The 57,671-nt window shown below is 70.5% G+C and carries 42 protein-coding genes and 1 pseudogene (1 of these 43 running past the window's edge); 25 read left to right on the plus strand and 18 right to left on the minus strand.

What is annotated here, in order from left to right:
• From ACFSOX_RS14675 to ACFSOX_RS14685, 3 genes and pseudogenes are all read left to right on the plus strand, one after another.
• A pseudogene (locus ACFSOX_RS14675) lies at window positions 1-332 on the plus strand (hypothetical protein); the annotation flags it as partial.
• A gap of 95 nt (window positions 333-427) precedes the next feature.
• Window positions 428-1,252: a CheR family methyltransferase gene (locus ACFSOX_RS14680; protein WP_378478663.1), complete on the plus strand. Its 825-nt coding sequence runs from the start codon at window positions 428-430 to the stop codon at window positions 1,250-1,252.
• A 3-nt stretch (window positions 1,253-1,255) separates the two neighbouring features.
• Window positions 1,256-2,329 carry a protein-glutamate methylesterase/protein-glutamine glutaminase gene (locus tag ACFSOX_RS14685; protein ID WP_378478561.1) on the plus strand — a complete coding sequence of 358 codons (1,074 nt, stop codon included), beginning with the start codon at window positions 1,256-1,258 and terminating at the stop codon, window positions 2,327-2,329.
• A gap of 40 nt (window positions 2,330-2,369) precedes the next feature.
• Here the strand turns inward: ACFSOX_RS14685 and ACFSOX_RS14690 are convergent, their stop codons facing one another.
• The gene (locus tag ACFSOX_RS14690) at window positions 2,370-4,154 is read right to left on the minus strand and encodes a hypothetical protein (RefSeq protein ID WP_378478562.1); all 1,785 of its coding nucleotides are present in this window, start codon (window positions 4,152-4,154) and stop codon (window positions 2,370-2,372) included.
• A 476-nt stretch (window positions 4,155-4,630) separates the two neighbouring features.
• Here ACFSOX_RS14690 and ACFSOX_RS14695 point away from each other — a divergent pair, with 476 nt between their 5' ends.
• Window positions 4,631-6,832: a sensor histidine kinase gene (locus tag ACFSOX_RS14695; protein WP_378478563.1), complete on the plus strand. Its 2,202-nt coding sequence runs from the start codon at window positions 4,631-4,633 to the stop codon at window positions 6,830-6,832.
• Between the two features lie 146 nt (window positions 6,833-6,978).
• Window positions 6,979-7,344: a hypothetical protein gene (locus tag ACFSOX_RS14700; RefSeq protein WP_378478564.1), complete on the plus strand. Its 366-nt coding sequence runs from the start codon at window positions 6,979-6,981 to the stop codon at window positions 7,342-7,344.
• 135 nt (window positions 7,345-7,479) lie between these two features.
• Here the strand turns inward: ACFSOX_RS14700 and ACFSOX_RS14705 are convergent, their stop codons facing one another.
• Complete coding sequence (locus ACFSOX_RS14705) at window positions 7,480-7,791, minus strand: hypothetical protein (RefSeq protein WP_378478565.1); 312 nt, start codon at window positions 7,789-7,791, stop codon at window positions 7,480-7,482.
• Between the two features lie 452 nt (window positions 7,792-8,243).
• On the opposite strand from ACFSOX_RS14705, the gene ACFSOX_RS14710 reads away from it, so the two are divergent.
• Window positions 8,244-9,533, plus strand: a complete 1,290-nt coding sequence (locus ACFSOX_RS14710; protein ID WP_378478566.1) for a CobW family GTP-binding protein — start codon at window positions 8,244-8,246, stop codon at window positions 9,531-9,533.
• A gap of 15 nt (window positions 9,534-9,548) precedes the next feature.
• Here the strand turns inward: ACFSOX_RS14710 and ACFSOX_RS14715 are convergent, their stop codons facing one another.
• Window positions 9,549-10,979: an amidohydrolase family protein gene (locus ACFSOX_RS14715; protein ID WP_378478567.1), complete on the minus strand. Its 1,431-nt coding sequence runs from the start codon at window positions 10,977-10,979 to the stop codon at window positions 9,549-9,551.
• A 203-nt stretch (window positions 10,980-11,182) separates the two neighbouring features.
• Between ACFSOX_RS14715 and ACFSOX_RS14720 the strand changes: the two genes are divergently transcribed.
• Complete coding sequence (locus tag ACFSOX_RS14720) at window positions 11,183-12,082, plus strand: dipicolinate synthase subunit DpsA (RefSeq protein WP_378478568.1); 900 nt, start codon at window positions 11,183-11,185, stop codon at window positions 12,080-12,082.
• 48 nt (window positions 12,083-12,130) lie between these two features.
• A complete protein-coding gene (locus ACFSOX_RS14725) occupies window positions 12,131-12,349 on the plus strand; it encodes a 2-hydroxymuconate tautomerase (protein ID WP_378478664.1) in 219 nt (72 codons plus the stop codon).
• A gap of 54 nt (window positions 12,350-12,403) precedes the next feature.
• Here the strand turns inward: ACFSOX_RS14725 and ACFSOX_RS14730 are convergent, their stop codons facing one another.
• The 7 genes from ACFSOX_RS14730 to ACFSOX_RS14760 all read right to left on the minus strand — a co-directional run bounded on the left by ACFSOX_RS14730 (window position 12,404) and on the right by ACFSOX_RS14760 (window position 20,246).
• Complete coding sequence (locus ACFSOX_RS14730) at window positions 12,404-12,826, minus strand: DUF6481 family protein (RefSeq protein WP_378478569.1); 423 nt, start codon at window positions 12,824-12,826, stop codon at window positions 12,404-12,406.
• A gap of 241 nt (window positions 12,827-13,067) precedes the next feature.
• Entirely contained in the window at window positions 13,068-14,234 is a 1,167-nt protein-coding gene (locus tag ACFSOX_RS14735; protein ID WP_378478570.1) for a mandelate racemase/muconate lactonizing enzyme family protein, read from the minus strand.
• Window positions 14,235-14,545: 311 nt separating this feature from the next.
• A complete protein-coding gene (locus ACFSOX_RS14740; protein WP_378478571.1) occupies window positions 14,546-16,852 on the minus strand; it encodes a xanthine dehydrogenase family protein molybdopterin-binding subunit in 2,307 nt (768 codons plus the stop codon).
• Window positions 16,853-16,892: 40 nt separating this feature from the next.
• Window positions 16,893-17,405, minus strand: a complete 513-nt coding sequence (locus ACFSOX_RS14745; RefSeq protein WP_378478572.1) for a gluconokinase — start codon at window positions 17,403-17,405, stop codon at window positions 16,893-16,895.
• Between the two features lie 151 nt (window positions 17,406-17,556).
• Entirely contained in the window at window positions 17,557-18,579 is a 1,023-nt protein-coding gene (locus ACFSOX_RS14750) for a caspase family protein (RefSeq protein WP_378478573.1), read from the minus strand.
• A gap of 338 nt (window positions 18,580-18,917) precedes the next feature.
• The gene (locus ACFSOX_RS14755) at window positions 18,918-19,877 is read right to left on the minus strand and encodes a D-2-hydroxyacid dehydrogenase family protein (RefSeq protein WP_378478574.1); all 960 of its coding nucleotides are present in this window, start codon (window positions 19,875-19,877) and stop codon (window positions 18,918-18,920) included.
• Window positions 19,878-20,027: 150 nt separating this feature from the next.
• Complete coding sequence (locus ACFSOX_RS14760) at window positions 20,028-20,246, minus strand: hypothetical protein (RefSeq protein WP_378478575.1); 219 nt, start codon at window positions 20,244-20,246, stop codon at window positions 20,028-20,030.
• A gap of 466 nt (window positions 20,247-20,712) precedes the next feature.
• Here ACFSOX_RS14760 and ettA point away from each other — a divergent pair, with 466 nt between their 5' ends.
• The 7 genes from ettA (at window position 20,713) to ACFSOX_RS14795 (ending at window position 29,389) form a co-directional block, all read left to right on the plus strand.
• A complete protein-coding gene (gene ettA, locus ACFSOX_RS14765) occupies window positions 20,713-22,365 on the plus strand; it encodes an energy-dependent translational throttle protein EttA (RefSeq protein ID WP_378478576.1) in 1,653 nt (550 codons plus the stop codon).
• Window positions 22,366-22,541: 176 nt separating this feature from the next.
• A complete protein-coding gene (locus ACFSOX_RS14770) occupies window positions 22,542-23,060 on the plus strand; it encodes an RT0821/Lpp0805 family surface protein (RefSeq protein ID WP_378478577.1) in 519 nt (172 codons plus the stop codon).
• Window positions 23,061-23,194: 134 nt separating this feature from the next.
• The gene (locus tag ACFSOX_RS14775; protein WP_378478578.1) at window positions 23,195-24,628 is read left to right on the plus strand and encodes a hypothetical protein; all 1,434 of its coding nucleotides are present in this window, start codon (window positions 23,195-23,197) and stop codon (window positions 24,626-24,628) included.
• 222 nt (window positions 24,629-24,850) lie between these two features.
• Window positions 24,851-26,416, plus strand: coding sequence for a c-type cytochrome biogenesis protein CcmI (ccmI, locus tag ACFSOX_RS14780; RefSeq protein ID WP_378478579.1), 1,566 nt, complete (start codon window positions 24,851-24,853; stop codon window positions 26,414-26,416).
• Window positions 26,413-26,940: a cytochrome c maturation protein CcmE gene (gene ccmE, locus ACFSOX_RS14785; RefSeq protein WP_378478580.1), complete on the plus strand. Its 528-nt coding sequence runs from the start codon at window positions 26,413-26,415 to the stop codon at window positions 26,938-26,940. The genes ccmI and ccmE overlap by 4 nt, the downstream gene beginning before the upstream one ends.
• Window positions 26,937-28,916, plus strand: coding sequence for a heme lyase CcmF/NrfE family subunit (locus ACFSOX_RS14790; protein WP_378478581.1), 1,980 nt, complete (start codon window positions 26,937-26,939; stop codon window positions 28,914-28,916). Before ccmE ends, ACFSOX_RS14790 begins: the two co-directional genes overlap by 4 nt.
• A gap of 5 nt (window positions 28,917-28,921) precedes the next feature.
• A complete protein-coding gene (locus tag ACFSOX_RS14795) occupies window positions 28,922-29,389 on the plus strand; it encodes a cytochrome c-type biogenesis protein (RefSeq protein ID WP_378478582.1) in 468 nt (155 codons plus the stop codon).
• A 121-nt stretch (window positions 29,390-29,510) separates the two neighbouring features.
• On the opposite strand, the gene corA is transcribed toward ACFSOX_RS14795, so the two are convergent.
• The gene (gene corA, locus ACFSOX_RS14800; RefSeq protein WP_378478583.1) at window positions 29,511-30,560 is read right to left on the minus strand and encodes a magnesium/cobalt transporter CorA; all 1,050 of its coding nucleotides are present in this window, start codon (window positions 30,558-30,560) and stop codon (window positions 29,511-29,513) included.
• Window positions 30,561-30,840: 280 nt separating this feature from the next.
• On the opposite strand from corA, the gene ACFSOX_RS14805 reads away from it, so the two are divergent.
• The 4 genes from ACFSOX_RS14805 to ACFSOX_RS14820 all read left to right on the plus strand — a co-directional run bounded on the left by ACFSOX_RS14805 (window position 30,841) and on the right by ACFSOX_RS14820 (window position 38,172).
• Window positions 30,841-32,454, plus strand: coding sequence for a Do family serine endopeptidase (locus ACFSOX_RS14805; RefSeq protein ID WP_378478584.1), 1,614 nt, complete (start codon window positions 30,841-30,843; stop codon window positions 32,452-32,454).
• Window positions 32,455-32,858: 404 nt separating this feature from the next.
• Window positions 32,859-33,539: a response regulator transcription factor gene (locus tag ACFSOX_RS14810; RefSeq protein ID WP_378478665.1), complete on the plus strand. Its 681-nt coding sequence runs from the start codon at window positions 32,859-32,861 to the stop codon at window positions 33,537-33,539.
• Between the two features lie 138 nt (window positions 33,540-33,677).
• On the plus strand, window positions 33,678-35,192 hold the full coding sequence (locus ACFSOX_RS14815; RefSeq protein ID WP_378478585.1) for a sensor histidine kinase: 1,515 nt from the start codon (window positions 33,678-33,680) through the stop codon (window positions 35,190-35,192).
• A gap of 31 nt (window positions 35,193-35,223) precedes the next feature.
• Window positions 35,224-38,172, plus strand: a complete 2,949-nt coding sequence (locus tag ACFSOX_RS14820) for a bifunctional [glutamine synthetase] adenylyltransferase/[glutamine synthetase]-adenylyl-L-tyrosine phosphorylase (RefSeq protein ID WP_378478666.1) — start codon at window positions 35,224-35,226, stop codon at window positions 38,170-38,172.
• Between the two features lie 93 nt (window positions 38,173-38,265).
• On the opposite strand, the gene ACFSOX_RS14825 is transcribed toward ACFSOX_RS14820, so the two are convergent.
• Together ACFSOX_RS14825 and pepN are read right to left on the minus strand one after the other, a co-directional pair.
• A complete protein-coding gene (locus tag ACFSOX_RS14825) occupies window positions 38,266-40,647 on the minus strand; it encodes a sensor histidine kinase (RefSeq protein WP_378478586.1) in 2,382 nt (793 codons plus the stop codon).
• Window positions 40,648-40,856: 209 nt separating this feature from the next.
• Window positions 40,857-43,508, minus strand: coding sequence for an aminopeptidase N (pepN, locus tag ACFSOX_RS14830; RefSeq protein ID WP_378478587.1), 2,652 nt, complete (start codon window positions 43,506-43,508; stop codon window positions 40,857-40,859).
• Window positions 43,509-43,871: 363 nt separating this feature from the next.
• Here pepN and ACFSOX_RS14835 point away from each other — a divergent pair, with 363 nt between their 5' ends.
• From ACFSOX_RS14835 to araD, 6 genes are all read left to right on the plus strand, one after another.
• On the plus strand, window positions 43,872-44,900 hold the full coding sequence (locus ACFSOX_RS14835; protein WP_378478588.1) for a Bug family tripartite tricarboxylate transporter substrate binding protein: 1,029 nt from the start codon (window positions 43,872-43,874) through the stop codon (window positions 44,898-44,900).
• 276 nt (window positions 44,901-45,176) lie between these two features.
• Window positions 45,177-46,238, plus strand: coding sequence for a zinc-dependent alcohol dehydrogenase family protein (locus tag ACFSOX_RS14840; protein ID WP_378478667.1), 1,062 nt, complete (start codon window positions 45,177-45,179; stop codon window positions 46,236-46,238).
• 146 nt (window positions 46,239-46,384) lie between these two features.
• Window positions 46,385-47,179, plus strand: coding sequence for an HAD family hydrolase (locus ACFSOX_RS14845; protein ID WP_378478589.1), 795 nt, complete (start codon window positions 46,385-46,387; stop codon window positions 47,177-47,179).
• A 283-nt stretch (window positions 47,180-47,462) separates the two neighbouring features.
• Window positions 47,463-48,509: a Bug family tripartite tricarboxylate transporter substrate binding protein gene (locus ACFSOX_RS14850; RefSeq protein ID WP_378478590.1), complete on the plus strand. Its 1,047-nt coding sequence runs from the start codon at window positions 47,463-47,465 to the stop codon at window positions 48,507-48,509.
• A 307-nt stretch (window positions 48,510-48,816) separates the two neighbouring features.
• Window positions 48,817-49,827, plus strand: a complete 1,011-nt coding sequence (locus ACFSOX_RS14855) for a Bug family tripartite tricarboxylate transporter substrate binding protein (RefSeq protein WP_378478591.1) — start codon at window positions 48,817-48,819, stop codon at window positions 49,825-49,827.
• 195 nt (window positions 49,828-50,022) lie between these two features.
• Window positions 50,023-51,753: an L-arabinonate dehydratase gene (gene araD / locus ACFSOX_RS14860; protein WP_378478592.1), complete on the plus strand. Its 1,731-nt coding sequence runs from the start codon at window positions 50,023-50,025 to the stop codon at window positions 51,751-51,753.
• A gap of 270 nt (window positions 51,754-52,023) precedes the next feature.
• Here the strand turns inward: araD and ACFSOX_RS14865 are convergent, their stop codons facing one another.
• From ACFSOX_RS14865 to ACFSOX_RS14885, 5 genes are all read right to left on the minus strand, one after another.
• A complete protein-coding gene (locus ACFSOX_RS14865) occupies window positions 52,024-53,004 on the minus strand; it encodes a Bug family tripartite tricarboxylate transporter substrate binding protein (RefSeq protein ID WP_378478593.1) in 981 nt (326 codons plus the stop codon).
• A gap of 284 nt (window positions 53,005-53,288) precedes the next feature.
• A complete protein-coding gene (locus ACFSOX_RS14870) occupies window positions 53,289-54,707 on the minus strand; it encodes an MFS transporter (RefSeq protein WP_378478594.1) in 1,419 nt (472 codons plus the stop codon).
• A 148-nt stretch (window positions 54,708-54,855) separates the two neighbouring features.
• Window positions 54,856-55,812, minus strand: a complete 957-nt coding sequence (locus ACFSOX_RS14875) for a dihydrodipicolinate synthase family protein (RefSeq protein ID WP_378478595.1) — start codon at window positions 55,810-55,812, stop codon at window positions 54,856-54,858.
• A 93-nt stretch (window positions 55,813-55,905) separates the two neighbouring features.
• The gene (locus ACFSOX_RS14880; protein ID WP_378478596.1) at window positions 55,906-56,769 is read right to left on the minus strand and encodes an IclR family transcriptional regulator; all 864 of its coding nucleotides are present in this window, start codon (window positions 56,767-56,769) and stop codon (window positions 55,906-55,908) included.
• Window positions 56,770-57,025: 256 nt separating this feature from the next.
• Window positions 57,026-57,671 carry the 3' portion of an MFS transporter gene (locus tag ACFSOX_RS14885; protein WP_378478597.1) on the minus strand. It continues 551 nt past the right edge of the window, so only the last 646 of its 1,197 coding nucleotides appear in the window; its start codon lies off the right edge, out of view; its stop codon occupies window positions 57,026-57,028.

Here is a 57,671-nt window from a genome sequence, read left to right on the forward strand (position 1 = left end):
AGCTCGCCGCGCAGGCCGAGCAGCTGCAGGCCAGCATCGCCTATTTCCGCACCGAGGAGAGTGCGACGGCGGCGGCCGCCGTGCGCCGACCGGCGGCCGGGCGGTCGCCGGTCGGCAAGGCACCGGCCAAGGCCGCCGCCAGCGAGCCCGGCGAGCGCGCCGGCCGGCCGGCCGCGGGCGGCGCCAACAAGCTCGTCGATCAGGTGCGCGCCGCCTACGCCCAGCCGCAGGCCAAGACTCGGACGACGACCCAGACGCGCGGCGGCTACAAGCTCGACCTCTCGTCGGGCGGGCCGGACGCGCACGACGCGCAGTTCGAGCGGGCGAGCTGAAGCGGGCCGGAGCCGTGAGCCGAGCACTCTCGAGGGCGTCCGCCGACGCCGACACCGGGACCGCCGAGCCGAGCTGGGTCGACGGCCATGATCGGCTGGGCGCGCGGGACTTCCAGCGTCTCGCCGCCTTCATCCACGACTACAGCGGCATCAAGGTGCCGCCGTCGAAGTCGACCATGATCGAGGGGCGGCTGCGCAAGCGCGTCCGCGCCCTCGGCATGCGCAGCCTCGACGAGTACTGCAAGTATCTCTTCGACGATCAGGGACTCGCCGCCGAGGAGATCCATCTGATCGACGTGGTGACCACCAACAAGACCGAGTTCTTCCGCGAGCCGGAGCATTTCCGGATTCTGTCGGAGAGCGTCCTGCCGCAGATCGCCGCCGAGCGGCGGATCTCGGTTCGTTCGCCCGTCAAGGTGTGGAGCGCCGCCGCCTCGACCGGTGCCGAGGCCTACACGATCGCCATGGTGCTCGCCGAGCAGCAGCGCCGCACGCCCGAGCTGTCCAGCATCGTCTACGCGACCGACATCTGCACCGAGGTTCTCGGCACCGCGCAGGGCGGCATCTTCCCGGAGGAGATGGTGGTGCCGGTCCCGGCCGAGATGCGCACCCGCTACGTGATGCGGGCGAAGGACCGATCGTCGCGGCTCGTGCGGATGGTGCCGGAGCTGCGCGCCATGGTGCAGTTCGGCCGCCTCAACCTGATGGACGCGAGCTACGCGATGGAGCGCGATCTCGACATCGTGTTCTGCCGCAACGTCCTCATCTATTTCGACAAGCCGACCCAGCTCGCGGTGCTGCGCCGGCTCTGTGACCACCTGCGGCCGGGCGGCTGGCTGTTCCTCGGCCATTCCGAGACACTGTCGGGCTTCGACCTCCCCGTGCGGCCGGCCGGCACGGCCGTCTACCGACGGAGCTGAGCCATGGCGGCGCCGATCCGGGTTCTCGTCGTCGACGACTCCGCCTCGGTGCGGCAGACGCTGGCCGGCATCCTGGCCGAGGATCCGGACATCGAGGTGATCGGCACGGCGTCCGATCCGTTCGTCGCGGCGAAGCGCATCCAGTCCGAGGTGCCGGACGTGATCACGCTCGACGTCGAGATGCCGCGCATGGACGGCATCACGTTCCTGCGCAAGCTGATGAGCCAGCGCCCGGTGCCCGTGGTGATGTGCTCGTCGCTCACCGAGGCGGGATCGGAGACGCTGGTCCAGGCGCTGGAGGCCGGTGCCGTCGACGTCATCCAGAAGCCCCGCATGGGCGTCACCCAGTTCCTGATCGAGTCACGGCTGCGCATCTGCGACGCCGTCAAGGGGGCGGCGCGGGCACGCCTGCACTGCCTGCCGCGACGGTCGGCGCTCACGGTGCAGAAGAAGCTGACCGCCGACGTGATGCTTGCGCCGCCGCGCGCCAGCCAGGCGATGGCGCGCACCACGGAGACCGTGGTGTGCATCGGCGCTTCGACCGGCGGCACCGAATCGTTGCGTGCCGTGCTCGAGGTGCTGCCGGCCGACTGCCCGCCGATCCTGATCGTCCAGCACATGCCGGAGATGTTCACGGCCGCCTTCGCGCGGCGGCTCGACGGCCTGTGCGCCGTCGAGGTGAAGGAGGCGGCCGACGGCGACACGGCGCTGCGCGGCCGCGTGCTGATCGCGCCGGGCGACCGGCACATGATGCTCCAGCGTAGCGGCGCGCGCTATTACGTCGGCATCAAGGACGGGCCGCTCGTCTCCCGTCACCGCCCGTCGGTCGACGTGCTGTTCCGCTCGGCCGCGCGCTATGCCGGGGCGAACGCGGTCGGCATCATCATGACCGGCATGGGTGACGACGGTGCCCGCGGGCTCCTGGAGATGAAGCAGGCCGGCGCCCACACGGTCGCCCAGGACGAAGCCACCTCGGTGGTGTTCGGCATGCCCAAGGAGGCGATCGCGCTCGGCGCCGCCGACCGCGTGTTGCCGCTCGACCGGCTGCCGGCCGAGATTCTTCGCGCCGGTGGCTGAGCGGTCCGGATCGGCCCCGACGACCTTCGAAAGGTCGTGATCAGAACAGGAAGTCGTCGACGCTCGACTCGGCGGCCGGCGCGACCAACTGCACCGGCGTCGGGGTCGCCGCCGCGGCGAGCGGCGGAGCGACGGCATGGAGCGGCAGCCCGCCGGCGCGCCGGGGGGCGGACGCGGTCCGGGCGTGGACCTCGCGCTCGCGCGCCATCGTGTATCGGCTCGCGATGTCGGCCAGCATGGCGTCGGCGGCGGCGCCTTGCGGCATCGGTCCGGCGCCGGCCGCCGCGGCGGCGAGCCGCGCGGCGGCGTCACGCAGCGCCGTCTCGATCGTCTCGGCGCGGGCGAGCCCGGCCGCCGTGTCGGCGAGGAGGTCGACCACGGTCGTTCCGTCGCGTCCGAGCGAGGACAGCGCCTCCGCGAGCGTCGCGCCGACGCCGTGCAGGCAGCCGATCGCGGCGCCGATGTCGTCGATCACGCCGGTGATCTCGGCGCGGCGAGCGGCTTGCCGCGCGCCGGCCAGCGCCTCGGTCGTGTCGACGATGGTGCGCACGTCGCGTCCGGCCGCCACGGCTTCGGCCGCGGTGCGGGCCGACGATCGGGTGAGCTCGTCGGCGACGACCGCGAGCGGCCGCCCGACGGAGCCGAGCCGGCTGCTCTTGAGGGTGGCGTTGACGCCCATGATGCGGATGTCCGCCTCGACGGCCCGCACCGTGCCGATATGGCCGACCAGCCGCTCGGCGATGCGCAGCACCTGCGCCATGATGCCGTCGGCGGTGTCGCGAGCCGTGCGGACGTTCTCGAACAGCAGCCGGGTGCGCGACACGTCCGTTTCGAGCTCGCTCAGGAATGATTCGTCGCCTCGGCTCGCCGAGCCGTAGACGTCGCGGCCGATCCGGACGACCTCGCGCGCATCGTCGCCGAGGCGGGCGAGCGAGCGGTGCACGGCCGCGATCTCGCCGGCGAGCTGGTCGGCCGCGTCGGCGAGCTGCGCCGCCTGCAGGGCGCAGCCCTGGCCGACGAGGGCGCGCCTGGTGTCGGGATCGAGGTCGGCGTAGGGGCCGCTGCGGCCGTCGGCGTCGCCGATCCGGACGAGGAGATCGGCGGTGGCGACGACGTGCTCGATGCGCTGGCGGATGGCGTCGCCGCATTGCAGAGCCATGACGACCCGCCCGACCCCGTCGGCGAGCCGCCGCGACCGGATGCCGACCTCGGCGGCGGCGCCGGCGGCGCAGCGTGACCGGTCGGTGATCAGCGCGATGCTCGCCTCGAGCCGGCGCGGCACCTGGGCGATCGTCTCGGCGTGGCGGGCCGAGAACTCCGCCTCGCCCTTCGAGGCGGAGCCGAGATGGGCCGCGACCTCGGCGAGCTCGGCGCGGAACTTCTGCAGATTGGTGGTGGTGACGGCGAGCGAGCGGCCGATGCCGCCGATGTAGTCGAGGAACTCGGCGCCCGCCGACCCGATGCCCGACGCGGTGATCCGGGCATTGATGGTCAGCACGTCGATGGTGCGGATCTCTTTCGCGATCTCGTCGATGCGTCGGCGCAGCCGGCCGGTGACGCCGATCAGTTCGTCGAGGGCGGCGTGCTCGTCGCGACGGTCGCCGCCGAGGGCGGCGGCCCGCGCCGCGACGGCCGACAGGCTGCCGGTGGCGCGCCGGAAGGCGTCGCCGTCGAGCTCGCCCTGCAGACTGCCGAACCGCTCGACGAGATGCTCGAGAAGTTCGACCGCGTCGCCCAGCCGGCGCCCGGTGTCGAGAAACGTCTCCTCCGCCACGCCGGCGGCAGCGCCGAGTGCCTTGGCAGTGGCGAGGATGATGTCACGCAAGGTCGGTCCCGCAGACTCGGCGGCGGCCGCGATCGAGGCCGGACAGGGAACCGCCGCCGCGCCGCCGGCGACGAAGGCGCCCCCACCATGGTGAGTTCGGGTTAAGGTCCGGTTGAGGCGGCGCGTCCGTGCATGCGGTCGGCGCGCGGCGGCTCTTCGCACAACTTTGGTGCGACGGCGCGGCCATTCGGTCCGCCGTCGGGTGCATCGGGGAGCGTGGGCGGGCGATCCCTGATCGCGGCGAGGTGTCGAACGAAGGTGCTTCAGTAAAGCCACGTTTGTTCGGTGTCGAACGTTCGGGGACGCCGTCGGGGTGCCGTGGGCGGCTGTTCGGTCGTAGCAGATCTGCGTGGTTTTACCGAAGCTTCGAGGTTTTCGCCTTTCTATATTGAGTTTGTTTTCGAGGAGCCTTCATGAACATCGGATGGACGCCGAGGGCGTCGTCTCCGCACCCTCCGCACCCGTCCCCGGGCCCCGTGGCCGGGCCGACGCCCGCCGGCGGCGGCTTCGCTCCGTCCGGCCTGTCGATCCGCCAGCGTCTCGTGCTGATCGTGCTGATGGCGGCGATCCCGATGGTGCTGCTGTCGGTCGACATCGTCTGGAGGCTGGCCGAGCGCGAGCGCGACAACAACACCCAGGCGCTCCTCTATGCGGCCCATTCGGTCCTCAGCGCCGTCGAGGCGCAGCTCGGCAACTACGTCGCGGTGGGGCAGGCGCTCGGCGAATCGCCCGCTCTCCAGAGCGGCGACCTCGACGCCTTCCGGGGCGAGGCGGAGCGCGCCATGATCGGCCTCCCCGGCGCCTGGGTGACGCTGATCTCTCCGGACGGGCAACAGGTGATGAATACGCTCCTGCCGCCGGGCGATCCGCTGCCGCGCGTCCCCGAGAGCGTCATGGTCGGAGCGCGCCGGGCCTTCGCCGAAAAGCGCGTCGAGATCACCGACGTGGTGAAGGGGCCGGTCGCCGGCGGCCCGGTGGTCGGTGCCGGCGTGCCGGTGCTGCGCGGCGGCCGGCCGGCGTTCTATCTGGTCATCGGCGTGCTCGCCGACACGTTCCGGGAATTGCTCAACACCCGGCAGATGCCGCAGGGATGGATCGCCGCCATCATCGATCGTGACGGAAACTTCGTCGCGCGTTCGCTCGATCACGAACGGTGGGTCGGCCGGCCGGCCTCGGCGGGCTGGCGCGCGGTCAAGCACGCCGACGGCATGGCCGAGGTCGACAGCGTCGAGGGGCGGCCGCTGATCACGGCGACGTCGCCGTCGTCCCTGGGGTGGGCCGTCGGCGTCGCCACCGAGCGGGTTCTGTTCGAGGCGCCGATCCGCCGCACCATGGTCACGGCGGCGTTGCTGACGGCGGTCGTGGCGCTGATGAGCATGCTGCTCGCCGGCTTCGCGGCGCGTCGGATCACCCGGCCGATCGCCGCGCTGGAGGCCGGCGTCGTGCGGCTGGAGCGGGGCGAGCCGCCCGATGTCCGCACCACCGGCGTGCCCGAGGTCGATCACGCGCTGTTCGCCCTCGACACGGCGGCCCGCACCATCGCGGCGCGCGAGCGGTCGCTGCGCGAGAACGAAAGCCGCATCGCCGCCATCCTGGACGTGCTCCCGGTCGGCGTCGGCCTCGTCGATCGTGATGGCCGGATCATCGTCGGCAACGCCAACTATCGGCGTTTCGTGCCGCAGCTGGTGCCGTCCCGCGACGAGCTCCGGCAGGAGCTGTGGGAGGGCTGGGACGCCAACGGCCGGCGGATTCCGCCCGAGGCGTTCCCGTCCGCGCGGGCGCTGCGCGGCGATCCGGTGTGGCCGGGTGTCGAATTGTTCTTCCGCGGCGACGAGACCCAGCCGGCGACCTGGACCCGGGTCGCCGCGCTACCGTTCCGCGACGAGGCCGGCGAGGTCTCCGGCGCCGTTCAGATGATCGTCGACATCGACCAGGAACGCCGGGCCGAGGAGGAGCGCCGCACCCTCCAGGCCGAGCTCCTGCATCTGTCGCGCGTCTCCGACATGGGTCAGATGGCGGCCGCGCTCGCCCACGAGCTGAATCAGCCGCTCACCGCCGTCGCCGTCTATATCGGGGCCTGCCAGAAGCTGGTCGGCGCCGGCCCCCTCGAAGAGGGGCGCCGCGAAAAGCTCGGCGAGCTGCTGCGGTCGACCAGCGAGCAGGCGCTGCGCGCCGGCGAGATCATCCGCCAGCTCCGCGAGTTCGTCCGCAAGGGCGAGAACGAGCTTCGGGTGGTGAGCGCCGCCGGCCTGATGCGCGAGTCCTGCACGCTGGCGCTCGCGGCGGCGCGCCACAAGGACGTGGTGGTCCGGCTCGACGTCGAGGCGCCAGGCGAGATTCTCGTCAACAAGGTGCAGATCCAGCAGGTCGTGTTCAACCTCGTGCGCAACGCGGTCGAGGCGATGGAGACGAGCGAGCGCAAGGAGCTGGCGATCCGGCTCGTCGCCGCGCGGGACCGGATGGTGCTGAGCATCGCCGACACCGGCAGCGGCCTCGCTCCCGAGATCGCCGACCGGCTGTTCATGCCCTTCGTCTCCACCAAGGCGCAGGGCATGGGCATCGGCCTCTCGGTGTGCCGCAACATCATCGAGGCGCATCACGGTCGGATATCCGCCGAGCCCAATCCGGGCGGTGGCACCGTCTTCAAGTTCTGGCTGCCGCTGCTGCGCGACGAGTGAGCGCGACGTCCAAGGACGCGCGGTCGACCCTCGCGGGCGGCGGCCGACCCGCACGGTCCACCGCGGCCACGAGTCGCGGCGGCGGTTAACCCCGCGTTGACACCGGAAGCGCATGCTCGTCCGGTTGTCACTCGGGTGTTGCCGCGATGCAGAACCATCTCCCACGTTCCGCGGTGCGCCGGCCCCTCCAGGGCCGCCGGGTCGCGCTGATCAGCGGCGCCTTCCTCGCCATGGTCGTCGCCACCCTGATGATCGAGCAGACCTTCGACCGTCCGCTCCGCCGGCTTATCTCCGTGCCGCCCGTCGAGCGCGACGTCAGCCATGTCGGCGCGATCCGGCTCGGGCCCGGTCATGACGGCCGCTGCCCGCAATACGTCTTCGACAACGACACCGGGTGGATCGTTCCCTCCGGGCGCGTCACCTGCGATCTCTTCGATCAGCCGCCGGCGCGCTTCGGCGGAACCGGCACCGATCGCATGGACACGATCCGCGACGGATTCAGGCGCCGCTGACGCCGCTCGGCCGCACTGCTGCCCGGCCGCTCCGATCCTCTGCTGCCGACCACGAACCACTCCGCCACCGGACGGCGAGCGTCCGGTGCGTCGCGGCGATCGGGGCTGCCTCGGCCGGTGGCGATGCCGGCCGGCTCAGAACAGCCAGAGCAGAAGCAGGATGACGATCACCAGCCCGATCAGGAAGTTCCGCTGCTTGATGCCGAACTTGACGAAGGCCGGCTTGATCTCGGTGAACAGAACCTTGACGTCCGCCCAGACATATTGGGCGTAGGCCTGGGTGACCTGGATCGCCTTGTCGACGATGGTGGTCGGCGGCTCGCGGCGGGGCGGCGGGGGCGGCGGCGAGGCTTCGCTGGTGCGCGGCGCGACGATGGGCGGCTCGGCGGGCGCGACCGGCGTCTCCACCGGGGTGATCGTCGGCTTCACGGGCGAGGGATCGGACATGATCGAAAGCTCCTGATACGGCGTTTCAAATCCGGGCGGCCGAGGCCGCGAACGACAAGACGGCGGAAAACACTTCCGGAGGGTGGTCCGACGATCGCAGCCGCGCCGCCCCGTGACCCAGTTGGTGCCCGAGTGCGACCGCTGCCCCGATCGGCTCACCTCCCGATCCAAATCGATGTCCCCCAAAATCGATGTCCTCGTGGACACATCGAATCCAAGGACGAATCCAATCCAAATCGCCGTGCGCCGCGTCGCGGCTTCCGGAACGTGCTGCGAGGCGCCGCCGGCCTGCGGTCCGGCACCCGACGCATGTTACCTTGGATGAGCGCGCGATTCGAGAATTTGCGTCAAGCGACGCTCGGCGTGCGGCCCGCGTCGTCCACGGCCGCTTGGTCGCACCTCCGCCCGGGTGTATCGACGGTCGCCGCCCTGTCCCGAAGGATGTGTCCCGCGTGTCCTCCGGTCCCGTCCCGGTCCACGATCGCTCCGATCCGATGCCGAACCCGATCCCGAATCCGATCCCGAATCCGAGCCGGGAGCCGAACTCCATGCTGCCCGTGCATGTCCTCACCGGCTTTCTCGGCAGCGGCAAGACGACGCTGCTGGCGCGCCTGCTCGCCGATCCCGGCATGGGCCACACGGCGGTGCTGATCAACGAGCTCGGCGAGGTCGGCATCGACCACCTGCTGGTGCGCCGGCTGGAGGACGACGTCGTCCTGCTCGAGTCCGGCTGCCTGTGCTGTGCGGTGAGGAACGAGCTGGTCGAGACGCTCGCCGATCTCGCGGCGCGCCGCGCCGAAGGCGACCTGCCGGCGTTCCGGCGCATCGTCGTGGAGACCACCGGGCTCGCCGATCCCGCGCCGATCGTCCACACGCTGATGACGGACGCGCGGCTGACCCCGCATCTGCGCCTCGCCGGCCTCGTCGCCACGGTCGACGCGACGCTCGGGGAGGGGACGCTCGCGACCCATCCCGAGGCCCTGAAGCAGGCCGCGATGGCCGACCGGCTGGTGACCACCAAGACGGATCTGGCGGACGCCGCGACCCGGGACCGCTTGGCCGCGCGGCTCGCCGCGCTCAATCCGGGCGCGCGCCGCTTCGAGGCGTCGCTGGCGGTCGCGCCGTCGCCGGCGGATCTGTTCGAGGGCGAGACGTTCTCCATCGGCGTCGGCGCCGGCGCGGACGTCGCGGCGTGGCTGGCCGCCGAGGCGGCGCACGACCCGCCTCACGATCACCGTCGCGACGATCATCGTCGCGACGACCGTCGTCGTGCTGATCAGGCCCATGCTGATCATGCCGATGGCGATCATGCCCATGGTGACGGTGATCACGGTGATCACGCGCACGGCGAACATGATCACGGCGAACATGATCACGGCGAACATGATCACGCCGGACACCACCTCCATCATCACGACCCGCAGCGCCACGGCGACCGCGTCGCGACGTTCTGCCTCATCGCCGACGCGCCGCTCGACTGGGACGTGCTGACGCGCTGGCTCGAGCTTCTGCTGACCGCGCGTGGCGAGCAGATCCTCCGACTGAAAGGGATCGTGAACGTGCGCGGGCGTGACAAGCCGGTCGTCGTGCACGGCGTGCAGCACGTGCTCTATCCGCCGCAGGAGCTCGCCGCCTGGCCGGACGCCGACCGCGCGTCGAAGCTCGTCTTCATCACCCGGGATCTGTCCCGCGGCGCCGTCGAGCGCTCGTTCGAACGGGTGGTGGCCGCCGGCGCTGGCTGAACGCTTCGCTCGTCCTCAATCATACGTCGTCGTCGTCACCGGGGTCGCGCCCATCACCAGTCCGGCGCGGCGGACGACGTCGGCAGCGCGGCGGCGGGCCTCGACATGCAGAGCTTTCTCGTCGACGGTCGCGACGCAGCCGTTGGCGTAGAGGGCGCGACCGTTCACCCAGGTCTGGGCGATCGAGGCCGGGCTCGACGAGTAGACGACCGCCTGCAGCGGGTCGCCGTAGGGCACCCATTCGAAGTGATCGAGATCGAACAGCACGAAGTCGGCGCGCTTGCCGTTTTCGATCGAGCCGATCTCGTCGGCGAGGCCGAGCGCCTGGGCGCCCTCGATGGTCGCCATGCGCATCGCCTTGCGGGCGCCGACCAGCGTCGAGTCCATCCGGCTGTCCTTGAACATGCCGGCCACCATGTAGAGCTGGCGCATCAGGTTCATGGTGCCGCCGGCCGAGACGCCGTCGGTGCCGAGCCCGACATCCATGCCGGCGTCCATCATCTCGGGATACTTGCCGATGCGGGTCGCGCCCTTGGCGAGCTTCACGGCGGTCGCCGGGCAGAACGCCACCTTGGTGCCGGCGTCGGCCATCAGGCCGACCTCTTCGTCCTTGACGGCGACGCAATGCGCGATGACGAGATTGGAGGCGAGGCCGCCGTGCCTGGCGATGCGCGAGATCGGCCAGTGGCCGTGCTTGCGCTCGCACACATGCGCCTCCTCGATCGAGGTCGCGAGGTGATAGGTTGTGCCGACGCCGAGCTTCTCCGCGAGCGCACGGGCGCCGACATGCAGCGCGAGGCTGCACGGTTCCTTGCCCTCGATGTTGCACCACACCCGCACCCGGCCGCCGCCGGCGCCGTCGAAGTCCTTCACGGTCCGCTCCAGCGCGGCGAGCGCGGTCTTGTGGTCGGGGAAGAAATGATGCGCCATCATCTCCTCGGTCCAGCCCGGCGGAATCACGTCGGGCCGCACGTCGGCGGCGTGGCGGCCCGTGATGCCGCGCATGCCGATCCTGTCGATCGCGGCGACGACGCCCGCGACGTCGTTCTGGGCGCCCATGTCGAGGAAGCAGGTGGTGCCGCAGCGGAGCATCTCGGCCATGCCGAGCGTCGCGCCGCACACCTCGTCCTCGCCCGTCACGCTCGCATAGAACGGCTTCGCCCAGTGGAACACCCAGGCGCGGGTCGCGAGGCAATCCGGGAACACGGCGCGCGACAGGGTCTCCGAGAGATGCACGTGCGAGTCGACGAAGCCGGGCGTCATGCCGTAGCGCGAGCCGTCGACGATGCGATCGAAGGTTTCGCGCCCGTACCGTGACGCGATGATCGCGGCCGGGCCGACGTCGGCGATGCGCTCGCCGTCGATCACCACGGAGGCGCCGGACAGCACCGTGTCGGCCTTGTCGACGGTGAGGACGAATTCGAGATTCTCGATCAGCGTGCGCACGGGCGGAACCTTCTTCGGAGCACGACGACGGCGGGCGGTGACGCAGCGGCGGGCCGGTGAGCTTATCCGGACGCAAGGACGGGGCCAACGCCGCCGCGCCGGATGCCGCCGCGTTCCGACCGTCGCCGCGCCGCGATGGTTCCGGGTTGCGGCGCCCCCGGTTCCGGCTCTAACGTGCGACCCGTCGCATCGGAAGGATCGCCGTGGCCATCATCGACTGGTCGAAGCTCGTCATCGGCATGCTCGGCGGCGACCGCCGCGAGCAGGAGATCGCCCGGCTCGCCGCCGCGACCGGTGCCGAGGTCCGGGCGCACGGTTTTCCCTGGCCGGCGGGCGGCATTCCTGGCGTGAAGCGGCTCGACGATCCCGCCGCGGTGCTGCGCGGCGCCAAGTTCGCACTGTTCCCGATTCCCGGCATCGCGCCGAGCGGTGCCCTGTTCGCGCCGGCGGCGGCAGCGCCCATCATCCCGGACCGGGCCATGCTGGCCGGCATGGCGCCGCGTGCCCACATCGTGCTCGGCTGGGCGGACGCCAACCTGAAGGCGCATGCCGACGCGCTGGCGATCGGCCTGCACGAGTACGAATGGGATCGCGCTTTGATGCTGGAGCGCACGCCCGCCATCATCGAAGGCCTTCTGAAGATCGTCATCGAGAACACCGACACGACGATCCACAACTCCGAGGCCTGCGTGGTCGGGCAGGGGACGATCGGCACGGTGCTGGCCCGCTACCTGGTGGCGCTCGGCGCCCGCACCCACGTGGTCGCCCGCAATCCCGAGCAGCGCGCCGCCGCCTTCGTGGCCGGGGCGACGGCGCACGGGCTCGAGGCGCTGCCGGAGCTCGCGCCGCGGCTCGATCTCGTGTTCTCCACGGTGCCGTCGCGCGTCGTCGGCGCCAACGTCATCGGCATGCTGCCCGACCACGCCCTGATCGTCGATCTCGCGGCGCCCCCGGGAGGCGTCGACTTCGAGACGGCGAAGCGGCTCGGCCGCAAGGCGATCTGGGGGCGGGGCCTGGGGAGCCGGGCGCCCGTCACGGTCGGCGCCAGCCAGTGGCGCGGCATCCGCGCGCGCATCGAGAAGATCATCCAGGACGAACACTGAGCGACGCGTGTCGCGCGTCGCCGTGCCGTCCTTCGTCCCGCACGCACAATCGCCAAGCCCCCAGAGAGGACCAGCATGCCCGTCGTCACGGTGGAGATGTGGACCGGCCGCACCAAGGAGCAGAAGCGCGCGCTGGTGCGCGCCATCACGGACGCCATGGTGACGCATGCCGGGGCGAAGCCCGACAACCTCCACGTCATCATCCACGAGGTGCCGAAGGAGGATTGGGCGCTCGCCGGCGTGATGGGCGACGAGCGCAAGGATTGACTCGACGCAGCGATCGGGTCGATGCGGCCGCGCCGCGGCGGCGCGCCGGCCGGTTCAGTACATGTCGCCCTTGCGGCGGGCCTTCTTGGCCGCCTTGCGGGCGGCGTAGCGGGCGTCGCGCGCGGCCTTCTGCTCGGCCTTGAGGGCGGCGTCGGCGGCGGCCCGCTCCTCCGCCTCGCGCGCCTCGCGCTCGGCCCGTTCGGCGGCCTCGCGGGCGGCGATCGCCTCGGCCTCAATGCGGGCCTTCTCGGCCGCCTCGGCGGCGATCCGCGCCTTCTCGGCCGCCTCGGCCTCGCGTTTCGCCCGGATCGCGTCACGCTCCGCCTTGCGGGCGAGCCGCTCGGCCTCGAGCGCCGCTCGGCGCTCCTCGAGCGCCGGATCCGCGACCGCGGTCTTGAATTTCTCCAGCAGGGCCTTCTTGGCCGCGTCGGCGTTGCTCTTGCGGTCCTGCAGGTCGGTGTCGCGGAAGCGAGCCATTCGGTCTCCGGTGTCGTGCACAAAGGCCGGACCGGGCCCGTCGCCCGAGGTCCGACCGGTCGAGGTCTCGATTGGGAGACGCTCATATAATCCCCCCGGCCGTCCGCATCAACGCTTCCGACGCATGCCAACCGTGCGTTGCGCGGTTTTCCCCTCCCTCCCGCCGGCGCGACCTGCGCCGACCGGCGCCGGTGGTCAGGCCCGGACCGGCCGGGCGGTCAGGCCCGGACCGGCCGGGCGGTCAGGCCCGGACCGTGTAGCGGGCGATCTTCGCCTCGTCGGCCGGGATGCCCATGCCGGGCCCTTCGGGCAGCACGATCGCGCCGTCGACGAGCCGCATGGGGGCGGCGATCAGGTCGTCCTTGTAGTAGACGCCGCCGACCCGGCCGCCGAGCGCCTCGGCCGGCGTCGACACCGGGACGACGCAGGACAGCGTCACGGCCGGGGCCGCGGCGGCGAGCTGGATGTTGGCGAGGTTGCCGATGCCGGTCTCCACCGAGCCGTTGACGTTGCAGACGATGCCGGCCGCCCGACACACCGCGGCGACCTCCATGGCCTTGAACAGGCCACCCGGCTTGGTCGTGTAGATCGACACGATCTGGGCGGCGCGCTTCTCGACGATCTGGATCACGTCGTGGGCGTTCCAGGCGCTCTCGTCGGCCATCACGGGCGCGTCGATGGCGCGTGCCACCTCGGCGAGGCGCGCGATGCCCTCGACCGGCTGCTCGAAGTACTTCAGCTCGCAGTGCTCGATCTTGCGGAACGTGCGGATCGCCTCGCCCGGCGTCGCATAGCCCTGGTTGGCGTCGACGCACAGGGTCGTCTTCGGCCCGACCGTGGCCCGAATGCGCTCGACCATCTCGACGTCGCGATCCGGATCGACACCGATCTTGATCTTGATCGTCTTGATGCCTTCCTCGACGACCTTCGCGACCTCGCGCTCGGCCTCCTCGAAGCCCAGGAGCCCGATCGAATGCGTCACCGGGATCGCTTTGCGCGCCGCGCCGCCGAGCAGGCGGTGAACGGGGAGGCCGCACTGCTTGCCGGCGAGGTCGTAGGCGGCGAACTCGACGGCCGCCTTGGCGTAGGGAAAGCCCTTGATGATGCGATCCATGCGGGCGTGCAGATCGACGATGTCGCCCGGCACGGCGCCGACGACGGCCGGCGCCAGATGGGATCTGATCACCTCCATGGTGGTGCCCGGGCTCTCGCCGAAATAGCGACCGAACTCGCCGCCCCAGTCCTTCAGGGCCGGCGCCTCGCCCCAGCCGGTCGCGCCGTCGCGGTCCGTCATCTTGACCAGCACATACCCGCCGATCGGCTCGGTGAGGCCGGTCCATTTGTGCTCGCGCCGCGTCGGCAGGGCGATGTGCACGAGGTCGACGGAGGCGATCGGAGAATCGGTCATGATCTTCGCGAACTGGTTGGGAGGCGAGGACGGCGGGACCGCCAGCATAGGCCGCGCGAGATCGGCATGCAAAGCATGCCGACCTTGTACCAACGGCCATGACGGCTGCCTCTCTCCGTCACCCTGAGGTGCCCGGCGAAGCCGGGCCTCGAAGGGCGACGGCAAGGATCTCGGTCTTGCCCGAGATCGACACCATTGAAGCCCAAGTCGGCAACGCCGACTTGGGTGGTCGCATCCTTCGAGGCTCGCGGCGCGAGCACCTGCTGCGCGCGCACCTCGGAATGACGAATCGAAGTCCGGAGCCGTTGGTATTACTGTTTCGCGTCGCGGATCATCTGCCAGACGCGGCGGGGCGACAGCGGCAGGGCGCACGGCTCGATGCCGAAATCCGACAGTGCGTTCGCGACCGCGTTGGCGATGACGCCACCCACCGGAATGATGCCGCCCTCGCCGCCGCCCTTGGCACCGAGCGGATTGCCGGGCGCCGGCACGATGTCGATCGCGCGGGCCGCGATCGGCGGCACGTCGGCCGCCGTCGGCAGCAGATACTCGGCGAGCGAGGCCGTGAGGATCTCGCCGTCGTCGTTGTAGACGATCTCTTCCAGGAGCGTGCCGCCCAGCCCCTGCACGATGGCGCCGACCGTCTGTCCGTGCAGGGTCGCCGGGTTGATGGCGCGGCCGACATCCTCCACGGCCGTGTAGGCCAGCACCTCGACGGCGCCGGTCGCCGGATCGACCGCGACATGCGCCGCGTGCGCGCCGTAGCTGTAGGCCCGTGCATTCGCCGCGAAGGTGCCTTCGGCGTCCGGCACCTTTTCGGCGAGATCCGTCAGCGCCACCACGCGACCATCGGGGCCGCGCGCCGAACCATCGTCGAGCGTCACGTCCTCGGCCGCGCAGCCGAGCGCCGCCGCGGCCACGGCCCGGATCGACGCTTTGAGCGTTTCCGCGGCGGCGAGCACGGCCGAGCCGCCCATCACGACCGACCGCGACGAGTAGGAGCCGAAGCCGTCGCGCACCGCGTCGGTCGAGCCGTGGACGACGCGGGCGATCGCGTCGAGCGGGCGCTCCAGCGCGTCGGCGGCGATCTGCGCCATCACGGTCTCGAGCCCTTGGCCGAGCGCCGAGGAGCCGACATGCACGACGACGCGCCCGTCCGGCTCGAGGCGCAGCATGGCGCTCTCGCGCGGCCCCGGCGAGCCGCCCTCGAAGTAGCAGCCGGTCGCGATGCCGTGATAGCGCCCGTCGATCAGCCGGCCCTGCAGCCCCGCCTTCTCCGTCCAGCCGAAATCGGCGAGGCACTGCGCGAAGGTCGCGGCGTAGTCGCCGCTGTCGCATGCACTCTCGATCCCGAGCGGCGTCACGGTCGGGAGCCGCCACGGCATCTCGTCGCGGCCGACCAGGTTCTTCCGGCGGATCTCGATCCGGTCGATCCCGAGATCCTTGGCCGCCATGTCGATCAGGCGCTCGCGGAAGAAATCCGGCTCGAAGCGGCCGGGCCCCCGATAGGTGCCGATCGGAGTCTTGGTCGTGAGCATCAGGTCGACGTCGATCGCGACGTCCGGAATGCGATAGGGGCCTGGAAGGAACTGGGCGAGGCTGCGGGCCGGCGTCGCCCCGGTGGTCCTCACATAGGCGCCGAGATCGACCGCGGCGGTGCCGCGCAGCGCCAGGATGGTGCCGTCGCGCGTGCAGGCGATCTCGATGGTCGCCTCCATCTCGCGGGCGTGATTGGTGGCGAGGAAGTGCTCGCGCCGGTCCTCGATCCACTGCACGGGCCGCGCCAGCGTGCGGGCCGCGAACGGGATCAGAAAATCCTCCGGATAGAACTCGCCCCGCACCCCGAAGCCGCCGCCGACATCGTCCTCGACCAGCCGCACGGCGTCCTCGGGTAGGCCGAGCTGGCCCGCCAGAATCCGTCTGTTCGCGAACGGTACCTTGGCGGCGCCGTGCAGGGTGAGCAGGCCCGCGGCCGCGTCCCAGGCGGCGAGCAGGCCGCGCGGCTCCATCGGCACCGCGGTGTGGCGATGGATGCGGAAGGTCACGCGCCGCGTGTAGTCGGCGCGTGCGAAGGCCGCGTCGGCGTCGCCGCGCCGCCCGGAGAGCGTGCCGGCGCGGTTGTCCGGGATCGTGTCGAACAGCAGCGGGTCGGCGGCGCGCGCGGCCGTGATGCTCGCCACCGCCGGTCGCGAGGCGATGTCGAGCCCGACCAGCTCGGCCGCGTCTTCGGCGAGCGCCGCGGTGTCGGCGATCACGACCGCCACCGGCTCGCCGACATAGCGCACCACCGCGTGAGCGATCACGGGCTGGGCGGCGCGAACGAAGTCGGGCGAGGAGTCCTGCCGCAGCGGGATTTTTGGCACCGCGCCGTGCGCCGCGATCACGTCCTCGGCCGTGAGCACGGCATGCACACCGGGCATCGCGCGCGCCGCGTCGGCGTCGATGCCGTGCAGAAGACCGTGGGCGACGGGGCTGCGCACCACCACGGCGGCGAGGCGGCCCGGCCCGGCGACGTCGCCGACATAGCGGCCACGGCCGGTGACCAGCCGAACGTCCTCCAGCCGCGGCACGGAGCTGCCGATCAGGGCGTTGCGGGGCGGCACGGGAGCGGCGGTCATGGGAAACGGGGGCGGCGGGCCGCGGGACGGCGAGAATGGATCACGTCGCCGCGTGCGACAAGCCCTGCGGCGTGCGACCGAGCGCGGCAAGGATCGCCGTGACGATCGCGTCGGGCGGCTTCGCGATGTCGACCGTGACGGCGTCGGCCGGCTCCTCCAGCGTGGCGAACTGGCTGTCGAGCAGGGCCGGGTTCATGTAGTGGCCGGTGCGGCCGGCGAGCCGCCGCGCGATCAGATCGGCCGATCCCTTCAGATACACGAAGACGACGTCGCCGTGGGGCGCGAGGATGTCGCGATAGGCCCGCTTGAGGGCCGAGCAGGCGAGCACCTGATCGAGCCCTTGTGCCTCCCAGTCCTCGATCGCCTGGCGCAGCGCCGCGAGCCAGGGTCGGCGGTCGTCGTCGCTCAGCGCGATGCCGGCCCGCATCTTCTCGACATTGGCGGGTGGATGAAAGCTGTCGGCGTCGGAAAAGCCGCAGCCGAGCCGTGCGGCCAGCAACGTCCCGATCGTGGTCTTGCCGGAGCCCGAGACGCCCATCAGCACGACGATCATGTCCGCCTCCGTTCGGACCGCGAGGACGATCACAGCGTGGCGCCAAGCGTTCGGAAACGAAAACGGCGCGGCCTCGGGGGCCACGCCGTCGAACTCGGCCCGGTCGCGGGGCACGGCGTCGCCGCCGCCGTCCGCGGTCAGACGTCCGCGCTCAGCGGGCGCTCTGGCGCACCGGCGTCTGCGCGTCCGGCTCGTCCGCGGCCTTGCCGTCGGCCGGCTTGGCGTCGGCTGGCTTGACGTTCGACGCGGCGAACGAGAACGGTGCGGTGATGGCCGAGAACACGGCCGGCACCTGGGCGCCGCCCGTCGCGCGGGCGACGGTCAGGCGGGTGCGGTTGAACGCCTCCTCGACGGTCTGGCCGGTGTTGCGCATCTGGGCGATCAGCTCGCGGGCGAACACGCTCTGGCCGTCGCTCTCCTGGTCGGCGACCTTGCCGGGCGCCACCGCGTAGAGCACCAGCGTGCCCTCGGGGCCGGCGATCGGCGCGAGGCCGGACGAGAAGCCGCGCAGGCGCCGCTCGAACGGATTCTTGCGGGCGGCGTCGAGCACCACCAGCTTGCCGGCGGCGCCGCGGGCGTCCATGGCGGCGACCACCGGCTCGAGGCCGATGCCGTCGCGGCGGACGTCCTCGGGACGCCAGATCTGGGCGCTGACCGGCACCAGGAAGCTCTCGCGGCCGATCTGCAGGCCGTGACCGCTGAAATAGAGGAGCGCCGTGGCGCCCGGCGTGATCTTGGCCGTGAAGCGCTCGACGGCGCGCTCCATCGCCTGCTTGCTCATGTTCTCGCCGAGCTCGACGTCGAAGCCCTTGCCGCGCAGCTCGTCGGCGATGGCGCGTGCATCGGCGATCGGCGCCTTGAGGGGGGCCTCGCCGTCCGGATAGGCGCCGTTGCCGATCACCAGCGCGAGGCGCGGGCCGGTGGCCGCGGTCGGGGCGTCGGTCGCCGACGCGACATCGATCCGCGCGGGAACCGGCCGCGGGTCGACGGCCGCATCGCCGCGGCTCGGCGCCAGCGCGACCCGAGTGGCCTCGGTGCGCGAAGACTCGGTGCGCGAAGACTCGCCACGGTTGTCGAACTGCTGCCCGACCGCGGTCCGGATGACCTCCGCCGAGACCAGCGTCAGGCTCACGAAGGCGAGCGCTGCCGCCCCGGCGAATTTCACTGTCCGCATGATCCCTCCACGTTCCGTCGCAGCGCGACATACAGACAAACCGAGCGCAAGGCAAGCTTTGCCGAATTTTGTCTGGATTGGGGCGTCGGAGGCGGTGCGGGGATGTCAAGTTGTCGTTGTGTCGGCGACAGTATAAATTTCTTCTATCGGGTTAAAATACGCTGCCGATGAACGGATCATCAGAATTGTGGCAGTGAAATGTGTCTCGGTACAATCCCCTAATCCGATCGACGAAGGCTGTTCACGATCTTGTCAATGAAGCGATTCCGCCGGCCCGAGCGGGGCTCGCGCCGGCGGGAGTATTGTGTTGCAGCAAAACGGTACTTTGGTCCGGTGGGTCAGCCGCCGAGCACCCGCACGGGCTTGCCGTCCAGAAACGCGCGGATGTCCTCGACCATGTCGCGGAAGTAGATGGCGTAGTTCTGCTTCGTCACGTAGCCGAGATGCGGCGTGGTGACGACCGTGTCGAGCCGGCGGAACGGGTGGTCCACGGGCAGCGGTTCGATGTCGTAGACGTCGAGCCCGGCGCCGCCGAGCTTGCCGGCCGTGAGCGCGGCGAGCAGGGCCGCCTCGTCGACGATCGGGCCGCGCGACGTGTTGATCAGCAGCGCGTCCGGCTTCATCAGGCCGAGTTCGGCCGCGCCGACCATCCCGCGCGAGCGGTCCGAGAGCTGCACGTGGATGGAGAGGATGTCGGAGCGGGCGAACAGCTCCTCCTTGCTCACCAGCGTGGCACCGCCGGCCTGCGCCTTCTCGGCCGTCAGGTTGGGGCTCCAGGCGATCACCGGCATGCGGAACGCCTGGGCGATGCCGGCGACCCGGGTGCCGAGCTTGCCGAGCCCGAGGATGCCGAGCGTCTTGCCCTCGATGTCGTCGCCGATGGTCGCCTGCAGGGGGGCGCCGGCCTTCATGCGGGCGTTCTCGAAGCCGATCCGCCGGGTCAGCTCGAGGATCAGGCCGAACACGATGCCGATGGTCGGATTGCCGTAGCTGCCGGTGCCGCACACCGTGACGCCGTGCTCGCGCGCCGCCGGCAGGTCGATCGCCCGGTTGGCCGCGCCCGTGGTGATCAGGAGCTTCAGGTTCGGCAGCCCGGCGAACATGGCGCGCGGGAACGGGGTCCGCTCGCGCATCAGGCAGACGATCTCGAACGGCTGGAGTGCCGCCCGGGCGGCGTCGGGGGTGGGGAAGGGTGTATCGAAGACCGTAACGTCGACGTCACCCGTGACCGCCGACCAGTCGGCGGTGGAGAGGGCGACGGTCTGATAGTCGTCGAGGACGGCGCAGCGGACGGCCATGGGCCGGAACTCCCTTGTCGGTCGCGAGACACCGCGAGCTAGCCCGCGGGCGCAAGAGGAGACAAGGGTTTTCGCTGGAGACGAGCGGGATCTCGGAACGAAGCGGCGGTGCCGTGCAGCCGGCGCCGCCGCGCCAGTCGGGGAGGGTCCTCAGACGCGAACGCGAATCCGGGCAGGGCGGCCACGCATCGAGCGGTCGGGCCGGATCACGATATGGGTGATCGTGTTCTTCGCCCGCCATTTCGGGCCGGGGCCGCGCATGTAATGGCGCTCCGGGCGATAGGTGGTGAAGAGGTCGGTCAGGATCGAGCGGCAGGCGGCCAGCAGGGTCTTGCCGATGGGAGCATTCGGGGCACTGGAGGCGTTCATGACACGCTCCGTGGGTTGGCGATCCAGGTCCGGCGTTCTGCCGCGGACGATGATCCTGAGCGTCGCTCTATGACCTTTTCTGGATCGAAATCGTTAAAATTCGGTTCATTTTCACGATCTGTCGCAACTTCGTCGCGCAGCGTTGCCGGTTCGTTACAGTCGGGCGTTGCGAGCCGGAGACACCCGGTCCGCGATACGACGGCGGCAGTGTCGATACGGCTTGCGCGTGGTCGGGCGGACACGGGGACGCTCCATCGGCTCTCCGTCATGAGTCGTCGGCGGGGCGATCGGGGTTTGTGAGGCGGATCACAGGGGGCGTCGCAACGGAACGGACGGGCGCCCGCGACGCCCGGGGGGAGGGGGTGGAGATGTCTCGAACCGCCCGGGCGCCCAGCTTGCCCTCGGACGCGGCGGTCGCTACATCAGCGCGCGAATCCCGACAACCGGACGAGGACGAGGCGCGGCAATGGCCCGGCAGTTCATCTACCACATGCAGGGTCTGTCCAAGACCTATCCGGGCAACCGCAAGGTGCTCGACAACATCCACCTCTCCTTCTACCCGGACGCCAAGATCGGCGTGCTCGGCGTCAACGGCGCCGGCAAGTCGACGCTCTTGCGCATCATGGCCGGCATCGACAAGGAGTACACGGGTGACGGCTGGGTGGCCGAGGGCGCCCGGGTCGGCTACCTGCCGCAGGAGCCGCAGCTCGATCCCGCCCTGACCGTGCGCGAGAACGTCATGCTCGGCGTCGCCGCCAAGAAGGCGATCCTCGACCGCTACAACGAGCTGATGATGAACTACTCCGACGACACGGCGGAGGAGGCCGCACAGCTCCAGGACAAGATCGATCATCAGAACCTGTGGGATCTCGACTCGCAGGTCGAGCAGGCCATGGACGCGCTCGGCTGCCCGCCGGACGACTGGGCGGTCGACAAGCTCTCGGGCGGCGAGCGCCGCCGCGTCGCGCTGTGCCGGCTGCTGCTCGAGCAGCCCGAGCTCTTGCTGCTCGACGAGCCGACCAACCATCTCGACGCCGAGACGGTGAACTGGCTGGAAGGGCACCTGCGCAACTACCCGGGCGCCATCCTGATCGTCACCCACGACCGCTACTTCCTCGACAACGTGACGGGCTGGATCCTCGAGCTCGATCGCGGCCGCGGCATCCCCTACGAGGGCAACTACTCGTCCTGGCTGAAGCAGAAGCAGAAGCGGCTCGAGCAGGAGGGCCGCGAGGAGGAGACACGCCAGAAGACGCTGGCCCGCGAGCAGGAATGGATCGCGTCCTCGCCCAAGGCCCGCCAGGCCAAGTCCAAGGCGCGCTACCAACGCTACGAGGAGCTGCTCGCCAAGGCCAACGACAAGGCGCCGACCACGGCCCAGATCGTCATCCCGGTGGCCGAGCGGCTCGGCCAGAACGTCATCGACTTCGAAGGGCTCACCAAGGCGTTCGGCGACAAGCTGCTGATCGACGACCTCACCTTCAAGCTGCCGCCGGGCGGCATCGTCGGCGTGATCGGCCCGAACGGCGCCGGCAAGACGACGCTGTTCCGCATGATCACGGGCCAGGAGCAGCCCGACAAGGGCAGGATCGTGATCGGCGATTCGGTCAAGCTCGGCTATGTCGACCAGTCGCGCGACTCGCTCGATCCCAAGAAGACCGTGTGGGAGGAGCTCTCCGACGGCCTCGACATCCTGATGCTCGGCAAGCGCGAGGTGAACAGCCGCGCCTATTGCGGCGCCTTCAACTTCAAGGGCGCCGACCAGCAGAAGAAGGTCGGCAACCTGTCGGGCGGCGAGCGCAACCGCGTGCATCTCGCCAAGATGCTCAAGTCGGGCGCCAACGTTCTCCTCCTCGACGAGCCGACCAACGATCTCGACGTCGACACGCTCCGCGCGCTCGAGGAGGCGCTGGAGGACTTCGCCGGCTGCGCCGTGATCATCAGCCACGATCGCTGGTTCCTCGACCGCATCGCGACCCACATCCTCGCCTTCGAGGGCGACAGCCACGTCGAGTGGTTCGAGGGCAACTTCCAGGACTACGAGGCCGACAAGATGCGGCGGCTCGGCACCGACTCGATCCTGCCGCACCGCCTCAAGTACAAGAAGTTCTCGCGCTGACGATTGCGCCGCCGGGCCGGCTCCGTCGCGGAGCCGGCGGCCGAAAGGGGGAGCGGTGCGGCAATATCGGCCGCGCCGACCGCCGTCCCCGTCCCTCGTTTCGCCCTATTCCTGCCCGCATACCGGGCGTCGGGACAAGTGGTGTTCGGCCCTCGGGCCGTGCGTGGGGGATAGCGATGAAGCGCTTCGGATCGGCGGCCCGCGCCGCCGTCATGGTCTCGGGTCTCATGGCCTCGGGTCTGGCGTTGGCGCTCGCCGGCTGCGCCGGAGATCCGGCGGCCGGTGTCGGTGCGCGCGAGCAGACCGGCACGCTGGTCGGCGCGCTCGGTGGCGCGGCGCTCGGCGCCGCCGTCACGGGTGGCGGCACCGGCTCGAAGCTCGCCGGTGGCCTCGCCGGCGCGGCGATCGGCGGCCTGCTCGGCAACCGCATCGGCGCCGCCATGGACGACGAGGACCGCCGCCGCGCCTACGAGGCCCAGATGACGGCGCTGGAGACCGGCCGCTCCGGCGCACCGGTGTCGTGGCGCAACCCCGATTCGGGCCGCTACGGCACCATCGTGCCGGGTCCGGCCTACGACCAGGGCGGCCAGAACTGCCGGCAATTCACCCACACGATCTACATCGACGGGACGCCGCAGACGGCGCGCGGCACCGCCTGCCGCAACCCCGACGGCTCGTGGACGCCGATCGGCTGAGCGCCGCGCCCCGACCGGTACCAAGTTACGGTTTCTTTTCGCGGATCGCGGCACCTGCCGCGCTCCGTTTAACGCGTTCTTCAGACCGCGCTCCTATACCCGAGCCAGGATATTCCGCTCGGCAAGGTGTGTGGATGGCAGGCGAGGAGCAAGCCTCCGAGAAGTTGCGCGCGTATCTGCGTCAGCTGTCGCCCGAGGCGCGGGCCATGCTGATGGCCGAGGTCGAGCGCGGGCTGCAAGCCGGCCACGATCATCTGCCGGCGCCCGATCTGCTGCTCGAGCATCTGCGCGAGGTGCTGCGCGAGAACGAGGACGATCCGGCCCCGGAGCGCGCCATCAATCCGTCCCGGCTGTTCTTCGCCCCGATCGAGCCGTTCGTGACCGACGACGAGTCCTCCGCCGAGCCTGACGGTCGGGTGTCGCGGGCGAGCCTCGGCCCGCTGTGGGACTGGATCGTCACCGAGATCGCCCCGGCCGAGGCCAAGACCTTCGTCGCCGACGTCGGCCGGCATCTCGCCGCCAAGGACCAGGGCAAGGCCGATTTCGCCGCCCGCACGTTCCAGGATCTGGTCGTGCGCAAGCTCGGCGACATCCTTCAGGCCGCCGGCAAGGACGACAAGGCACGGCGCCGCATCGCGTTCCGGATCGGCACCGCGCGGGCGCAGTCCGACGTCGTCGAGTTCTTCACCATCATGAAGAACCGCGACACGCTCTCGGCGATCGGCAGCCGCCTGCCGTCGCGCATCCGCTCGGCCGCCGGCGACCAGCTCGACCAGATCGTCGCCGTGATCGACACCGCGGTCGCGCGCGACAAGGCGCTGATCCGCTACGGCCTGATCCTCGTCATGAACCGCCTGCCGGCGCCCTGGCAGCTCGTCCGGGTGGCGGTGCGCGCCGCCCAGTCCGACAAGGCCGAGCGCATCGCCGAAAGCGCCTACGGCTTGGCGCTCGGCATGGTGCTGGCCGAGACAGAGCGCACCGTGCGCGAGCTCGTCCATCACTTCCGCCGCGGCCAGATGGTCCGCGCGATCGAGTGCCTGAAGGACGTCCACGAGGCGGTGCGCGGCCTGCGCAGCGAGGTCAACATGTCGTCCGGCACCGGCCCGGCGCGTCAGCTCGCGGCCATCCGGGCCGGCGTCGCCGACGCGCTGAAGTCCGACCTCGACACCATCCCGGGGCGGGTCCGCCGCATCATCCGCATCGTCCCCGGCAAGCACCTGCCGGCCGGCGCCGCCATCGACCAGGGCGAGGTCGCCGAGATCGAGGCGCTGCTCGGCTTCCTGGCGGCGTGCAAGAACTACGCGAGCGAGCTCGCCCTCAACGAGATCACGCTGCGGGTGCTCTCGGACCTGCAGAGCCAGCTCGACAACGGCTCGCGCTCGATCATCGACGTGCTGCGCGCCTGCGAGCCGGGCGAGCTGCCCTACCGCAAGGCCCAGATGGAGGCGGCGATCCGCTTCTGCGCCAAAATCCTCGGCGAGGAGTTCGCCACCGTGATCGCGCGGGCCGCCGAGGTCGCGGTCAGCACCGAGCGCAAGCCCGCCGGCAAGGTCGCCGCCAAGGGGTGACGGGCCGGGCGCCGAAGCCGTGCCCGGACACGGCGCGCCGCGCACGGGACACGAACCCCGTCCCGTGGCACCGTCTCGGACGCGCGTCCTGCGCCCGGCCATAATTTTCCCGAACCGTCACCCTATCGGGCTGCCGCCTGCGTCACGGGGCTTTGACATTTCCCAAGGTTGCGACCGGGGGCGTCATGGTCAATGACGGGGCCACCGGTTAGGGTCTCGCCCATGACGCTCTCCTTATTGCTCGCGCTGATGACGGCGGCGGCGCTCGGCGCCGCGCTGTGGCCGCTCGTCCGCCGCACCGGACCCGGGCGCGGCGGCGACGATGCCGCCGTCTACCGTGACCAGCTCGACGAGATCGAGCGCGACCTCTCCCTCGGCGCCATCGGTCCGGCCGAGGCCGAGGCCGCCCGGGTCGAGGTGTCGCGCCGGCTGATCGCCGCCGCCGCGGCGGCCGCGAGCGCGCGCCCGGCGTCGCCGTCCGGCGGCGCGTCCGCGGCGCGCAAGGCGTCGGCCGCCGTGCTGGTCGCGCTGCCGCTCGCCGGGCTCGGCTGGTACCTGGTCACCGGATCGCCCGAGATGCCGGCGCAGCCGCTCGCCGAGCGGCTCGCCCGCCTGCATGCCGGCAAGAGCGGCGAGACCGACCAGAACGCCGCCATGGTCGCCATGGTGCCGAAGGTCGAGGCGCATCTGCGCAGCAATCCCGAGGACGGGCGCGGCTGGGCCGTGCTGGCGCCGGCCTATATGCGGCTCGAGCGCTTCGACGACGCCGTGAAGGCGTATCGCAACGCCATCCGGCTGCTCGGCGAGACCGGCGACCGGGTGGCCGATCTCGGCGAGGCGCTGACCGGCCAGGCCGGCGGCATCGTGACGCCGGCCGCCAAGGCGCAGTTCGAGCGCGCCCTGGTGATCGACCGCGAGCACGTCTCCGCCGCCTATTATCTCGGCCTCGCCGCCCAGCAGGCCGGCCGGCCCGACGAGGCGCGCACGATCTGGCAGGGGCTGCTGGCCCGGGCACCGGCCGACGCGCCGTGGACCGGCTTCGTCAAGACGGCGCTGTCGCAGCTCGATCGCGGCAACGTCGCGGCGCCGGGCGGCGTTCCCGACGACGTGCCGCAGGCCCTGACCGAAGACCAGAAGGCGATGGTGCGCGGCATGCTCGCCCAGCTCGCCGCCCGCCTCGAGAAGGACGGCTCCGACGTCGACGGCTGGCTGCGGCTGATCCGCTCCCACATGGTGATGCGCGATCTCGACCGGGCCCGCGCGGCGCTCGCCGACGCCCGCCGGGCGCTCGCCGGCATGCCCGACCGGCTGGTCCGGTTGGAGGCCGAAGCGAAGCCGTTGCGGCTCGATGCAGGCGCCTCGACCACGCCGGCGGCCCCTGTGTCCCCGGCCGGCCCGCGCGTCGGCGCGCCGGCGCAGGGGACCGGCATCGCGCTGCCGTCGCTGCCGGCGCCGGCCCGGCCGGGCACTGCGTCCGGCTCCGGCCCGGCCGCCGGCGAGCAGTCCGCCTCGGCCGGCGGCGGCGCCGACTACGACGAGACCATGCGGGGCCTGATCGAGCGCCTCGCCAAGAAGCTCGCGGCCGACGGCAGCGACGTCGACGGCTGGCTGCGCCTGGTGCGCACCCACGTCGCGCTCGGCGAGCGCGAGCGCGCGACCGCCGCCGCCGCCGACGCGCGAAGAGCGCTCGCCGGCGCGCCTGAAAAACTCGCTCGCATCGATGCCGTCGCGAAGGAGCTCGGGATTTCCGAGCCGCGACCCGCGTCCGGTTCCGGAGTCCTGCAATGACCCGCAAGCAGCGTCGTTTCGCCCTGATCGCCGGCGGTGTCGCCGTGCTGGCCGTGGCGGTCGGCCTCGTCCTCAACGCGCTCACCGACTCGATCGTGTTTTTCAACTCGCCGACCGACGTCGTCGAGAAGAAGGTGCAGCCCGGCACGCGGCTGCGCATCGGCGGCCTCGTCGCTCCCGGCTCGGTGGAGCTCGGCGAGAATCTGGCGGTGCGCTTCCAGGTGACCGACGGCGCCAACACCATCGCGGTCGCCTACAAGGGCATCCTGCCGGATCTGTTCCGCGAAGGGCAGGGCGTGATCGCCGAGGGTGTGCTCGACGGCTCCGGCGTCAAGGCCGACAGCGTGCTCGCCAAGCACGACGAGAAATACATGCCGCGCGAGGTCGCCGACGCGCTCAAGAAGCAGGGCCACTGGCAGGCCGACTACGACAAGGGCAAGGCGCCCGCCGCCGCGCCGGCCGCGGCACCCGGGCCGCAGTCGTCGGTGGCGACGCCCGCCGCCACGGGAGCCGCGACGCGATGATCCCGGAGCTCGGTCACTACGCTCTCGTGCTGGCGCTGGCGCTGGCGCTCGCCCAGGCGATCGTCCCGCTGGTCGGCGTGAAGACCGGCGACGACGCGCTCATGGCGGTGGCGACACCGACCGCGGTGGTCCAGTTCGGGTTCGTCGCGCTCGCCTTCGCGGCGCTCACCGCGAGCTACGTGGTCTCCGACTTCTCGGTCGAGAACGTCGCGGCGAACTCGCACTCGACCATGCCGCTCGTCTACAAGGTCACCAGCGTGTGGGGGAACCACGAGGGCTCGATGCTCCTGTGGGTGCTGATCCTCGCGCTGTTCGGGGCGCTGCTCGCGGCGCTCGGCCGCAACGTGCCGGCCGTGCTGCACGCCGCCGTGCTCTCCGTCCAGGCGATCGTCGCGGTCGCGTTCTACCTGTTCATCCTGCTCACCTCGAATCCATTCGCCCGCCTCGCCCAGCCGCCTTTCGAGGGCCGCGACCTCAACCCGATTCTCCAGGACATCGGCCTCGCGATCCATCCGCCGCTCCTCTACGTGGGCTATGTCGGCTTCTCGGTCGCCTTCTCGTTCGCGGCCGGGGCGCTGCTGATCGGCCGCATCGACGCGGCGTGGGCGCGCTTCGTGCGCCCGTGGATCCTGATCGCATGGATCTTCCTCACGCTCGGCATCGCGATGGGCTCCTATTGGGCTTATTACGAGCTCGGCTGGGGCGGCTGGTGGTTCTGGGATCCGGTCGAGAACGCCTCGCTGATGCCGTGGCTCGCCGGGACGGCGCTCCTTCATTCGGCGCTGGTGATGGAGAAGCGCGACGCCCTGAAGGTGTGGACGATTCTGCTCGCCATCCTCACCTTCTCGCTGTCGTTGATGGGCACGTTCCTGGTGCGCTCGGGCGTACTCACCTCGGTGCACTCCTTCGCCACCGATCCGACGCGCGGCGTCTTCATCCTCGGCATCCTGGTCGTCTTCATCGGCGGCTCGTTGACGCTGTTCGCCTGGCGCGCCCCGATGCTGCGGCAGGGCGGCCTGTTCGCGCCGGTGTCGCGCGAGGGCTCGCTGGTCTTCAACAACCTGTTCCTCACCACGGCCTGCGCCACCGTGTTCGTCGGCACGCTCTATCCGCTGGCGCTGGAGGCGCTGACGGGGGCGAAGATCTCGGTGGGCGCGCCGTTCTTCAACATGACCTTCCGCCCCCTGATGGTGCCGCTGCTGATCGCCGTGCCGTTCGGCCCGCTGCTCGCCTGGAAGCGCGGCGACCTCTTGGGCGTCGCGCAGCGGCTGGTCGCCGCCGCGGCCGTCGCCGTGCTGGCGCTCGTGATCACGTTCGCGGTGCAGGGCGGACCCGTGCTGGCGCCGCTCGGCATCGGCCTCGCCGCGTTCGTGATCATGGGCGCCGCGACCGACGTCGCCGAGCGCATCGGCCTGTTCCGCCTGCCGATCGGCACGACGTGGCGGCGGGCCGTCGGCCTGCCGCGCTCGGCCTGGGGCACCGCGCTCGGCCATGCCGGGCTCGGCGTGATGCTGCTCGGCATCGTCGGCGAATCCCAGTGGAACATCGAGCGCATCACGGCGATGAAGGCCGGCGATGTCGCCACCGTCGGGCGCTACGAGCTGGTGTTCGACGGGCTCGATCAGCGCGAGGGTCCGAACTACCGCGAGCTGTCGGTGCGCTTCTCGGTGCGCGAGGGCGGCGTGAAGATCGCGACGCTCTCGCCCGCCAAGCGCGCCTTCACGCATCGCGAGATGGCGACCACCGAGGCCGCGCTGATGCGCCACGGCGTCGGCCAGCTCTACGTCTCGCTCGGCGACCTCAACCCGGACGGCTCGGTCGCCGTGCGCGCCTACGACAAGCCGCTGGTGCTCCTGATCTGGATCGGCACCATCGTGATGTCGATCGGCGGCGGCCTGTCGCTGTCGGACCGCCGCCTGCGCGTCGGCGCGCCGCGCCCCTCCAAGGCGAGGCTCGCCGCCCAGCCGGCGGAGTGACCGCGATGAAGAAACGTCTGCCGCTTCTGGTCGTTCTCGCGCTGCTGATTGCGGCGCCGGCCCTCGCCGTGCAACCCGACGAGATGCTCAAGGATCCGGCGCAGGAGCAGCGGGCGCGCGACATCTCGCAGCACCTGCGTTGCCTGGTCTGCCAGAACCAGTCGATCGACGATTCCGACGCCGGGCTCGCCCGCGATCTGCGCCTCCTGGTGCGCGAGCGGATCGAGAAGGGCGACAGCAATGCCCAAGTGATCGACTATCTGGTCGCCCGCTACGGCGAGTTCGTGCTCTTGAAGCCGCGCTTCTCGCTGCAGACCGCGATCCTGTGGATCGCGCCCGCCCTGATCCTGCTCGCCGGCGCGATCGGCTTCGGCGTGATGCTGCACCGCCGCCGCGACGCCGCCGAGATGGCCGTCGCCGCCCCGCTCAGCGACGAGGAGAAGAAGAAGCTCGCCGAGCTGACGAAGGGATAGGGCCGCCGCCGTAGGGTGGGCAAAGGCGCGCGAGCGCCGTGCCCACGCGGTCGTCAGAAGCGGTCGTGAGTCGCGCGTGGCGGTCGTTGGTGGGCACGCTTTGCTTTGCCCACCCTACACACTACAGCCAACCCACCCGCCGGAACCACCAGAACAGCCCGCCGCAGGCGGTGAGGATGGCGGCGACCACGACGTAGTAGCCCCATTCCCATTCCAGCTCCGGCATGTGCTTGAAGTTCATGCCGTAGATGCCTGCGACCGCGGTCGGCACCGCGAGGATGGCGGCCCAGGCGGCGAGCCGCCGCGTGATCACGGTCTGCTGCATCTGCCCGACCATCAGGCCGGCCTCGAACGCGAAGGCGAGCACCTCGCGCAGCGTGTCGATCTCCGACTGGGTGCGCTTGATGTGGTCGGTGACGTCGCGGAAGAGCGGCTGCAGGTTCGGGTCGATGGCGGTGAGCTTGGAGTGCTCCAGTCGCTGGCACACGTCGACCAGCGGGCCGGCGGCGTTGCGCAGCCTCAAAAGGTCGCGGCGCAGCGTGTAGAGCCGCTCGATCGCCTCGGTGCCGAGGCTGTTCTCCAGCACCCGGTCCTCGATGCGCTCGACCTCCTCGGTGATCGCCTCCAGCACCGGGGCGTAGTTGTCGACGATGAAGTCGAGCACCGCATAGAGGATGTAGTCCTCGCCCTGGATCAGCATGTCGGGCGAGGCCTCGCAGCGCCGCCTGATGTCGGCATAGGAGCGCGAGGCGCCGTGACGCACGCTCACCACGTAGCCGTGGCCGACGAACAGGTGCGTCTCGCCGAAGGCGACGCGGCCGTCGACCATCTGGGCCGTGCGGGCGACGACGAACAGCGTGTCGCCGTACTGCTCGAGCTTGGGCTGCTGATGCGCCTTCTCGGCGTCCTCGATGGCGAGCGGGTGGAGGGCGAACTGTCGCTGGACGGTGGCGAGCAGCGCGTGGTCGGGCTCGTACAGGCCGATCCAGACGACGTGATCGGGGCGCTTCGCCCAGCTCCCGGCCTCCTCGACCGGAATGTCGGCGAGCCGCCGGCCGGCCCGATAGACGACCGCGTTGACCAGGCCGTGGATGTCGCCGTCGGGCCGATGCGGCGGGGTGAGCGCGGCAGTCGTGGGCGCGTCGCGCCGGTCCGGCAGGATCTCAGTCATGCTCGGTCTCCGCGGCCCGGCCGCCGACAGCCGCGATGTGTCGCGGCGGGAAGGCCAACCCGCCGGCGGATGGGCGTCGATGTAACCCGGCCCGGCACCGCCGCCAAGTCGCACCTTCGAGGGAGGCCTTGTTCTTGGCCAAGTAGTTGAAAGACAATATATTTTGTTTTTCTCGCAGATTACCGAGTTTTAATCCGGCGGTCAGCACGCGGTAATCCGGCGATCTCCATCTTCTCCGACGACGGTGATGCGGTTCGCGCCGCCGAACGAGCCGAACGACATGATCACGAACGATATGACGCCGAACGACATGATGCCGAACGACCTGAAGATGGAGCCTTCGATGAACGAGACCGAATCCCGGACCGGCAAGCTGCGCAGCCTGGTGTCGGCGCGGCGCCTCGCGCTGCTCGCGACGGTCGGCGCGCTCGGCGCCGGCGTGCTCTTCGTCAATCCCGATTTCGTGCCCGGCAACCGCCACTCGGCGCTGCTCGCCCCCGCCTACGCCCAGAACACGCAGCGCCCCGCCGGGTTCGCCGACATCGTCGACAAGGTGAAGCCGGCCGTGATCTCGGTGAAGGTCAAGGTCAGCGAGGACCGGCCGCGCATCGGCACCCGGGGCGAGGATCCGTTCGGCCAGGGCTCGCCCTTCGAGTTCTTCTTCCGCCGCTTCGGCGAGGGGCAGAACGGCCTGCCGGACCAGCCGCAGAACCCGCGCCGCCGGCAGTACTCGACCGGCCAGGGCTCCGGCTTCTTCATCACGCCGGACGGCTACGCCGTCACCAACAACCACGTGGTCGACAAGGCCGAGAGCGTCCAGGTGACCACCGACGACGGCAAGACCTACACGGCCAAGGTGATCGGCACCGATCCGCGCACCGATCTCGCGCTGATCAAGGTCGAGGGCCGCACCGACTTCCCGGCGGTCGCGCTCGGCGACAAGGCGCCGCGCATCGGCGACTGGGTGCTGGCCGTCGGCAATCCGTTCGGACTCGGCGGCACCGTCACGGCCGGCATCGTCTCGGCCCGCGGCCGCGACATCGGCGCCGGCCCCTACGACGACTTCCTGCAGATCGACGCGCCGGTCAATCGCGGCAACTCGGGCGGCCCGACCTTCGACATGGACGGCAACGTGATCGGCGTCAACACGGCGATCTTCTCGCCGTCCGGCGGCTCGGTCGGCATCGCCTTCGCGATCCCCGCCGACACGGTCCGCTCGGTGGTCGCCCAGCTCAAGGACAAGGGCAAGGTGTCGCGCGGCTGGATCGGTGTGCAGATCCAGTCGGTCACCGACGACATCGCCGACAGCCTCGGCCTCAAGACCGACCAGGGCGCGCTGGTCGCCGAGCCGCAGGCCGGCAGCCCGGCCGCCAAGGCCGGCATCAAGTCCGGTGACGTGATCACGGCCGTCAACGGCGAGCCCGTGAAGGACTCCAAGAACCTCGCCCGCACCATCGGCATGATGGCGCCTGGCACCACCGTGAAGCTCGACGTCTTCCGCAACGGCAAGACCGAGACGCTGAGCCTGACGCTCGGCGAGCTGCCCAAGGAACAGCGGCTCGCCTCGCGCGGCGACGGCGACGGCGAGCGCGCCGGCCGCAGCGGCGACACGAAGGTGCCGCGGCTCGGCCTGACGCTCGCCCCGGCCGGCGCGGTCGCCGGCGGCGGCAGCGAGGGCGTGGTCGTCACCCAGGTCGATCCCGACGGTGCGGCCGGCGATCGGCTGAAGACCGGCGACGTCATCCTCGACGTCGGCGGCATGACCGTGAGCTCCCCGGCCGACGTCCGCAAGGCGCTCGGCGAGGCCCAGACGGGCGGCAAGAAGACCGTCCTGATGCGCGTCAAGACCGGCCAGAACACCCGCTTCGTCGCGGTGCCCCTGGCCAAGGGCTGACCGCCGCCTCGGGGCGCTGCCGTCGGTCCTCGAGTCGCCCCGGCCCGGCAGCCCCCGAACACGGGACGGTCTCGGCCGTCCCGTCTGTCTTCGCGAACCGGGTCGGGCCCGCCCGCCCCGCTGCGGTCGACGGTTCCGGCATATCCTCGCCCCGCTGGGCCGTCGGTGGAGGGGACGGCGGTGCGCCGTCGTCCCCTTTCCGCGCTGCCCGGACGTCAAAATCGGGCGAATCCGATCCCCGGTGTGGTTGTCATGGCGTCGGGGGCTCGCTACTTCTCCGGATGGAGGCGGCCATGCCGTCGGTTCCCGTGTCGTCCGTATCCACGTCGTCGATGTCGCGGATGCCGGCCGTCGAGCCGCCGTCCGAGGCGGGGGCCGTCGCGGCCGACGCCAAGGTTCTCGCCATGCGCCTGTTGATCATCGAAGACGATCGCGACGCCGCCGACTATCTGGTCAAGGCGCTGCGCGAGGTCGGCCATGTGGCGGACCATGCCGCCGACGGCGAGGAGGGTCTGGCGCTCGCCGGCCACGAGGCCTACGACGTCCTGATCGTCGACCGGATGCTGCCCAAGCGCGACGGCCTCTCGGTCATCGGCGCGCTGCGCGCCAAGGGCATCACGGTGCCGGCCCTGATCCTGTCGGCGCTCGGTGCCGTCGACGATCGCGTCAAGGGGCTGCGCGCCGGCGGCGACGACTACCTCGCGAAGCCCTACTCGTTCGCCGAGCTGCTCGCCCGCATCGAGGTGCTGGCGCGGCGCCACGGCGGCCGCGAGGAGACCGTCTACCGGGTCGGCGATCTCGAGCTCGATCGCCTGTCGCATCGGGTCACCCGCGGCAAGGAGGAGATCGCCCTGCAGCCGCGCGAGTTCCGCCTGCTCGAATACCTGATGAAGCACGCCGGCCAGGTGGTCACCCGCACCATGCTGCTGGAGAACGTGTGGGACTATCACTTCGATCCCCAGACCAACGTGATCGACGTGCACGTCTCGCGCCTGCGCGGCAAGATCGACAAGGGGTTCGCGCAGCCGCTCCTCCACACGGTCCGCGGGGCCGGATACATGATCCGTGACGCGGCATCCGGCTAAGCGGCCCGTCGGTCATTCCGGGGCGCACCGAAGGTGCGAACCCGGAATCCAGCGGCACGCTCCGAGGATGTGGCTGGATTCCGGGTCCGGCGCGATGCGCCGGCCCGGACTGACATCGAACGATGGCTGCGGCCGGACATGACAAGCCTCGCTAAGCTCCTCAAGACCACGGTCTTCCGCCTCACCCTTCTGTATCTTCTGGTGATGGCGCTGTTCGCCGCGTTCCTGCTCGGCTATTTCGCCCTCAACACCCGGCGGCTGATGAACGAGCAGATCGTCCGCACGGTCGAGACCGAGACGGACGAACTCACCCGCCAATACGAGACCGCCGGCCTGCGCCGGCTCGTCTTCATCGTCGAGAGTCGTGGCAACCAGCCCGGCTCCAGCCTCTATCTCGTGACGACGCCGAACGGCGGCGGCATCGCCGGCAACGTCGCCTCGCTGGAGGCGGGCGTGATCGAGCGGTCCGGCTGGGTCGAGACGAGCTACCGGCGGCTGGAGGAGCCCGACGGCGGCGAGCACACGGCGCTCGTCAAGGTGACCGAGCTGCCCGGCGGCTTCCGCCTCCTGGTCGGTCGCGACCTCGCCGAGCGCGAGCACCTGTTCCGTATCGTCGCGACGGCGGGGCGCTGGTCGGTGGCGATCGTCGTGGTTCTCGGTCTCGTCGGCGGCGTCTTCGTCAGCCGCCGGGTGTTGCGCCGGATCGACGCGATGACCGACACGGCGCGCGTCATCATGGCGGGCGACCTCGCCGGGCGGCTCCCGGTCGCCGGCTCGGGCGACGAGCTCGACCGTCTGGCGACCAGCCTCAACACCATGCTGGAGCGCATCGAGACGCTGCTGCGCGGGCTGAAGGAGGTCACCGACAACGTCGCCCACGACCTCAAGACGCCGCTCACCCGGCTGCGCAACCGCAGCGAGGCGGCGCTGCGCCATGCCGCGAGCGAAGCCGACTACCGGCAGACGTTGGAGGCGGTGATCGAGGAGTCCGACGGGCTGATCCGCACCTTCGAGAGCCTCCTGATGATCGCCCGGGCCGAGTCCGGGGAGCCGCGCGCCGACATGGTGGTGTTCGACGCGGCCGCGATCGCCCGGGACGTCGGCGAGCTGTACGAGCCGCTCGCCGAGGAGAAGGGGCTGGCCCTGCGGGTCGAGGCGGCCGAGGCGGCGCCGGTATGCGCCAATCGTGAGCTGATCGGCCAGGCGCTGGCCAACCTGATCGACAACGCCATCAAGTACGCCGCCGAGGCGGACGCCGCGGACCGGGCCGCGGCGGCACCGCCGGCCGGGCTCCCGGTCGCGACGGGTGCCGGCGAACCGGAGCATGGGGCGACGCTGCTGGTCGAGGCTCCGACCGCGGTGCCGCCGATGTTTCCGCCACCCCCCGCCGACGTCGTGGTCGTCGCCGCCGCGGTCGGCGAACGCGTCGAGATCTCGGTCGCCGATCGCGGGCCCGGAATTGCGGCGGAGGACCGCTCCCGGGTGCTCGAACGCTTCGTTCGGCTCGAGAAGAGCCGCTCCAAGCCTGGCTCCGGGCTCGGATTGAGCCTTGCATCCGCGATCGCGCGGCTTCATGGAGGGGAACTGCGGCTGGAAGACAATGCGCCGGGTCTTCGGGTCGTCCTGTCCCTCCCTCGTGCGCAGCCCGCCTGAAGGATCTTCCGTGGCGAACCAGCCGGCAGCGATGGCCGTGGACGTGCAACCGGCGACGCTCGCGGAGCGCCTCGTGCGCGTCCCCCTCCTGGTCGATGCCGAGGCCGCCCGGACCGCCGTCGACGACTGGATCGCCGAGACGGGCGAGGCCGGCGCCGCCTTCGCGGCGGTCGCCGCGGCGCATCCGCTGGTCCGGGCACTGACCGAGGCGCTGGCCGACGGCTCGCCGTTCCTGTGGGAGCTGGTCCGGCGCGACCCGGCCGGCTTCGTCCGGCTGCTCGGGTCCGATCCGGACGCGCATCTGCGCGAGCGCATGTCGGAGACGTTCCGCGCCGTGGCGCAGGGCCGCGACGACGCCGAGGTGATGCGGCTCCTGCGGCGCCTCAAGGCCGAGGCGGCGCTCTTGATCGCGCTCGCCGACATCGGCGGGGTGTGGAAGCTGGAGCGGGTGACGCGGGCGCTGAGCGACCTCGCCGACACGGCCGTGAGGGCGGCGGTGCGCCACCTGCTGCTCTCCGCCATGCGGGCCGGCAAGCTGGTGCCGCGCGATCCCGACCACATCGAGGAGCATTGCGGTTACGTCGTCTTCGCCATGGGCAAGGGCGGCGCGCACGAGCTCAACTATTCGAGCGACATCGACCTGATCGTCTTCTACGACCCGGCGGCGCCGCTCGCCCCGGACATCGAGCCGGGTCCGCAATTCGTGCGGATGACCCGCACCCTCATCAAGCTGCTGCAGGAGCGCAACGGCGACGGCTACGTGTTCCGCGTCGACCTGCGCCTGCGGCCGGATCCGGCGTCGACCCAGGTCGCCGTCTCGGTGCCGGCGGCGCTCGACTACTACGAGAGCGTCGGCCAGAACTGGGAGCGCGCCGCCTTCATCAAAGCGCGGCCGGTCGCCGGTGACCTCGCCCTCGGCGGCCTCGTGCTGAAGGAGCTCACGCCGTTCGTCTGGCGCAAGTATCTCGACTTCGCGACGCTCGCCGACGTGCACGCGATGAAGCGCCAGATCCACGCCTACAAGGGGCACGGCGACATCGCGGTCGAGGGTCACAACGTCAAGCTCGGCCGCGGCGGCATCCGCGAGATCGAGTTCTTCGTGCAGACCCAGCAGCTCATCGCCGGCGGCCGCAATCCCGGCCTGCGCGGCCGCGAGACGCTGGAGATGCTGACCGCGCTCGCCGAGGGCGGCTGGATCGCGCCGGAGGCGGCGACCGAGCTCGCCTGTGCCTACCGGTTCCTGCGCGAGGTCGAGCACCGGCTGCAGATGGTCGCCGACGAGCAGACCCACAACCTGCCCTCCGACCGGCCGGCGCTGGAGCGCTTCGCCCGCTTCCTCGGTTACGAGAGCCGCGACGCCTTCGCGCACGCGCTGCTCGCCGAGCTGAACGTCGTGCAGCGCCATTACGGCGCGCTGTTCGAGCATGCCGCGCTGCGCGCCGCCGAGCAGCGCGGCCTCGCCTTCCCGCCCGACCGCGACGACAAGGAGACGCTCGACAAGCTCGGCGCCATGGGGTTCCGCACCCCGCTCGAGGTGTCGACGACGGTGCGGCGCTGGCTCTCCGGCGCGCCGCGGGGTCTGCGGGGCGAGGCGGCGCGCAGCCACTTCGCCCAGCTCGTGCCGATGCTGCTCGATCAGCTCGCGGCGGCCGAGAATCCCGACGGCGCCGTGCTCGCCTTCGATCATTTTCTCAACGGGCTGCACGGCGGCGCGCGGCTGTTCGCGCTGCTCAACCAGAATCCCGATCTGGTCGCGCTGGTCGGGTTGCTGCTCGGCACCGCGCCGCGCCTCGCCGACATTCTCGCGGCGCATCCGCAGGTGATGGACCCGCTGATCGACCCGGCCTTCTTCGGTGCGCTGCCCGACGCGGCGCGGCTCGACGAGGAGCTTCAGCGCTCGCTCGCCCAGGCGCGCTCCGACGAGGACTTCCTCGACCGCGTGCGGCTGTTCGGCCAGGAGCACATGTTCCTGATCGGCGCCCGCATCCTCTCGGGCACCGTGTCGGCCGTGCAGGCCGGTGACGCCTTCGCCGGTCTCGCCGACGTCGTCATCGAGACGCTGCACCGGTCCGTCGAGACGAGCTTCTCGCGGACCTACGGCCGCATCCCGAAGGGCGAGAGCGCCGTGCTCGCGATGGGCAAGCTCGGCGGCCGCGAGATGACGGCGTCGTCCGATCTCGACCTGATCGTGATCTACGACTTCGACGAGCAGCATCCCGAATCCGACGGCGATCGCTCGCTGTACGGCAGTCAGTACTTCGCCCGCTTCACCCAGCGGCTGATCAATGCGCTCACCACCCAGACCAATCACGGCCGGCTCTACGAGGTCGACATGCGGCTGCGGCCGTCCGGCCGCTCCGGGCCGGTCGCCACCTCGCTCGTCGCCTTCCGCGACTATCAGCGCAGCGAGGCGTGGACCTGGGAGCACATGGCGCTGACCCGCGCCCGCGTCGTGTCGGCGTCACCGGCCTTCGCGCGCGCCGTCGAGCAGGCGATCCGCGCCGTGCTGTGCGTGCCGCGCGACCCGAAGACCATCGCGGGCGACGTCGTCGAGATGCGCCGCGCCATCGCGGCCGAGAAGGGCGACGGCGAGCGCTGGAACCTCAAATACGTGGCCGGCGGGCTCGTCGACATCGAGTTCGTCGCCCAGTATCTCCAGCTCGTCCACGCCGCGAAGTCGCCGACGATCCTCGACACCTCGACCATCCGGGTGCTGGAGAAGGCCGCTCGGCTCGGCTTCCTCTCGGTCGAGGACGCCGAGGTTCTGCGCCCCGCGGCGCGCCTCTATCACGATCTCACCCATGTGTTGCGGCTGTGCCTCCCCGGCGCCTTCGAGCCCGAGAAGGCCGGCGCCGGCCTGCTCGCGCTGCTCACCCGCGCCGCCGACGTGCCCGACTTCGCCACCCTGGAGGCGCATCTCGCCGAGACCCGGGAGCGCGTGCGCGCGAGCTTCGTGCGGGTGCTCGGCGAGGCGCCGTGAAGACGGCGAGCCGCACGGACCACGATCCGGCGAACGCGACGAGCGAAATGTGGCGATGGCTGTCGAAGCCGCGCCGCGGTCTCGTCGAGCCGTTCACCCGGCGCTGCGCACCGGCGTGGGGGGGTCGCGGTCCTTGCTGTAGAGCGCGGCGTCGAAGCGGCGGGCTGCCGCCTGCAGGGCGTCGATGCCGGCGCTCGGCTTGCGCGTCCCCCCGATCGGCAGCCGCACCACCACGATCGTGCCCTTGTTGGGCGTCGAGCGCAGCCGCATGGAGCCGTGGTGCAGCTCGACCAGCGACTTGGAGATGGCGAGGCCGAGGCCCGATCCCTGGTGGCTCTTGGTGAACTGGTCCTCGACCTGCTCGAACGGCCGGCCGAGCCGGGCCAGCGCCTGGCGCGTGATGCCGATGCCGGTGTCGGCGATGGCGATGACGACGTCGTCGCCGCTGCGCCGTCCATGCACCCGCACCTCGCCGCCGTCCGGCGTGAACTTCACGGCGTTGGAAAGGAGGTTGAGCACCACCTGCTTGACGGCGCGGCGGTCGGCGACGAGGCCGATGCCCGGCGCGATGCACGCGGTGACGGTGAGCGCCTTGTCGTGGGCCCGCTTCGACACCACCCGGATCGCCTCGCCCAGGATGCGGTCGGCGTCGACCGGCTCGAAGTCGAGGCGGAGCCGCCCCGCCTCGATGCGCGACATGTCGAGGATGTCGTTGATGACGTCGAGCAGGTACTGGCCGCTCTCGCGGATGTCGCGGCAATACTCGTCGTAGCGGTCGACGCCGAGCGGGCCGAACAGCCGCGCCTCCATGATCTCCGAGAAGCCGATGATGGCGTTGAGCGGCGTTCGCAGCTCGTGGCTCATGTTGGCGAGGAACTTCGACTTGGCCTGATTGGCGTCCTCGGCCCGGGTCTTCTCGGCGGCGTATTTCTCGGCGAGCTCGGAGAGCTGGCGCGCCTGGGTCTGCAGCGCCTGCTGGGAGTTGCGCAGATCGTTGATGGTCGCCATCAGGCGCCGCTCGCTCTCGATCAGCTTCTCCTCGTGGCGCTTGATCTTGGTGATGTCGGTGCCGACCGAGACGTAGCCGCCGTCCTTGGTGCGGCGCTCGCTGATCTGCAGCCAGCGGCCGTCGTCGAGCTGCGCCTCGAAGGTGCGGCCGTCGGCCGTGGCGCCGTTCTCGGCCACGATGGTGCGAACCACGTGCTGGCTGCCGGCGGCGAGCACGGCCTCGTAGGAGGTGCCGGCGACCACGGCCGAGTCCGACAGGTTGTACAGCTCCTGGAAGTTGGAGTTGCACATCACGAGCCGGTTCTCGGCGTCCCACAGCACGAAGGCTTCCGGAACTGTCTCGATGGCGTCGCGCAGGCGGATGTCCGCGGCGACCGTCTTCTCGACCAGGCTCTTCTGCTCGGTGATGTCGACCGCGATGCCGATCAGATGCACGCCGCCGTCGTCCTGGCGAATGATCTCGCAGCGCACCCGGAGCCACACCCAGTCGCCGCTGGCGTGACGCATCCGGAAGGCACGGTCGATCGCCCGGGTCTGACCCTCGGCGATCTGGGCGGCGAGCCCGGCGAGGTCGACGTCCTGCGGATTGACCAGTGCCTCCAGATCCTCGAACTCCAGCAGCTCGTCGCGGCACGCGATGCCGAGAATCGCGAACATCGAATGCGACCAGAAGATCCGCCCCGAGGCGAGATCCCAGTCCCACAGGCCGCAGCGGCCGCGGTTGAGCGCCGTGTCGATGCGATGGCGCACCGTGTCGTGGATCAGGTCGGCCTCGCGGGCTCGCATCGCCTGCCAGTGGAAGGCGAAGCCGAGAATCAGCACGACGAAGCCGGTGGTGGCCGAGAGCGTCACCGTCATGGCCGTGTCGGAGCGCCATCCGGCGGTGGCGTTCGCGGTCGGCATGATCAGCAGCATCCGGCCGAGCGGGGCGGGGAGGTCGCGCACCGTGACGAGCCCGCGGCCGCCCTCGGCGAGGTCGCTCTCGACCACGCTGCCGCGGCGCCCGAGCAGCGCCGTCCCGGCGACCGGCACGGCGAGCTCGGCGATGCGGCGGCCGCGGCCGCGCTCCGGTGGCGTCGAGGCGATCACCGCACCGGCCGCATTGGCGACGAAGAGGTCGCGGTCGCGCAGGATCGGGTCGGCGCCGATGGCCGCCGTCACCTCCTCCTGCAGACGGCTCGGCGCCGCCGCCAGGGCGATCGTCTCGAGCCGGTTTCCCATCACGGCGGCGACGAGCTCGAGCTCGTCGGCCGCCTCGGCGACGGCGCGCCGATGATTGTCGCGGATCTGCACCGCGGCGCCCGTGGCGATCGTGATCAGGAAGACGACGATGAGAACCGGAACCGCCCGGCGAAGCACGGGCTCGGCGATCAGCAGTCGGCGATACGCGGGCTTGGCGACGCTCTGCGCCAGAGCCTTGATGGAATCGGTACTCGCCGACGCGCTCGCACCGTGAGCGGGCGCCATCGCCAGCCTCCGTTCGGAACAGTCCTGAGAAAGTGTCGGAAGGATGTGCCGCATCTCCCCGAACGGCGGCATTTGAATCGAATATTAACGATTTGTCGAGAGTCCCCGAATCGATTTCGGAGCCGCTTTTCGGGCTCTTCGAAAACCTGAGTCATTTGAATCGCGTAGGCGTGGGGCGGGCGCGTCCCGACGCCCGCGGCGGCGGCCCGTCAGCGCTCGCCGAGCGACCGCTCGACGATGTCGGCGAGATCTCGTGACAACGAGGGATTCGCGGCGACCCGCTCGAGCGTCGCGCGGGCCTTGTCGCGGCGTCCGGATTCGAGCGCGCGCCAGCTCCGGAACGCCGTCATCAGCCGCGCCGCGACCTGCGGGTTCTTCCCGTCGAGGGTCAGCACCATGCCGGCGACGAAGTCGTAGCCCTTGCCGTCGGCGCGATTGAACTGGGTGTGGTTCGCCTGCGCGAAGGAGCCCAGCAGGGCGCGCACCCGGTTCGGATTGCCGAGCGAGAAGGCCGGATGGTCGGTCAGCCGCTCGACGCGCGCGAGCGTGCTCGGGTCCGGAATCATCGCCTGCAGGGCGAACCACTTGTCGATCACGAGCGGGTCGTCGCGGAATCGCTCGGCGAAATCGGCGAGCGCGGTCTCGCGCTCGGCCGTGTCGTGCAGGCTGAGCGTGCCGAGCGCCGCCATCCGGTCGGTCATGTTGTCGGCCTCGGCATACTGGGCGGCGGCGAGCGCCACGGCGCCGGCATGGCCGGGCGCCGCCAGGAGATCGAGGCAGACATTGCGCAGCGCGCGGCGTCCGGCGCTCGCGGCGTCGGGCGAGTAGGGGCCGTCGTCGCGCAGCCGGTCGTAGAGAACCCGCAGCGTCGGGGCGAGGTCGTTGCCGATCGCCCGGCGCAGCGCGTGGCGGGCGTCGAAGATCGCCTCGGGGTCGACGTCGCGACCGATGTCGCGGGCGATGTCGCCTTCCGAGGGGATCGACAGCACCTGCGCCACGAAGGCCGGCTCCAGCCGCTCGTCTTCCAGCACCGAGGCGAGCGCGTGGACGAGGCCGCCGTCGTGGCGCACCCCGCCGCCGGTCCGGATCGCCGCGACATTGCCGATCAGGATCTCGGAGGCGAGCGTCTGCACGGCCTGCCAGCGATTGAACGGGTCGGAGTCGTGGGTGGCGAGGAAGCGCAGATCGTCGCTGCCGAGGTCGGCCTTGATCTTCACCGGCGCCGAGAAGCCGCGATTGAGCGACGGCACCACCGGCACCGTGATCCCGTCGAACACGAAGCGCTCGGCCGGCTTGGTCAGCACCAGCACGCCGCGCTCCAGCGGACCGTGCCCGCGCAGCGTCAGCGGGACGTCGCGGCCGTCCGGCCCGACGAAGCCGAGCACCAACGGGATCTGCATCGGCGACTTGGCCGGCTGGCCCGGAGTCGGGGGGACCACCTGGGCGATGTCGAGCACCAGCGTGCCGCCTTGCGAATCGTGCCGGCGCGTCACCGCGATCTCGGGCGTCCCGGCCTGGCCGTACCAGAGCATGAACTGCGACAGGTCGGTTCCGCCCGCCTCGGCGAAGCAGGCGACGAACTCCTCGATGGTGGCGGCGCGACCGTCGTGGCGGGCGAAGTAGAGATCCATGCCGGCCCGGAACGTCTCCGGTCCGAGCAGGATCTTGAGCATGCGGACCACCTCGGCGCCCTTCTCGTAGACGGTCGCCGTGTAGAAATTGTTGATCTCGCGATAGGTCTCCGGCCGCACCGGATGGGCGAGCGGCCCCGCGTCCTCGACGAACTGATGGCCGCGCAGCACCCGCACGTCGGCGATGCGCTTCACCGGCCGCGAGCGCATGTCGGCGGAGAACTCCTGGTCGCGGAAGACCGTGAGGCCCTCCTTCAGGCAGAGCTGGAACCAGTCGCGGCAGGTGATGCGGTTGCCGGTCCAGTTGTGGAAGTACTCGTGCGCGATCACCGCCTCGATATGGGCGAAGTCGGCGTCGGTCGCGGTCTCGGGCGAGGCGAGCACGTACTTGTCGTTGAAGATGTTGAGGCCCTTGTTTTCCATGGCCCCCATGTTGAAGTCGGCCACCGCGACGATGTTGAAGACGTCGAGATCGTACTCGCGGCCGAACGCCTGCTCGTCCCAGCGCATCGAGCGCTCGAGCGCGGCGAGCGCGTAGCCGGCGCGATCCGCCTTGCCGGGCTCGACATAGACGGCGAGCTCGACCGAGCGGCCCGACATCGTCGTGAAGGTCGTGCGGCGGACATCGAGCCGACCGCCGACCAGCGCGAACAGATAGCAGGGCTTCGGGAAGGGGTCGTGCCAGACCGCGAAGTGCCGGCCGGTGCCGGGCACGTCGCCGCGCGCGACCAGGTTGCCGTTGCCGAGCAGCACCGGCGCCTCGTCGCGCTCCGCCTCGATGCGGGTCGTGTAGACGGCCATCACGTCGGGCCGGTCGGGAAAGTAGGTGATGCGACGGAAGCCCTCGGCCTCGCACTGGGTGCAGTAGTTGCCGCTCGACCGATAGAGGCCCATCAGCTTGGTGTTGGCCGACGGGTCGATCTCGGTCTCGACCTCGAGGACGAAGGGGCCGGCCGGCGGCTGCGGTATGGTGAGACCGTCCGGCCCGGCCGCGTACTCGGTCGCGGGCAGCGCGGCGCCGTCGATGGTGACCGACAGGGGCGTCAACTCGTCGCCGTCGAGGACCAGTGGGGCCGGGCCGCGCGCCGACGGATTGGGGCGGAGCGCGAGGCGGGCCTTGATGCGGGTGCGACTCGGGTGCAGCGCGACATCCAGATGGACCGTGTCGACCAGCCAGTCGGGGGCACGATAGTCCGAGAGGCGGATCGGGCGAGCATGTTCGGTGCGCATGAAGATCCTCGATGTCTGCGACCGTCATGTAATCCGGACGAGCCCGGAATTCCAACCGCTCGCGCCGTCGACGCAGCCATTTCGCCGCAGCGGCGGGGGCGTCGATCCGATTTGCGCGATGCGACCTTTGTGGTTTAGTGGCGTTCTCGGCGACGTGTCCGGCCACGGACCTCGCGGAGCGACAACGCGAGACACATCGCGGCGCAACGATGCGATCGGCCCCGCCCTGCATTCACCGATCGCCTTCAGGAGGATTCGCGACGGCGCCGAACCGGCGCCCGCCGGACGAACAACAGCGGACCATCGCTCCTGCGAGCGCTACAGGATCCGCGACGTCGCCATAACGCCCAGGGAGAAAACGTCATGACACTGCTCGACCTCAAGCCGCGCGCGCCGACCGCCCTCAGGTCGAACGCCGTCACCACCACCATCGCGGCCGGCGCCGCTTTGCTGGCGCTGACGCTGCCCGGCGCCGCGCAGACCTCCGGCGGCGACCCCGCCGGCGCCTATCCGACCCAGCTCGTCAAGATCATCGTACCGTTCGGTGCGGGCAGCATCACCGACAACCTCGCCCGCATCCTGGCCGACAAGCTCGGCGAGATGTGGAAGCAGCAGGTGATCGTCGAGAATCGCCCCGGCCTCACCGGAACCACGGCGGCGGCCAAGTCGCAGCCGGACGGCTACACGCTGATGCTCACCTCGAACGGCCACACGGTCGCCGGCACGGTGAACAAGAACATCCAGTTCGATCCGGTGAAGGACTTCGTCGGCGTCGGCAAGGTCGCCTCCGTGCCGCTGGTCGCCATCGTGCCGCCGGAGCTCGGGGTGAAGTCGCTGCCCGAGTTCCTCGCCATGGCGAAGGAGAAGCCGGGCAAGCTGAACTTCTCGTCCGCCGGTGTCGCCTCGACCTCGTTCCTCGGCTCCGAGCTGATGCGCCAGAGCGCCGGCGTCAACATCGTGCACGTGCCCTACAAGGGCGTGCCTGACGCCGTCACGGCGGTGGTGCGCAACGACGCGCAGCTCTACTTCGCGCCGATCCCCAACGCCCAGGAGCTCGCGACCGCCGGCAAGGTCCGGATGATCGCGATCAACTCCAACACCCGCAACGCCAAGCTGCCCGACATCGCCACCGTCAAGGAGGCGGTGCCGAGCTACGACTACGATTCGTGGTTCGCGGTGCTGGCGCCGGCCGGCACGCCGAAGGCGATCGTCGCCAAGGTGAACGCCGACATGACCAAGGTGCTGCGCATGCCCGACGTGGTCGAGAAGCTCGACACGCTCGGCGCGGTGGCGTCGCCCGGCTCGCCGGAGGCGCTCGACAAGCAGCTCGCGCACGAGACGGACTTCTACGCCAAGGTGCTGCGCGAGGCCGGCCTCGGCGGCACCAACTGAGGCAGAGCCGTCGTTCTCCGACTCGTCATGCCCGGCCTTGTGCCGGGCATCCGCGCCAGCGGCATCATCGATCGGAGAGGCGTGGACGGCCGAGACGAGCCCGGCCATGACGGAGCGGGTGTCTCTTTGCTTGCGTCGGCTCCTCGTCGGTGGCACTTCCGGATGTGAAGACAGCCTCCGGAGGCGGCCATGCCGGGAGATGTCACGGGCGAGCCCGGGCGCGCCGAGATCGGGCGCGCAACGATCGGGCGCGCAACGATCGGGCGCGCCGAGACCATGCGGGCCATGGTGCTGGAGCGGCCGGGCACGCCGCTGGTGCTGCGCGAGCGGCCGGTGCCGCGCCCCGGGCCCGGCGACGTCTTGCTGCGGGTCGCGACCTGCGGGGTTTGCCGCACCGATCTCCACGTCGTCGACGGCGAGCTGACCCATCCCACACTCCCGATCATCCCCGGGCACGAGATCGTCGGTCGGGTGCTGGCGGTCGGCGCCGGCGTCGAGGGCTTCCACACGAATCAGCGGGTCGGCGTGCCGTGGCTCGGCGCCACCTGCGGGGTCTGTTCGTATTGCCGCGACGGACGCGAGAATCTCTGCGATGCGCCGCGCTTCACCGGCTACACGCGCGACGGTGGCTACGCGACCCATGCGCTCGCCGACCATCGCTACTGCTTCGCGCTGCCGGACGGCGCCGGCGGTGGCGCGCTCGACGATGCCCACATGGCGCCGCTCCTGTGCGCCGGGCTGATCGGCTGGCGCAGCTACCGGCTGGCGGGCGAGGGGATGGCCGGCGAGGGGCGAGTGCTCGGCCTCTACGGCTTCGGTGCTGCGGCCCACATCCTCACCCAGGTCGCCGTGCAGCAGGGGCACCGCGTCTTCGCCTTCACGCGCGCCGGCGACGCCGCCTCGCAGGCCTTCGCCCGGCGGGTCGGGGCCGAATGGGCCGGCGCCGCCGACGCGCCGCCGCCCGCGCCGCTCGACGCCGCCATCATCTTCGCGCCGGTCGGAGCGCTGGTGCCGGCGGCCCTGCGGACGGTGCGCAAGGGCGGTCGGGTCGTCTGTGCCGGTATCCACATGTCCGACATCCCGAGCTTCCCCTATGCGATCCTGTGGGAGGAGCGCCAGCTCGTCTCGGTCGCCAACCTGACCCGCGAGGATGCCCGGTCGTTCTTCGCGGCGCTGCCGTCGCTCGACCTGAAGACCGAGGTGACGGTCTATCCGCTGACCCGCGCGGAGGATGCGCTCGCCGACCTCCGGACCGGCCGGCTGCAGGGCGCAGCGGTGCTCGGGTGCGCGGACGTCGACGAAAAGACGTGCTTGGTCAAAGGGTCACGTCTCGCCTAAGGGAAAATACTTCCATCAGGGCGGAACCTCCCTCCGCCCCGGCCGTTCTATGTCGGAGTGTCACCGGGTCGACCATGCGGGGGTCCGCTCCTCGCATCGCCCATGAACTCATCATCAATCGGGGCGGGGAGCGGACGAGGGACAGCATGGCTGTTGCGCGCAGGATTCGTCGACGCGGCTGGATGACGGCCGCCAACAAGGCCAACCAGACGGTGGAGCCGAAGCGGCCGGTGGTGCGCCATCTCGCGGTGCGCTCGCGCGCCGGCGGGTCGCTCGCCGAGGCCAAGGCCTATGTGTTCGTGGTGGAAGGGGCCGTGATCGACACGGTGCTGCCCTCGACGAACTGCTGGCTGCAGACGCTGACCGAGTTCGGCCACACGTTCCGCACCGCCGACGTCCATCGTTATCACGGCCTGGATCCCGACGCACAGCTCGACGCCCTGCTGCCGTCGCCCGACGAGCCGGAGACCAAGGCGTTCATCCTCGCGAAATATCGCATGCGATGGACCGGCGAGGTGATGCCGACGCTGCGTCCCTTCCCGGGCGTGCGCGAGCTGATCCTGGATCTCGCCTCGCGCGGTGCCGCGGTGGCTTTGGTGACCCACGCCCGCGGTGACGAGCTGACCCGGACCCGGGCATTGCTGGGGTTCGACGAGACCGTGGCGATCGTGTCGGGTGACGACGTCGCGCGCGGCATGCCGCATGCCGACCGCATCGGCGCGGCGCTCGGCCGGCTCGCCGTTCGTCACCCCGGCGATGCCCTCGTCATCGGAGCGAGCCCTTGGGACGCCGAGGCGGCGCACGCCGCGCACACGCGGTCGGTCGGGATGCTCACCGGCCTGTTCGCCCGCGCCGATCTGCTCGAGGCCGGCTGCCAGTCCGTCTTCCTCGATGCCAAGAGCCTCGCCGGCGCGCTCGCCACGCCGGAGATCGCGGCTTGAGATCGAGAGTCGAGATCGCGGGCCGAGGCCGGGCCGTGACACATATCCGTTCCGTCATATGACTTGGACGTGACGTGGACGCCGTGACCTGGACGCCGTGACGTGGGCGCCGCCGCGACCGACCCGTCGCGGCGGCTTTCTCGTCGATCCGACAATCTGCGACGAAGATCGAGGCGGTGCCGGGTCGCGACCGGCTTGCCGGCCGGCGGCCGGGGCGCATAAGCTCTCCCATCAAACAACACGAGCGCCCGGCCGCATGGACCGGAGCGCCGAGGGAGCGCCGATGACCGATCTCTTCACACGCCCGAAATCCGTTCCGTCACCCGCCGCGTCGTCACGCCGGCCGTCACGCCGGCTGTCGCGACGCGCCTGCGTGGTGCTGGCCGCCGTCGCCGCGACGACCCTCGGGCTGGCCGCCACGGCGGTCGCCGCCCTCGATTATCCGACCCGACCGGTGCGCTGGATCGTGTCCTATCCGCCGGGCGGCGCGACCGACATCACGGCGCGCCTGGTCGGTCAGGCCGTGTCGGAGCGGCTCGGCCAGCAGATCATCATCGAGAACCGCGCCGGCGCCGGCAACAACATCGGCACCGAGATCGCCGTGAACGCGGCGCCGGACGGCTACACGCTGTTCTTCGTCAACCCGGCCAACACCATCAACGCCACGCTCTACAAGAAGCTGTCGTTCGACTTCGTGCGTGACATCCAGGGCGTCGCCGGCATCATCCGCGTGCCCAACGTGATGGTCGTGAACCCGTCGGTGCCGGCCAAGACCGTGCAGGAGTTCATCGACTGGGTGAAGGCCAATCCCGGCAAGGTCAACCTCGCCTCCTCGGGCAACGGCACCTCGATCCATCTGTCGGGCGAATTGTTCATGGCGATGACCGGCGCCAAGATGACCCATGTGCCGTATCGCGGCTCGGCCCCGGCCGTCACGGATCTGCTCGCCGGCCAGGTGCACGTGATGTTCGACAATCTTCCGTCGGCGATCGAGCACATCCGGGCCGGCCGGCTGCGGGCGCTCGCCGTCACCACGGCGGAGCGCTCGGCCATGCTGCCCGACGTGCCGACCGTCGCCGAGACCGTGAAGGGCTACGAGGCGAGCGGCATCTTCGGCATGGGCATCCAGAAGGCGGCCCCGAAGGAGATCGTCGACAAGCTCAACGCCGCGGTGAACGAGTCGCTCGACGATCCCAAGCTGAAGACGCGGCTCGTCGAGCTCGGCGGCATCGTGATGAAGACGACACCGGCCGAGTTCCAGAAGACCATCGAGGACGAGACGGCGAAGTGGGGCAAGGCCGTGCAGTTCTCCGGCGCCTCGGTGGACTGACGGCGGCGATCGCTGGTGCGGCTCGTCATGCCCGGCCTCGTGCCGGGCATCCACGTCTTCGGACGTCTGACCGCAAAAGCCGTGGATGGCCGGGACAAGCCCGGCCATGACGGAGCGGGATGCGCGGGCTGTCGCCGGTCGACGCAGGCCGACAAGCCGCGGCGCTTCGCTCACCTCCGATTCACGGTCCGACGAAGGTTCGGTTGTCCGTGACGGTCGACACCCCTTACGATTGTCGCAACCAGAAGCCGAGCGAATCGGCCGGACCTGACAGGTGGCGGCGACGTGCCGCGATGGAGGAATGGAAATGCGAGTTTTCGGACAATTCGGCTCGCGCCTGGCGGCGGTCGCGGCGACGGCCGCGACGATAGGGCTGACGGCGAGCCTCGCGTCGGGCGGCACGGCGTTCGCCGACGACGCGGCGGATTATCCCAATCGGCCGGTGCGCATCGTGGTGGCGTATCCGCCCGCCGGCACCACCGACATCCTGGCCCGCATCGTCGGCCAGCATTTGTCGGAGACGCTCGGCCAGCAGTTCATCGTCGAGAACAAGCCCGGCGCCGGCAACAATATCGGCACCGAGATGGTGGTGAACTCGGCGCCCGACGGCTACACGCTGCTGCTCGTCAACCCGGCCAACGGCATCAATGCGAGCCTCTACAAGAAGCTCTCGTTCAATTTCCTGCGCGACATCGCGCCGGTCGCCGGCATCGTTCGGGTGCCGAACGTGATGGAGGTCAACCCGAATTTCCCGGCCAAGACGGTCGCGGAGTTCATCGCCTACGCCAAGGCCAATCCCGGCAAGGTGAACATGGCCTCGTCGGGCAACGGCACCTCGGTGCATCTGTCGGGCGAGATGCTGATGGCGATGACCGGCATCAAGATGACCCACGTGCCGTATCGCGGCGCCGGCCCGGCGCTCACCGATCTGATCGGAGGCACCGTGGACGTGATCTTCGACAACCTGCCCTCGTCGATCGCCCACATCCAGTCCGGCAAGCTGCGCGCACTGGCCGTCACCACCGACACGCCCTCCGATCAGCTTCCCGGCGTGCCGACCGTCGCGGCGACCGTGCCGGGCTACGAGGCGAGCGCCTGGTTCGGCTTCGGCGCCCCGAAGAGCACGCCGCCGGCCGTGATCGCCAAGCTCAACGCCGCCGTGAACAAGGCGCTCGCCGATCCCAAGGTGAAGGCCCGCCTCGCCGAGCTCGGCGGCACCCCGCTCGTCGGCCCGCCCGAGGCGTTCGGAAAAGTGATGAAGGACGAGACCGAGAAGTGGGAGAAGGTGGTCAAGTTCTCCGGCGCCAGCGTGGACTGACCACCCGTGCCGTGATTCCGGGACGGTGCGAAGCACCGGACCCGGAATCCAGCCTGGGACTCGGAGCGTGTTACTGGATTCCGGGTTCGTGTGCTTCGGCGCGCGCCCTGGACGGACCACCCGGGAATCCCGGATTGCGCTCCGCGCCGTCCGGGCTACGCTGACGGACCCCCTTCCGAACCCGCCGGCACTCCCGTGACCTCTCGCAAGAAGACTCCCGAGACGCTGCGCAGCCATCGCTGGTTCGGCGTCTCCGATCTACGCTCCTTCGGCCATCGCTCGCGGCTGCGCCAGCTCGGCTACGACTCGGCCGACTGGGCGGGCCGGCCGGTGATCGGCATCGTCAACACCTGGAGCGACATCAATCCCTGCCACGGCCATCTGCGCGCGCGCGCCGTGGACGTGAAGCGCGGCGTGCTGCAGGCCGGCGGCCTGCCGATCGAGCTGCCGGCCATGTCGCTCGCCGAGCCGATCGTGAAGCCCTCGGCGATGCTCTATCGCAACTTCCTCGCGATGGAGACCGAGGAGCTGTTGCGCAGCCATCCGATCGACGGCGTCGTGCTGATGGGCGGCTGCGACAAGACCACGCCGGGCCTCCTGATGGGCGCCATCAGCATGGGCCTGCCGGCCATCTACGTGCCGGCCGGGCCGATGCTGCGCGGCCACTGGCGCGGCGAGACGCTCGGCTCCGGGTCGGATGCCTGGAAGTACTGGGACGAGAAGCGCGCCGGCCGTATCGGCGAGGCCGAGTGGACCGAAATCGAGGGCGGCATCGCGCGCTCCTACGGCACCTGCATGGTGATGGGCACGGCCGCCACCATGATGGCGATCGCCGAGGCGCTCGGCTTCACGCTGCCCGGCGCCTCGTCGATTCCGGCCGTCGACGCCTCGCATTCGCGCATGGCCGCGGCCTCGGGCCGCCGCATCGTGGACATGGTGTGGGACGATCTGACCCCCGCCCGAATTCTGTCTCCGGCCGCGTTCGACAACGCCATAAAGGTCCACATGGCGATGGGCGGCTCGACCAACGCCATCATCCATCTGGTCGCGATGGCGCGCCGCGCCGGGCTCGCCATCGACATGGCGCGCTTCGACGCCATCTCCCGCGCGATTCCCGTGCTCGCCAACGTGCGTCCGTCCGGCCGATGGCTGATGGAGGATTTCTATTACGCCGGCGGTCTGCGGGCGCTCATGGGAGAGTTGCGCGAAGAGCTCGATCTCTCCTGCGTCGGCGTGTCCGGATCGGCGCTCGGCGCGGCGCTGGACGGCGCCCGCGTGCATCACCCCGACATCATCCGCACGCTCGCCGACCCGGTGTCGCGGGCCGGTGCCACCGCGGTGCTGACCGGAAACCTCGCGCCGCGCGGCTGCGTGATGAAGCCGCCGGCCGCCGACCCGCGCCTGTTGAAGCACTGCGGCCCGGTGCTCGCCTTCGAAGATTACGACGAGATGGCGGCGGCGGTCGATCGCGACGACCTCGACGTGACGCCCGACCACGTGCTGGTGCTGAAGAACGCCGGCCCCAAGGGCGGCCCCGGCATGCCCGAATGGGGCATGCTGCCGATCCCGAAGAAGCTCGTGCGCGCCGGTGTGCGCGACATGGTGCGGGTGTCGGACGGGCGGATGAGCGGGACGAGCTACGGCGCCTGCATTCTCCACGTCTGCCCGGAGAGCTTCGTGGGCGGCCCGCTGGCGCTGGTGCGGACCGGCGATCGGCTGGAGGTCGACGCCGACGGGCGGCGCATTCACCTGCATGTCGGCGAGGAGGAGCTGGCCCGCCGCCGCGCCGCCTGGACGCCGCCGCCGGCGCGCTTCGAGCGGGGGTGGGGCGCCATGTACTCGGCCCATGTCGGCCAGGCCGACGAAGGCTGCGACTTCGACTTTCTCACCGGCACGGCCCCGACGGCGGAGCCGGAGATTCATTGAGAGTGCGCAGTCATGCCGGGGCGCTGCACAGCAGCGAACCCGGCATCCGGCGACGAGCTCCGAGTGCTCGGCTGGGTTCCGGGTTCGGCGCTGTGCGCCGCCACGGAACGCCAGAGCACACGATGCCAGCTCTCAGAACCAGGTTCTCGTCATGCCCGCGCTCGTCGCGGGCATCCGCGAACTTCGAGCCTCGCACCAGCAAGATCGTGGATGGCCGGGACGAGCCCGGCCATGACGAAGGACGAAAGCCGTTGTCGACGAGGGTCGTTCTCACACCGGCTCGAAGTTGACCGACTTCAGAAGCTCGCTGTTGCGCTTCACGTCCTTGACGATGAAGTCGGCGAACTCCTGCGGCGTGCCGCTGACCGGGTCGATGCCGAACTCGGCGAGCTTGCCGGAGGCGGCGAGATCCTTGATGGCGGCGTTGCAGGCGGCGTTGAGGGCCGTGACGGTCGCGGCCGGCATGTCCTTCGGTCCCCACACGCCGTACCAGGTCGCGTATTCGAGGCCCGGCATGCCGCTCTCGGCCGCGGTCGGGATCTCGGGGGCGAGGGCGGCCCGGGTCTTCGCCGTGACGGCGAGCGCCTTGACGTTGCCGCCGCGCGCCATCGGCAGGAGCGCCAGCACCGGGTCGATCATCAGCTGCACGTGCCCGGCGGCGACGTCGGTGAGGCCCGGCGCCGTGCCGCGATAGGGGGCGATCGTCAGGTTGAGGCCGGCGAGCTTGTTGAACAGAACCGTGGCGAGATGGCCCGGCGCACCGAGCGCCGCCGTCGCGAAGGTCCACTTGTCGGGCTGCTTCTTCGCATCCGCGACCACCTCGGTGATGGTCTTGAACGGCAGGCCCGGCGCCATCACGAGCAGCATCGGGGCCTCGCCGACGCGCGCGATCGGCGTGAAGTCCGTCACCGGGTCGTAGGGCGGGCTCTTCATCACCTGCTTGGCCATGGTGTGCGTCATGGCCGAGAACAAAAGCGTGGTGCCGTCCGGCTCGGCCGAGCGCACGGCCGAGCCGCCGATCGAGCCGTTCGCCCCGCCGCGGTTCTCCACCACGATCGTCAGGCCGTATTTCTCCTTCAGCTTCTCGGCGAGCAGGCGGGCGAACACGTCGACGCCGCCACCGGCCGCGAACGGCACGACGAGGCGGATCGGCCGCTTGGGCAGCGCGTCGGTCTGCGCGACGGCCGGCGCGAGGCCGAGCGTCCCGAGGGTCGCGGTGGTGGCGATCAGAAAGTCCCGGCGATGGATCATGGTGCTGTCCTTCTTCATGCTCGTGCGGAAGACGGGCAAGACGCCCGAGTGAACGGCGCCGCCGCCCGGAGGGCAGCGGCGGTGACGAGACGCGTTCGGCGCGCGAGGTGCGCGCCGCATTTCGAAGGCGTGGATGAAGCCCGAGGGCCGAAGACGTCGAAGTCGAAGATCGAAAGTTCGAGATCCCGAAGTCCGGACCGAAGAATCCGGGAACGCCAAGACGGACGTCGAAACGAAGAGAAAATGGCCGGCCCGAAACCGCGGGCCGGCCGAGGTGCCCCAGGTCAGGGAGACAGTTCTTCCAGAACGCGGCCCTTGGTCTCGATGGCCATCAGGGTGGTGACCACCCCGCCGAGCACCGCGACCCCGGCGAACGCCGCGAACACGTAGGAGATTCCGTAGTCCGCCATCAGGAAGCCGACCATCAGCGGTCCGATCGACGAGCCCGCCCGCAGCCAGGCGCTGCCCATGCCGGTGCCGATCGCCCGCAGGCGGGTCGGGTAGAGCTCGGCCGAGTAGAGGTAGAGCGAGAAGGCGATGGTCTGCAGGATCGCGTAGACGCAGGTCGCCAGCACGAGCACCTGGACGGCCGAGGTGCCGCCGAGGAACGACAGCAAGAGGAGCGGGATCGTCGCCAGGAAGAAGGCGGCGATGTACCAGGGCCGGCGGCCGACCTTGTCGATGAGGAGCGCGCAGGCGATGGAGGCCATGACGCCGACCGCCGAGGTGGTCCAGCCGTAGGCGAGCGCGGTCTGCAGCGGCAGCTTGAACACGCTCTTGTAGAGGGTCGGGAGCCACGTGATCATGCCGTTGTTGATCATGTAGGCGCAGACCCACAGCGACCAGATGGTCAGGGTGCGCTTCAGGTAGATGCCCTTGAACAGCTCACGCCAGTCGGACTTCGCCGTCGCCTTCGGGTCGATCGGACGGACCACCGGCTCGGGCAGTGCGACGCCCCGCTTGGTGACGTCGTTCTCGAGCATCTTGACGACCTTCTCGGCCTCGGCGATGCGGCCCTTCGACGCGAGCCAGCGCGGCGATTCCGGCATCAGCCACCGCAGCGGGATGGTCAGCACCGAGGGGACCAGGCCGACGATGAACATCGCCTTCCAGCCGTAGATCGGCACCAGGAAGTAGCCCACCATGCCGGCGAACATCAGGCCGATCGGGAAGATCACCTCGTAGAGCAGGAAGAAGCGGCCGCGCTTCTTGGCGCCGATGAACTCGTTGATGTAGGCGCTCGCCACCGGAACCTCGGCACCCGTGCCGATGCCCTGGAAGAAGCGGAACATCATCATCGACGCGCCGCTCCAGGCGAACAGGCAGCCGATGTCCATGGCGACGAACAGGATGATCGTGAACATCAGGACGTGCAGGCGGCCGACCTTCTCGGCGAGCCAGCCGAAGAACACGGCGCCGATGAGCTGGCCGATATAGCCGGCCGAGATGATGAACCCGACCTCCGACGGCGACAACTTCCATTCGCCGACCAGCGCCGGCATCGCGAAGGCGATGGCGAGCACCGTGTAGGCGTCGAAGAACGTGGCGATGCCGACGATGACGCGGATCAGCATCAGCCGGCGGGAGACGGGGAGACGCTCGATCCGGGCGACCAGCATCTGGATCGCTTCGGGGGAAACCGGGGGCGCGGCAGCGGCGTTGGCGGCGGCTCCCGCGGCGCCCGCATAGGCTTGGACGGACATTGTTAACCCCTGTTGTCGCGACGGCGGCCCGCTCGGGGGTGCGAAGGGCACGAGCCTCCAGGTCCGGGCGGCCGAGACGGCCGCCCGGGAATGGTCGCGTTGCGGAAGAGAGCGCGGTGCCGCCGTGGGCCGGCGGCACCCGGCGTCGTCAGGCCGCGATGGCGGCCGGCTGGTCGCTGACGAGACCGGCCGACTTCATCGCGTCGGCGATCTCGACGTCGGCACCGGCCGGCAGCGGCAGCAGCGGGGTGCGCACCGTCGCATGCTCGAGGATGCCGCGGGTCACGAGGGCGTGCTTGAGCGCCACCGTGCCCTCCATGTGCGAGCCGCGGTGATAGACCGCCTTGGTCACCGGCAGCAGGCGGTCGTGCAGGGCGCGCGCCTTGGCGTAGTCCTGCGCCTTGCCGGCCTCGATGAGCGCGATCAGCAGCTCGGGCGCGATGTTGCCGTAGCCGACCAGCGCGCCGTCGACGTCGAACATCGTGTGCAGCAGATATTCGTCGTGGCAGGTGAGAACCTGCAGGTCCGGGTGGGCCTTGCGGATCACCGGGATCTCGGTGTCCCAGCGGCGCATGTTGCGCACGCCGTTCTTCATGGCGAAGACGCCCGGCTGCGCGGCGATCTCCATCAGGGTGTCGAGATTGTAGGTCGCCTTGGTGGCGTCCGGATACTGGAACAGGATCAGCGGCAGGCCGGACTCCTCGTAGACGGCCTTGTAGCGGTCCTGCGGGGCGCCCTTCTGATAGCCGAAGCGCAGCCAGCCGTGCGACGGATAGAGGAGGCCCGCCTTGGCGCCCGCCTTCACGGCGCGCTTCGCCTCGGCGGCGGCGACGCCGGTACCTTCCAGCGTGATGCCGGCGATCACCGGGACGCGGCCGTCGGTCGACGCGACGAAGCTCTCGATCACCGAGGCCTGCTCGTCGGCGGTGAGGAACGTGCCCTCGCCGGCGTGGCCGAGCACGACCAGACCCTTCACGCCCTTGAAGCTGCCGAGCCAGGAGCCGAGGCGCTTGATGGCGGCGTGATCGATGGCGCCGTCACGGGTGAACGGCGTCACGGGGGCGGGCACGAGACCCCTGAGATCGAGCTTGTTCTTGGTCGACATGTGGTTCTCCTTCTTGAAGGGGCAGGGGGGTGGTGACGCGGGACGCGGGGGACGACGCCGGCGGCGGCCGGCGACGTCGTTTTCGGGTTCGGCTCAGAGGCCGGGGACCGAACTGGTGCTGCCCACCGCCTCCTGGGCGCGGGCGATGTGGTGCGCGGTCGCGAGCATCGGCTCGAGCGCGCGGCTCTTGAGATCCTCGTCGGAGGACTGCGACCACGGGGCGACGACGCTGATCGCGCCGGTCGCCCAGCCGTCGGCGCCGATCACCGGCACGGCGAGCAGGCGCAGATCCGGGGTGATGACCGACTTCTCGAGCACGTAGCCGTCGCGCCGCAGGGCGGCGAGCAGCGGGTCGAGGGTGGGGCGGTCGGGAGTCTTCAGGGTCAGGCTCGGATGCCGCGGCGGCGTCGCCAGCACGCGCTCGAGCCGGTGCTCCGGCAGGAAGGCGAGGATGGCCCGGCCGATCGAGGTGACGGCCGCCGGAATGGTCGTGCCGATGCGGATGTCGACACCGAGCCGGGTGAAGCCGGCCCGCACCCGCTCGATATAGAGCACGTCGCCGCCCTCCAGCACGGCGAAGCTCGCCGCCTCGCTCACCTCGTCGACCAGCGTCTGCAGGAGCGGCCGCACGATGTCGCGCAGATCCTTGTGGGCGATGGCGTTGAAGCCGAGGTCGAGCACCTTCAGCGACAGGCGGAAGCGTCGGCTCTCCGGGATGCGGACGACGTAGCCGGCCGACACCAGGGTGTTGAGCATCCGGAAGGTCGTGCCGGCGTCGAGCCCGGACGCGGCGGCGATCTCGCTCAGCGTCATCTCGTCGATGCCCGGCTTGAAGGCCTCCAGCACCCGCAGGCCCTTGGCCAGGGACTGGACGGAGCTTTTTCCCTCTTTCGGATCGAGGCGCCGAATCCCCATCGGCGCGGGGGTCATCGTCGCGGTGCCGTTCGGAAGGGACATGGTCGTTTCCCTCTTGACACTTTCGGACTGCGAAATTATTTTCGCTTCGTTGAGCAGAAAGTATGACGGGTCGCCGATTGTGTCAACGGCGGACCAACACCTTTGCGTCCGTATCCGCAATCATACGGATCGCGATAAATATTTCGGAATCCGAAGAAATTTCGATTGCCGCAACACGCCCGGCCGACGATTCGGGGCGCACGAGGCGGCGGTGGCCGGCGCTCGGCGGGACGTGAGATCGGCGAGACGAGAGAGGTCAGCCGCCGCGCGGCCGGCGCAGCAGCGGGAGCAGTGCCATCACGAGGAGGTTCGAGCCGAGCATCAGCACGAAGGCGGCGTCGTAGCCGCCGAGCCGGTCGAACGTGGCGGCGCCCCCATAGGCGCCGAGCCCGCCGGCGATGTGATGCACCATCGTGATCAGACCGGTCAGTCCGCCGAGATGACGGCTGCCGAAGTGCTGATTGACGAACACCACGGTGAGCGGCGCCGTCACCAGGAAGGTCGCGCCGAACACCAGCGCGAAGATCGTGACCGACACGGGCGACTGGTCGATCAGGATCAGGCCGAACACCGCGAGCCGCGCCACGAAGGAGGCGGCGGCGGGCCACAGCGGGCCGGCCCGGTCGCTCCAGGCGCCTGCCGCCATCACGCCGATCAGCGCGGTCAGCCCCATCACGGCGAGCAGATTGCCGGCCGGATACGCATCGAGCCCGCGGTCCTGCGCCAGCGCGACGACATGCGTCGAGACGAAGAAGTCGTCGAGCCCGCAGATCGCGTAGACGCCGAGCAGCGCCCAGAACGCCCGCGTGCGCGCCGCCTGCCGGATCGACAGGCCGGTCGCGGCGCGCCGCGTGTGCGCCTCGTCGCGCGCCTCGCCGCCGCCGCGGATCGCGCCGAGCAGC

It is taken from the genome of Rhodoplanes azumiensis, assembly GCF_042682915.1.
Taxonomy (GTDB): Bacteria; Pseudomonadota; Alphaproteobacteria; order Rhizobiales; family Xanthobacteraceae; genus Rhodoplanes; species Rhodoplanes azumiensis.

Bases quoted from the DNA above. Each gene is read 5' to 3' on its own strand.
- ACFSOX_RS14685 (WP_378478561.1), top strand. From the start codon at position 1,256: ATGGCGGCGCCGATCCGGGTTCTCGTCGTCGACGACTCCGCCTCGGTG.
- ACFSOX_RS14700 (WP_378478564.1), top strand. From the start codon at position 6,979: ATGCAGAACCATCTCCCACGTTCCGCGGTGCGCCGGCCCCTCCAGGGC.
- ACFSOX_RS14705 (WP_378478565.1), bottom strand. From the start codon at position 7,791: ATGTCCGATCCCTCGCCCGTGAAGCCGACGATCACCCCGGTGGAGACG.
- ACFSOX_RS14730 (WP_378478569.1), bottom strand. From the start codon at position 12,826: ATGGCTCGCTTCCGCGACACCGACCTGCAGGACCGCAAGAGCAACGCC.
- ACFSOX_RS14735 (WP_378478570.1), bottom strand. From the start codon at position 14,234: ATGACCGATTCTCCGATCGCCTCCGTCGACCTCGTGCACATCGCCCTG.
- ACFSOX_RS14740 (WP_378478571.1), bottom strand. From the start codon at position 16,852: ATGACCGCCGCTCCCGTGCCGCCCCGCAACGCCCTGATCGGCAGCTCC.
- ACFSOX_RS14745 (WP_378478572.1), bottom strand. From the start codon at position 17,405: ATGATCGTCGTGCTGATGGGCGTCTCGGGCTCCGGCAAGACCACGATC.
- ACFSOX_RS14750 (WP_378478573.1), bottom strand. From the start codon at position 18,579: ATGCGGACAGTGAAATTCGCCGGGGCGGCAGCGCTCGCCTTCGTGAGC.
- ACFSOX_RS14755 (WP_378478574.1), bottom strand. From the start codon at position 19,877: ATGGCCGTCCGCTGCGCCGTCCTCGACGACTATCAGACCGTCGCCCTC.
- ACFSOX_RS14760 (WP_378478575.1), bottom strand. From the start codon at position 20,246: ATGAACGCCTCCAGTGCCCCGAATGCTCCCATCGGCAAGACCCTGCTG.
- ettA (WP_378478576.1), top strand. From the start codon at position 20,713: ATGGCCCGGCAGTTCATCTACCACATGCAGGGTCTGTCCAAGACCTAT.
- ACFSOX_RS14770 (WP_378478577.1), top strand. From the start codon at position 22,542: ATGAAGCGCTTCGGATCGGCGGCCCGCGCCGCCGTCATGGTCTCGGGT.
- ACFSOX_RS14775 (WP_378478578.1), top strand. From the start codon at position 23,195: ATGGCAGGCGAGGAGCAAGCCTCCGAGAAGTTGCGCGCGTATCTGCGT.
- ccmI (WP_378478579.1), top strand. From the start codon at position 24,851: ATGACGCTCTCCTTATTGCTCGCGCTGATGACGGCGGCGGCGCTCGGC.
- ccmE (WP_378478580.1), top strand. From the start codon at position 26,413: ATGACCCGCAAGCAGCGTCGTTTCGCCCTGATCGCCGGCGGTGTCGCC.
- ACFSOX_RS14790 (WP_378478581.1), top strand. From the start codon at position 26,937: ATGATCCCGGAGCTCGGTCACTACGCTCTCGTGCTGGCGCTGGCGCTG.
- ACFSOX_RS14795 (WP_378478582.1), top strand. From the start codon at position 28,922: ATGAAGAAACGTCTGCCGCTTCTGGTCGTTCTCGCGCTGCTGATTGCG.
- corA (WP_378478583.1), bottom strand. From the start codon at position 30,560: ATGACTGAGATCCTGCCGGACCGGCGCGACGCGCCCACGACTGCCGCG.
- ACFSOX_RS14805 (WP_378478584.1), top strand. From the start codon at position 30,841: ATGATCACGAACGATATGACGCCGAACGACATGATGCCGAACGACCTG.
- ACFSOX_RS14810 (WP_378478665.1), top strand. From the start codon at position 32,859: ATGCGCCTGTTGATCATCGAAGACGATCGCGACGCCGCCGACTATCTG.
- ACFSOX_RS14815 (WP_378478585.1), top strand. From the start codon at position 33,678: ATGACAAGCCTCGCTAAGCTCCTCAAGACCACGGTCTTCCGCCTCACC.
- ACFSOX_RS14820 (WP_378478666.1), top strand. From the start codon at position 35,224: ATGGCCGTGGACGTGCAACCGGCGACGCTCGCGGAGCGCCTCGTGCGC.
- ACFSOX_RS14825 (WP_378478586.1), bottom strand. From the start codon at position 40,647: ATGGCGCCCGCTCACGGTGCGAGCGCGTCGGCGAGTACCGATTCCATC.
- pepN (WP_378478587.1), bottom strand. From the start codon at position 43,508: ATGCGCACCGAACATGCTCGCCCGATCCGCCTCTCGGACTATCGTGCC.
- ACFSOX_RS14835 (WP_378478588.1), top strand. From the start codon at position 43,872: ATGACACTGCTCGACCTCAAGCCGCGCGCGCCGACCGCCCTCAGGTCG.
- ACFSOX_RS14840 (WP_378478667.1), top strand. From the start codon at position 45,177: ATGCGGGCCATGGTGCTGGAGCGGCCGGGCACGCCGCTGGTGCTGCGC.
- ACFSOX_RS14845 (WP_378478589.1), top strand. From the start codon at position 46,385: ATGGCTGTTGCGCGCAGGATTCGTCGACGCGGCTGGATGACGGCCGCC.
- ACFSOX_RS14850 (WP_378478590.1), top strand. From the start codon at position 47,463: ATGACCGATCTCTTCACACGCCCGAAATCCGTTCCGTCACCCGCCGCG.
- ACFSOX_RS14855 (WP_378478591.1), top strand. From the start codon at position 48,817: ATGCGAGTTTTCGGACAATTCGGCTCGCGCCTGGCGGCGGTCGCGGCG.
- ACFSOX_RS14865 (WP_378478593.1), bottom strand. From the start codon at position 53,004: ATGATCCATCGCCGGGACTTTCTGATCGCCACCACCGCGACCCTCGGG.
- ACFSOX_RS14870 (WP_378478594.1), bottom strand. From the start codon at position 54,707: ATGTCCGTCCAAGCCTATGCGGGCGCCGCGGGAGCCGCCGCCAACGCC.
- ACFSOX_RS14875 (WP_378478595.1), bottom strand. From the start codon at position 55,812: ATGTCGACCAAGAACAAGCTCGATCTCAGGGGTCTCGTGCCCGCCCCC.
- ACFSOX_RS14880 (WP_378478596.1), bottom strand. From the start codon at position 56,769: ATGTCCCTTCCGAACGGCACCGCGACGATGACCCCCGCGCCGATGGGG.